Here is a 46478-nt window from a genome sequence, read left to right as displayed (position 1 = left end):
TAATAAAGGTTTTGAAGCGAGCCTTATACTATCGTTAATGGATACGGTGGTATCTTTGATAGTGAAAGTCTTAGAGAGATAAATCAGTTATATTAACTTTCGAGTTAGTATAGAAGTTTATTTATCTAAGAACCCCTTGTCTTTAGGCTTGGGAGTTTCAGCGATGTAACTCCACGTAAAGAAATGACTGTAGAAGAGATAGAAAAAGAACTTGGTTATAAAATTAAAATAAAAGATAGGAAGATGATATAATGTTAAAAATAAAAAATATTAAATTTTCATTAAAAAATAGACCAACAATGATAGTTAATGGAATGATATTTCTATTTGGATTGCTTATGATGATATATGCAGTTACCACACATAATTTTATTTTAGGAGTAATATCTTATTTAATCGGTAATTTTAGTGTCGATTTAAAATAAATAAAAGATAAAACCATCATTTTAAAGAGAAGAGATGTTGTTTATGACAGATGTAGAATATGAAGAAATATGTACTAAAGTTGAAGATATTATAAATAAAATTGGAATTTTTAAATTAATTAATAATATCATCTTAAGATGTTTATTATACATAAAATAATGATTGGAGAGATACAATGGCAAAATTAAATGACAATGCTTTAAAGTTATTAGAAAAAAGATATTATCTAAGAGACTCAAAAACTGGAAAAATAATTGAACATTCTCCTGAAGATTTATTTAGCAGAGTTGCAAAATACATAGCAAGTGCAGAAAAAGAGAAAGAATTACAAGATAAATGGACTAAAGAATTTTTTGATGTAATGAATAATCAATTATTTATGCCTAATACTCCTACTCTTGTTAATGCTGGTAAGGATAAATGCTTATCTGCTTGTTCAGTAATTGGTAGATATCCAGATTCCTTAGAAGGTATTTATAAATATCTTTGGTATAATGCAAAATTAACAAAATATGGATGTGGAGTAGGACAAGATTTATCAAATATAAGACCAAAAGGAGAAATTATCAAAACAAGTGGAGGAAAATCAGCAGGTGTTATAAATTGGATGCATAATATTCAAACTACAGCAGCAACTACTATACAAGGTGACACAGCAAGAAGAGCAGCAAATATGGTTAGTTTAAGATTTAATCATCCAGATATTGAGGAATTTATTGATGCCAAAAAAGAAAATAGTCAATTATTTAGTGCTATGAATATATCTGTAATTATTAAAGATGAAGAATTTAAAAAAGCACTAAATGGAGAAGAAATTTGGTTACAATGGAATAAAAAAAAATATAAAAAAGTCAATGCCAAGACTCTATTAGATAAAATCTTTACAAATGCATGGAGTAATGGTGAACCTGGATTAATTTTTTTAGATAGAATGAATGAAGGTAATCCATTTAATTTATTGGACGATACATTTAATGAAACTAATAAACATTATATTATTACAACAAATCCATGTGTAACAGGTGATACTTTAATTTTAACTGATAAAGGATATTTTAAAGCAGAAGATTTATATAACAAAGAAGTTAATGTTTGGAATGGATTTGAATTTTCAAAAATCAATGTAAAAATAACAGGTAAAGATCAACAAATATTGAAAATTAATTTTTCAGATGGTAGCTTATTAAAATGTACGCCATATCATAAATTTTGTTTAAAAGGTGGTACAAGAAAAGAAGCTAAGGATTTAAAAATAGGAGACAAACTTATAAAGTGGAGCTATCCTATTATTGAAGGTACTAATAATCAATATCCAAATTCTTTTATGTATACTCAAGGATTTTTTAGTGGTGACGGTTCTCAAGAAACTAATAGGGATAGAAAATCTATATGGTTATATGATAAAAAAATCGAATTATTAAAATATCTAGAATATGAACGCTATAATAAATGTACAGGTAATCGAATATTTGTAAAAATTTCTAATAATTACTTTAGCAAAAATTATGTTCCGTCTGCAAATTTAAGTGTTAAAAGTAGATTAAATTGGTTAGCAGGCTTACTAGATAGTGATGGTTCTTTAAATAGTGAAGATGGTTCTTTAAGTATTACTTCTATTAATCATCAATTTTTAATGAAAACAAAACTAATGATTAACACTTTAGGATGCCATGCATCAGTTTCTCTAAATAAGCTTGCAGGAACAAAAGATATGCCTAATGGAAAAGGAAGTACAAAAAAATATGAGACACAAAAAGTATATAGACTAATTATTAATGCAACAAATGTAAAAAGATTAATGAATTTAGGGTTAAATACACATAGAGTTTCATTAATCGCTAATCCTAATAGAGATGCTAGCAGATTTATTAGGATTACTAGTGTAATAAAAGATGATAATATTGCTCCATATGTTTATTGTTTCACAGAACCTAAAAGGCATACAGGGTGCTTTAATGGTATTGTTACAGCTCAGTGTGGCGAACAGCCTCTTGAACAATGGGAACTGTGTGTATTAGGTAGTATTAATCTTGAAAATATATATAATGAGACAAAAAATGATGTTGATTATTCATTATTAAAAAGGACTATAGAAACAAGTATAAGATTTTTAGATAACTCAATTACTGTTAATGAATTTGTATTACCTGAATTCAAAGACAAAGTATTATCTAATAGGAAAATTGGATTAGGAGTCACAGGATTTGCCCATTTATTAATAAAATTAGGAATACAATATGATAGTGATGAAGCATTAAAATTCATAGATAAATTATTTAAGTTTATACAACAAACTGCTGAAGATGTTGATGAAAAATTAGCAAAAGAAAAAGGAGTTTTCCCTTCATGGAAAGATAGTATATTTGGCAAAAAAAATATAAAAAGAAGAAATGCAACCATAACAACTCAAGCACCTACAGGAAGTATTTCAACTATATTAGGTACAGAGAGCTACGGAATCGAACCACTTTTTTCCATTGGTTATATTAGAAGAATAGTTGATGGTGAAATATTAGAAATAAATAAATTATTTAAACAAAAATTACATCAAGTTATAAATGATTCAGACAAAGAAAAGAATATTGTAAAACAATGTATTGATGCAGGGACTACAAATTTAGATTGTGTACCAAAAGAATTAAAGAAATTATTTAGATGTGCTAATGATATATCTCCTGAATGGCATATAAAAATAATGGCACAATTACAAAAATATTATGAGAATGCAGTAAGTAAGACTGTTAATTTACCCGAAACTGCTACTCCTGAAGATGTAAAAAATGCTTACACTTTAGCATTTGCTCTCAATTGTAAAGGAATTACTGTTTATAGAAACAATTCTATTGAAGATCAAACTATTCAAATAGGCAATAAAAATAATGATAAAAAAGTACCATATGAAGTTGTATCGGCTGATGATTTACCTAGAGGATTTATAGAAAATGTACCTCCAGATCTTACATATCGTAAATATAAATTATATACAGGATGTGGTACATTATACTTTTTCGTTGGGATTGATGAATATGAGGGAAAAATATATGATTGTTTTACTAATACAAATGGCGTAGGTGGTTGTGTTGTTAATACTCAAGCTAATAGCAGATTATTATCTACAGCAATTAGATATGGTGCTCCTATAGAATATTTAATTGAACAATTACAAAAAGCAGGTACTTGTCCAAGTTATCAATATAAAAGAGGTCTGCAAAATGGAGTAAACCATATTTTACATATGTCTTTAAATAAATTTAATACTAATGATATTAAGGATAAAGAACTTAGGGAAGAAATTGAAGAATACACTGGGCAACCATTAAGCAAAGGTAAATCATGTTCTTCTGCAATTGCTAATATATTAAAAAATATATTAGATGAATTTAAAAATACTGAATATATAAAAAATGAAAAAGAAGATTTTAAAATATCAATAAAAACAAATCCAATTAAATCAGATATGGGGAAATGTCCTGTATGTGGAGAACCAATAATATTAGCAGAAGGTTGTAAGTCATGTCCTTCATGCGGATGGAGTAGATGTAATTAATAAAAAAATATAGAAAGAGGTATTAATATTGTATATAAAAAATGATTTAAATATAATTTTAAAAGCTAGAGATAATTTTGAAATAGATAGTAAAATATGGAATGATCTAGATGGTTTAAAATCAGAAATATTATCACAAATAAAACCTTCTACTAAAGAAAAGATAATATATTATAGACAAAGTGATTTAAATAATATACATGAGGGATTTTTTAAAACAGATGAACTTCCAGCTATTAAAACTTTTATTGGAGAAAGAAGTAAATTAGAGTATGATGGTGCTTTGTTTAGACATCCAATTCCATATATAATATTAAGGTATAAAGAAAAATACTTCTTTATCTTACGAGAGAAAGGTTCTGGAGAAATTAGACTAGAAGGTAAAAAAGGTATGGTAGGAGGTCATGTTGGCTCCGAAGGTATAATAGAAGGTATGTATAGAGAGCTGGAAGAGGAAGTAGCTGTAAATAAATCAATGATAAAATCTTTAACATTAAAAGGACTAATTAAAAGTAACGATGGTGTAGATGCAGACCATTTAGGGTGTCTATATGAAATAGAACTTAATACAGATAAAATAAAAGCAGAAGAAAATGGAGTATTGTCAGGTTTATGGATAAATAAAAAAGATCTATATAAACATTATGCATCTTTTGAAAATTGGAGTAAAATAGCCTATCATAATGTATTAAAATTTGAATAAATATAACACAATTATGGGGCAGAAATATATACTGCCCCGATTGTATAAAGCAAGATGATAAAATGCAAAAAAAATATAAAGCACCACATAATTGCGAACAAGTTCCAGGAGAAAATCTATCAATAAAATTAGCAAGCAAAGATAGATTGTTAAAATATCAAAATGAGTTTGAATTGTATTCCAATCAATTTATTCCTTTAATTACAAATGCTGATCTATTGGATAGAATTAGATTACAAGGTATTTTTGATAAACATTTTAGTGGTGGTAGCATATGTCACCTAAATGTAGAAAATAGAATAGAAGATGCAGAACATATGAAAGAATTAATAACTAATTGTGCTAAAAAAGGTGTCGTGTATTTCGCAATTAATTATGAATTAAATAGATGCAAAAATGGACATATGACAGTAGGTAAAAATGATGTGTGTACAATTTGTGGAGAAGAAATCACTGATAAATATATGCGAGTTGTTGGATTTCTTACAAATGTGAAAAATTGGCATAAAGTAAGAAGAGAAAAAGACTTTCCCAACAGACAATTTTATAAGGGAATATAAATTAGGAGATGATGATATCCAAATTTTAGCTACACAATATACATTACAATATAAGTCATTAGATATATACATAGCAGGGTGTAGTGCAGATCCTCACTGCACCGACTGTCATAATCCAGAAACATGGCAATTTAATCAAGGAATACAATATTCTCAAGATTACTTTGATAAACATATTAGACGAAAATGTGAGGATTTCGATTCTTTAATAAAGAATATCATGTTATTTGGTGGGGAACCAAACGATCAGGATAAAGACGTATTATTACATTTATTGTTTGATTTAAGAGGTTTAAATAAAACAATATGGTTGTTTACTAGATATGAATTAAATGATATACCAAAATTTGAATTACAATTATGTGATTATATAAAATGTGGTAGATATATCCCAGAGTTGACTACAGAGGATAATATTAAATATGGAATTAAATTAGCAACATCAAATCAGATTATATATAAGAGAGGAATTGATTATTAATGAGTAAAACAAGAGGTTTTGAAAAAATTTCAAAAGAGCAGTTTTTAAAGGATTTTGATGATCTTGGAGTAAAATATGAAGAAATAAAATTACCCAAACGTAGTACATCTAAATCTGCTGGATATGATTGTTTTTCACCTATAAATATAGCATTATGTCCTGGAGAAGAAATTAAATTACCAACAGGAATTAGATCTTATATGCAGGATAATGAAGTATTATTTGCTTTACCACGTAGTGGACATGGCTTTAAATATTATTTAAGATTAGCCAATACAGAGGGCGTAATTGATGCAGATTATTATGACTCTGATAATGAAGGACATATATTTGTCAAATTAAGAAATGAAGGTAAAAAAGATCTATCAATTAATAAAGGACAAGGAATGTGTCAATTAATATTTCAGAAGTATTTATTAGCAGATGGTGATGATTTTTCTGGAGAACAAAGAAACGGTGGATTTGGTAGTACAGATAAATAAGTAAAATTAAATAGGGATAGATATAATTCTATCCCTTACATTAAAATATAGGTTTTATGCAAAATTAATAAACGAGGTTAAAATATGAAAATATTTAAACATTACAAGTTAAAAAAGAAACAAAAAATCGAACAAAAAATTAATAATATAATATTATTCAATAAATGGAAAATACAATGTTATAAAGAATATCCTGAAAAGATTAAACCACCAATAAAAGAATTTTCAGATAGTACAGGCATGGCTAGATTTTATCCCAAAGATACTTGGGAATATTTTAAAAAATATAATGTAAATAAAAACTTATTTGATAAACAATTACAATACTATGATATTGCTATGGATGAATATGACAAATTAGAAAAAAGACTAAAGCAAAAGAAGTTGAACGAAGAAGAAAGAGAACGAATTAATCTTTATAAAAAAGCTATATTAGAATTAAAAAAGGAAGGAAAAATATGACTAATTCATTTGGAAAGAGAATTAAATTGAAAGATGGATGGACTGAAGATAAAATTATAGAAAGATTGAATAAAGCATTGGAATCATATGTGGAATCTGATTTTGATAGTGAGGGGATATTGTATTTAGATATCGATTTTAGAGCTGCTAAACAACTATTTGAAGATTTATTTGAAGGAGTATCTTTCGAAGAATATATAAAATATTATGATGCTGTAAGTGTAGATTCTTGTCGTTCTTGTCAATGTGATGTATCTGGTATATTACCTTTTATTAACATATTAGGTGATAATGTAAGATATTCCTCCAAGCAGAATAAGTTCTATAAAGACAAAGACATGAAAGTATCAATACAAATACCATGCAATGACTCAATGACAATGGTATGCAATAAATGTCATAGCACAAATACAGATGTATTTTCTGTACATGAGGAAGCTCCACATGAAGTAAAAATAACCTATATATGTAATGATTGTGGTCATACAGTAACAAGGATAGATTATTTATATAAGTAGGAGGGATACAATGTTACGTCTAGCTTATCCATATCAAGACGAACTAAATAAGATTTATCAAAGCACAGTGTTTCAAGATAAATATAAATATTATAATCTTAGTAATTGGTGGAACTATACTATTAAATTAGAAGATAATAGTTGGAATAATATAGAGATGGTGAGTATTAAAAACAAAGAGATTCTTGGCTATTTTAATGCTAATATTTCAAGATGTGATAATTTGGTTTCATCATTAGGAGTCATTAATTTTTCAACTAAAGACAATGTTATTTTTGCAAAAGATTTTTATAAATTTATTATAGATTTATTTTATAAGTTTAATTTTAGAAAAATTCGATTCCATGTTGTTATAGGTAATCCTATTGAAAAAATGTATGATAAATATATTGCTAAATATGGAGGCAGGATCATTGGAATTAGCAATAACGATGCCTTATTGCAAGATGGAAAATACTATAATGTTAAATACTATGAAATATTCCAGAATGATTTTAAATACTATTTTAAAAAGAAAACAAAAAAAGAAATGCCAAAATAAAATTAATAAAACAACATAGAATTCAAATTTTATAATAAAAGAGGAGTGAGAGAATGACTTTAAAAGAATATATAAAAATAATAGTTATAACTATACCAATATTTTTAGGAATGATAATAGGTGCTATAATAATATCACATTTTGTGCATTCAGAATTACAAGGGTGGATAATTTCAACAATATTTGCAATAATATATTGCTTTCCAATGATAAAGTATATTGAAAAAATGGCCAATAAGTTTAATATATAATATCAAAATAAATCTAACATTTTATATAAAATTAATAAAGGGGGAATTAATATCGCCAAACAATACAAATTAATATTTGATGATGATATTTTAAATAAGTATTTAGACTATTACTTTAAAAAATATCCTAGAAGACATAAAGCACCCATAGATAGCCCCTTACATCCTAGTATCAATAAATGGTTTGTAATGAAAAGACCGCAGATGAATGACTTAAAACAAAAATGGAAAGAGTTTGGGGTATGGGTTGTAAAACAATATGGATATGAAAATTTAAATATTCAACATGCAAAAGTTACATACAAATTTTTCTTTAAAACAAAACGAAGGCAAGACAATGATAATAGAAGTCCTAAATTTATGAATGATGCTTTAACTGAATCAAAAATGATTTTGGATGATGACTATATACATCTGAATCCACTATTAATCTACGGAGGTTATGATAAAGAACATCCAAGAATGGAAATTATAATTGAACAAAATTAATAATAATTATAAAGGAGCTTAATTAATGGAGAATAAAAAAGAAATAGAAGCTATACAGATTACCTTTGAAAATTGCGTTGAAATAACTATTCCTTATAAGTGTGTTACTCAATTAGATTATAAGACGAAAAAATATGCAGGAGAATGTGGAAAAGATAGCAATATAAATGGTATTATAACCAATCTTGATTGTATTATAGAAAATAACGGTAGTATAATATATGATGCAGATTATATGGAGGATGGTTCCTCTCCTATACAAAGATTATCACAATATAATGATATATGTTATTTTGATATTATATATAAAGATGGGACAAGAGAATCTAATTATGTTAAATGGTATTACAAAAACAATTATGATGATCCTCAAGAAAATAAAAATCAGACATCAGAATTATTAAGGTATAATAAGATACATATACATATAGAGCCTTATATTCCTCAATATACGATATTTGAGATATTTGCATTTCCACCACGAACTATTTTTAAAGATGAAGAAAATAATAAATATGAGATTCAATTAAATTCTTCAGGTAAGTATATAGATATGCCTATGACTGAGAAATATATTAATATGAAATATACTGTAAATAAAAAGGAAGGATAATATGGCAGGTATAGCAATATGCGAAAACAAAGATTGTATACATAAAGATAAATGTTTTAGATTTATGTATAAAGTAGGTGAAGTGTGCAATTTTGCGAAGATATGTAATAAAGAAAATAAATATAAATGGTTATGGAAAGTTGAAATGTCTATAGCTAAGAAATAAAATTAATAAATAATAATGTTAAAAGCTACATTTTATTTACTTTTGATATTGATATTTTGTTTGTTAATAAGGTTTTTAGTGCATTTGTTAAATTGACTAACTTTTAATTTCCCCATATATCACTCCTAATTTATTTATATAAGACTAAATATATTTTAATAAAATGTAGCTTATATAATGATTAGGAGTGACAATATATGTCAAATTTAATAGACTTAATACCAAAAATGACATCAAATACTTCTTCAATCGGTACGGTTTCAGCAAGTAGTGTATATAGAGATAGTATGCCATTTAAATTATTTGATAAAGACAATAATAATGCTGATGGACATAGATTTGCTACAAATGCTAATTGTCCTCAATGGGTTGAATTTAAGTTTAATAATCCAACATGTGTTAATGCATATGGTCTAAGAGCTGAGAGTACATTATGGCAATTTAATATGGGTTCTTGTTTACCGAAAACATGGCTATTTATGGCTAGTAATACTGGTTTATTTACTGGTGAAGAAATAATACTTGATACAATAACTAATTTTATGGCACAAAAAAATGATAATACAGAACCTATCTTTTATTTTAACAATAATACTAAATATATTTATTATAGGTTATTATGGACAGATTTAGATCGAACTGATAATCGCAAAGAATGGACTATTATTAATGAGTGGGGACTTTATTATCATCAATATAATAAATATCTAATAAAACAAAATGATCAATATTATAATATTAATTCAGAGAATTATCAAAACGGAGCATTTATACCATTAACCTTAACAGGAGGAAATACACCGAATGAAGATGATTATAATAACTTAGGTTTTGATAATATCAATGATTTATGTGTTCCTATTACCGTTGGAGATGAAACTTTTAAACCTATTGACAAATTGAATACTCAATTTGAAATCAGAATGTTGAGACAAAATTAATAAATAATAACAAGTTAAAAATTACGTTTTATTTACTTTACCTAAAATGTAGTAAAGTAATAGTTTTTGATTTGCTTATTATTACAAAAATTAAAAAAGTGCAGATAGCTGTATCTAAAAATAGATAAATCACTTCTAAATTATAGACCAAAATAAAACGTAATTTATATTTAAACTTATAATTTAGGAGTGATAAAAAATGTCAAACGGAAATTTTGCAGGTGGAGATGGAACAGCATCTAATCCGTATTTAATAGAAGATGCTGATGATCTAAATGCTGTTAGAAATAATCTATCTGCTAGTTATAAATTGATTAAAGATGTAGATCTGAATATATCTCCGTATAACGAAGGAGAAGGCTGGACTCCTATTGGGGATACTACTAATAATAGATTTACTGGTGTATTTGATGGGAACGGTCATATAATAAAAAATTTATTCATTAATAGAACTGGAATAGCTTATCAAGGATTATTTGGTTGTATAAATAATGCCAATATTCAAAGTATAAAAGTAGAAAATGTAAATATTAATACTAATAATAATTATATAGGAGGATTAATTGGAATTACTCAAGGTACTTCTGTAGTATCAAATTGTTGTTCTATGGGAATTGTTAAAGGTTCTACCTATGTTGGCGGACTAGTAGGATATAGTGCTGGGACTGTATCTAATAGTTATACTACTTGTACAGTAAATGGTTCTAGTTCTTTAGGAGGATTAATTGGAACTCTTAATCAAGTAACTTTAAAAAATTGTTATAGTAGTGGAGTTATATCTGCCAATGCTGGATTTGGTGGATTAATTGGAGGCACTGGTAGTGTTACTTCTACAATAATACATTCATATTGGGATACAAATACATCAGGAACAGGTACTTCAAGAGGAGGAACAGGATTAACGACAGCACAGATGGAAACCCCTTCAAGTTTTGTAGGTTGGGATACTGAAGTGCTAGAAGATGGAGTCACCAAAGTATGGATATTAAAAGATGGAGAGTATCCTAAACTGTGGTTTGAAAAACCTCATAGTAAATTTTTGATAAAGCAGAGTAATGAATACTATAGTGTACAGAACAATACATTAACAAAATTAGGAACACCAACAGATGATACACAGTTAGAACAATGGTTCAATGACTACGGAGTAGATGATTTGAATACAGCTTTATTAACTCCAGATGCAAATGGTAATAAATTAATTAATAGTTTGGATGACCAATTCCAAATTAGGATGATGAAGTTCAAACAATGATATTAATAAAAAAATATATATAATAAAATAAAAAGAGATGATTGAATGCAAACAAAATTAAATAGTATAATTCACGAATGTGAAAAAGATACCCCTGGGCAAAATTGTATAGATTGTTCATGTAATGAAAGAGAATGTCTAGAAAGTTTATTAAATATTTATAATTCTAAATTCAGTGAACGAAAAAATGATTTTCGATTCTTAAAAGATATTGTAGAAGAATTTGGAGGTAATTAAAACATGAAAATATTAAAACCTCAAAAAGAATTAGTACTTACAGGTATATTGACTATTATATCTGCTATCTTATTAATGGTTATATATTATAACACCGGCGATTATATAATCCATCCTCTTTTATATCCAGTTATATTATTAGGGGGAATAGGCTGGTTAGCAACTGGAATAACTTCTATCATTGAATTTAATAAAAAATATAAATAAAAATGAGGTGTAAATTCATGAAAAGAAAATTTATTATAGGATTATGTAGTATATTTTTAATATTTGCTTTGGCCGGATGTTCTACACTAGATCGCTTTGGTAAAAATATTAATTCTGATGTCAGTAATGGATTAAATAGAACAGTGTCAGTATATAGTCAAGATGGGAAACTTATTAGGACTTATACAGGGAAATTAGATATAAGGCAAAATAAATACGGTAATGAAGTACTATTTGATTTAAATGGCAAAAGAATAGTAATTAATAATGCTGTTGTTGTAACTGAAGAAAAGTAAAAAGGGGATGGTTTTTTGAAAATATTTCTATTGATATTTTCTGCAATATTTCTAACTACACAACTACAAAATTTATTTAATTTTAAAACTATAAAAAAAGATTTAGATAATAACCAAATCATAAGAAAAGGTGACAAATATTCAACAGTCAGTACACTAATCTCTGGATGTACAGTTTTAATATACTATTTTTTATGTGCCATATATATTAAAACATTTATATTTTCAATAATAGGTTTCATTTATTGTTTATGGACAATTTTTGATCTATATAATTTACATAGATATTTAAAATCAAATATTATATCAAGAACATTAAATAGTAAGTTATATAGAATATTATCCAAACCATTTGATATAGGATTTACATCATATATAATATATTTTATTGCCACACACTGGTTGTAATAATTTAGGAAAGCGAGGATTCTATATGAAAATAAAATTGTCGGGGAAAATATAAAAGACAAAGATTTTTCTTTTAATCATTTATATGAAGTACAGGAAATAATAATATCTGGTGATATTTATGGCTATGATATTTTTTATAAAATCATAAATAACAAAGGCCAATCAAAATATTTATTGGATATTTTTATTGAGACAATTATAGATAAAAATACTATGTTAGATGAATTTATATCAACATTTGATTCTCAGATATTTAATAATAAATGTTTTAAAAAATTACCATACAAATTTACCTTCACTTTCCCATTGAGAAAATGATAAGTTTTATATATCCAAAAGAGATAGTTCAACAGACGTATTAACCTTTGTACTAAAAGAGGATGATTATATAAAAAGTATGATCTTCCTCAATGTATAGGAGAAAGGAGCAAAGTATTTTATGGAAAAATCAGATGTATTAAAAGATTTATTGGATGATGTTAATAACGCCCTTGCTTTAATACAAAGTAATATGATTAAAAGGACGGTAAGTCAATTATACGAATTACATGGTAAATTAACTATATTAATAAAATTAAGAGAACATAATAAAAATTCATTTTCAATAACACCAGAAGATCCTTATTATATTACATATAGAGGTCATAAAGTAAGTGATACTATTATACCAAATAAATAAAATGCGTCTTTTATTGCTAACATATAATTGAAAAATTGAGCATATGAAAGTATAATAAAAATAAAAAATTAATTGAGAATAATATATTAATTAGATAAATTAATAAGGAGAGTAAATTATATGAGCTTGAAACAATATGACCAAATATTAAAAGAATCAATAATCCAAAAATTAACACAAAAAAACATTTATTTTGAAAAAGATGATACTTTAGAAAATTTACTAATTAATTATCTCAATGTAATAAATAGAACAATTATTTCTATACCAAGGAGAGTTTATATATCTGATAATATAAACAAAATTATAAAAAAACATAAACTTAATGAAGAATATATAAAAATTATTTTTAAATTTAAATACAATTTTGAAAAGGGAATAGATATGAATGGACATTTAAGTACAAATATATATTATTCTAATTTACTTATAAAGAATAAAAATAAGCGTGGTTATAGAAGATCAAGAGATTATTTATTGGATGATTGGGGCATTTATCACCTTCATTTAAATAATAAAGATGCAAAAAACGAAAAAGAAATGCATAATAATAGATCAAAATATTTATTATTTGTTAAAATAGCTCATAATGCAGTGTATTTTATAGATATATATAATCATAATGAAAAAAATATATTTTCAAAGCAAGAATTATTAGAGATATTAGATAGAAATTGGCATTTTCTTTTAAAATCATATATTATTTCAAATTTATCATCCGTATCTCGAATGACAGATGAAGAAATAGAAAATAGTAGAAAAAAACATGCATATACACTTGTAAATATAAATGGTAAAGTATATCTTCCTATAGGTGGTGGTTTAACAAGTGCTGGGACAAACATTAAGCATACACAACAAGCAGATTTTATTTTAAATAAGAAAAATATATAAATAAATTTATGTTTTTATATAAAATTAATAAATATAAAAAAGGAGTAACTATAAAAATGAATAGAGAATCTCTATTAAGACAATTACAGGAATTACAAGCAGATTTTGAAGATTTAACTAATGAAGAAATAATTGAATGTCGAAAATCAATTCTTAAAAGAATAAATATATGTTTAGCAGAACTAGGTGAATGTGATGAAGATAATATATAAAGATGTTTTTGAAGGTATAAAAAAATTAAATGATAACACAATAAAATGTTGTATTACTTCTCCTCCATATTATAAATGTAGAAATTATGGTAATGAAAAACAATTAGGACTAGAAAAGACACCAGAAAAATATATTGATAATTTATGTAAGGTATTTGATTGTATAAAAAATAAACTAACAAATGATGGCAATTTATTTATAAATATTGGCGATAAATATGATAAAAATAAATCTCTTATGCTTATACCAACAAATTTTGCTACACAAATGAAAAAAAGAAATTGGATATTAAGAAATGATATTATATGGTATAAACCTAATTTTCAACCTTCTCCTGTTACTGATAGACTTACTAATACATATGAACATATATTTCATTTTACAAAAAATAAAAGTTACTATTATAATCTAGATAGCATTAGAATACCAAACAAGTGTAATGATACGAATAATGAAAAGATATTACATAGATTTAAAGATAAAATTAATAATTCAGAGTTAACTAAAGATGAAAAGTCTGATGCTTTAAATGAATTATACAAGTTATATAAAGAAAATAAAATAAATAAAGATGCTCGATTAAAGATAAAAGGACAAAATAAAACATTATTTGGTTCAGACACTAAATTAAGTGGCAGAGCAAAAGAATTACAAAATAAAGGTTATTATTTTCATTGTAATAATCCTAAAGGTAAAAATCCGGGAGATTTATTATCAATAAATATAAAAGCATATCATGGGATTCATGAAGCTGTATTTCCTGAAGAATTGATTGAACCATTAATAAAATGCGGTAGTAATAAAGGCGATATTGTGTTGGATTGTTTTGCAGGAACAGGAACAACTTGTAAAGTTGCAGATAGATTAAGGAGAATTGGAATAGGAATTGAACTTAATAAAATTTAATTAATAAATATGAAAGAAGGAATTAATATTAATAAACCAACCAGTAAGAGGAGATTAATATGAGTATTAAAGCTGAATACCCTGATCGAAATATCCAAAATGTTTATAATTATTTAGATACAATCAGTCTAGATAAATACTTAAAAAAATATAACAATAAGTCTATATATGAATTAATGGAAATTTTAGAACATGATTATGTTTATCAAGATAAATATTCCACAAGTTTATTTGATTATGTTGCTGAAGATGAATTTATATATTATCTAAGAAAAAGATATCTTGATATAAAAATACATGAGGATATACAAATAACTCATTATTTTCATTATAAATAAAATAATATTAATAAAAACTAAACTTTAAGTAGAGGAGGGAATTAATGCGAAATAATAATATTAAAAATTGGAATATAACTAGAAAAGGGATTAATAGGTTTTTCAAGTTAAAAAATGAGCAATGGTTAAAAATTCAATTCATCTATTGTTCAAGTCAGAATGTATGGCTTATGATAATTTGTGTTGCCAATTCCAAAAGACAATGTAATGACTGCATGAAGAAAACGGAAAATAGTCCTAAGATATTATTTGGGAAATGTACTGGAAATAAAGCAGGATTAGAACCTTTTATAATATCCCTAAAATCTTTACTTGAATTTGAGAAAACAATAAGTAATTGTGAAATTAGAATTTTAGGGGCTAATAGCAGATTACGTAATATTTATAAGAGATTGACAAGATATGGCTATCAGATTAGAAAATATAAAGACTTTGGAGAAGATAAAGAATGTGTTTATAAAAATGTTTAATTTAATGATATATATAATAATTTAAAGATGGTGATTAAATGAAATTAATAATAACAGAAAAAGATTTAAATAATTCACACGATCAAAAAGATATAGAAATCAGTATAAATGATATTATAGAAATAACTATTAGTAATACATTTGTTTATACAGGTAGAATCATATATTTTGATAATAAAACTATAAAATTAGATATGTCAACAAAATTTTATAGTAAAACAAAATCATTTGAATTTACAGGAATAAGCCATATTAAATTATGCTTGAAGGCGTAGTCTTGTAAGATATTTTTAGAAAGTAACTTTAAACAATATATTATCAATTAAATTTTGATATTCTCACTTATACTCTTGTTTGCTCTAATTTTCAAGAGTATAAACTTTTTAAAATCTGAATTTTATCCTTTTTTAATCTAGGTATTCTACTTTTCTTCTTTTTAAAATCATATCCTATATTACGATTTATTAAATATTGCCTCATTTGTTCAATAGAGTAATATGGATATGATTTGTTTATTGTATTATGTATAGCATTATAGGACAAAATAGCATCTATGTCTATCTCACTAATACCTGTTAATTCTACTGGTATGCCAATATTTTTTAATGCTTTATATAAAGCTCCAATACCAGCAAAGCTATCAAATAATTTTATCTTAGTAATATTAATCAACTTCTTTCTATTTATTTTTATTAATTTTATATTTACATTAAAATTCAGAAGTTATTTCAAGCTTGTATTAATACTAATAATTATGGTGATATAAGTTTAATAAAACCAAATGAATTGCCAAATTTTGATTTATTTAATTTCAGTTTTCCTTGTTTTATAGCAGGAACATTAGTATTAACTAACAAAGGATATAAAAATATAGAGGATATAAAAGAAGGTGATATGGTTTTAACACATACAAATACATATCAAAAAGTAGTAAAACCAATGATAAATAAAGCTAATAGTATATATAGATTAAAAACAATGTGCAGTGAAGACTTATTAGTTACAGAAGAACATCCTTTTTACGTTAGAAAAAAGAAACGAATAAATACACGTATAAAAGGCAAAGCTGTTAACTATAGAGAATTTTCAAATCCACAATGGGTAAAAATTAAAGACTTATCAAAAGATTATTATGTTGGAATTGCTATAAATCAAGAATCTAAATTACCTAATTGGAATGGAGTAGAAGTGAATAGCACATGGGTAAAATATGGAAATAAAAAATTACTTAATACTATAAAAAAATATTTTAACAATAATGATTTTTGGTGGATTGTTGGAAGATATATGGGTGATGGATGGGTTAAAAATATAATAGATCACAAAGGAACAGATATATATGACTTATACATATGTTGTGCAAAAGATGAACTACATGAAATAACAGATGTTTTAGATAATTTAAATTTAATAAATAATGATTTTAAATATAAATATTATGAAGATAGAACTGTATATAAGATTAGAATTTCAAATGTAGAATTTGCTAAGTTTTTACAACAATTTGGGAAAGGTGCAAAAAATAAGAAACTAAATAATACAATAATAGATTTACCTAAAAATTTATTAAAAAGTTTTCTTGATGGATATATAAGTGCTGATGGTTATTTTACTAAAAATATATATAAATGTTCATCAATTAGTAATAAATTAATATATGGTATAGGACAATGTGTAGCAAAAGTTCATAACGCACCATTCTCAATTTATAAAACTATAAGATCTAAAACTTGTGTAATAGAAGGAAGAATAGTAAATCAAAATGATGTATATGATATAGCTTGGAAAATTGAAAAGAAGAAACAGGATAAAGCATTTTATGAAGATGGTTATATATGGTGTCCGATTAATGGATTGGAGAAAGAACAATATAATGGTTTAGTGTATAATATGGAAGTTGAAAATGATAATTCATATACTGCTAATAATATAATTGTACATAATTGTACCGATATCAGTGTGGCCGGCAAACAGAAAGGTATGAAAGATAAAAAAGGAAACATGACTAGAAGTGGCTTGTATACATATGGAATAAATATTATTCAAGCCAAAAAACCAAAATACATAATGATTGAAAATGTTAAAAACTTAATATCTAAAAAATTTATTAATGATTTTTATAGTATAACAAATGAAATTAATAATATAGGATATAATTGCTATTATCCTAAAAATGATAAAGATAAACCTATATGTTTAAATGCCAAGAATTACGGAGTACCACAGAACAGAGAAAGAATCTATGTCATTTGTATTAGGAAAGATACAGATGATTGTAAATTTCAGTTCCCTGATGGATTTGATAATGGTATAAGATTAAAAGATTTATTAGAAGAACAAGTTGATGAGAAATATTATATCTCTGAAGATAAAACAAGAAAATTATTAACTGAATTAAAAGCTAAAAATATAGGGATTAATCCTTGTTTAACTTCTGATAGAGTAGTTAAAAGCCAAAATGGTAGAAGATTTAAAGAGAATGATGAACCTGCTTTTACGATTAATACACAAGATAAAAATGGAGTATTAATTAATCAAGGGAAAGTGCAATTTAAAGATGATGATATATCTAGTTGTATAAATTCCAATTATTATAAGGGATTAGACAACCATGCTGCTAGAACTGGAATATTAGAGACAGGAGTATATAATCAAAAAGATGGCTTTAAACAAAAAGATATTGGTTGTACACTTGATGCAAGTTACTATAAAGGTCTTGGTAATAATCAAAATAGAAATGCTATTTTAGAATTATCAATATTAAAACCTATTAGAACTAAATCAGGAGAAATTAAAGAACAACGAAAAAATATGACTAGTTTAGAACCCAGGACAGATGAAATAAGTAATACTTTAACTACAGTACAAAAAGACAACTTACTTATAGAACCTAATAACATAGATGTTGTAGGTAAATTAGAAATGAAAGGGCAAGATAATATTCGTAGCGTTTATAATCCAAAAGGTATTAGTCCTGCTTTAACAACTATGGAAGGTGAACATCGTGAACCAAAGATATTAGAATCTAACAATTTAAAGTTTGTAGGCGGTATTGGAGAAAAAGATTGGGCAGGAGATGGGAAACAGAATAGTAGAAATTATCCTCAAGGAAATAGAGTATATGATAGCAAAAATATTGCAGTTAGTCAAACTGCTCAAGGCGGTGGTATAGGAAGTTATACTGGATTATATAAAATAAATAATAATTGCAGAATACGTAAATTAACTCCACTAGAATGTTGGAGATTAATGAGTTTTGATGATGAAGATTTTTATAAAGTTAAAAACATGGGTATATCTGATACTCAACTTTATAAGATGGCAGGAAATTCTATTGTAGTTAAAGTTTTAGAGTACATATTTAAGAATTTATTTGATATATAATTAATAAAATTAATAAATTATATTGACAAGCCATCTTTGTTATGTTACTATAATATTAGTAAAAAAGCTTAAATAAAATTAATAAAGGAGTAATTTAAAATGAAATTTTATGAATTATTGCAGAAGTACTCCAATAAAGATATCCTTGAAGCATTACATAAAAATTATGATGAAGTATCTGATGATGCCTATATTTCGGCTTTAGATGAACTAAGAAGATTAACGCCAACTACAGAAAAACAAAATCTGAAAATTAGAGTCGAATTTCAAAAAGATAACTTTCTTGATGAAGATAATAATAAAGAATATCTTGATTGTGATGGTATTGGCCCGAATGAAAAAGGTGAAATTATAAGATGGGGATTAGAATTTGACCGATGGGAAGATTGGCTTGCTAAAAAAATTGACGAAGAATCCTTTAAAAAATTAGATGATTTAACAATCTTGGCTGGTATTATGTGGGAGTTGACCTATAATGGATATTCTCAGGAAGAAGTTAAAGAAAGAACAGATGATTTGAATAGTAGAATAACAGAAATCAAAGAACATCCTGAGCATCTTAAAAGTTGGAATAAATTAAAAGAAGAATTAGAGGAATAGGAGAATATCATGCAAAAAGGATTAGAAAGAATAGAACAAATTCATTATGTAACTTATGTATATAATAATAAAGAAGAAAAACATAAACATTATATTGAAATGAGTAAAGAAGGTTTTATCAGAGGAAATTGGTTTTGTAATTCACCAGATAATGAAGTTGCTTATTGTAAAACAACAACAATAAAAGATGAATACTATATTCCAAGAAAGCTTAAGGAAAGCGAAAAATTTTATTATGGCTTTAAAAATGGATACTTAGAAAAAGAAGATATAGCAATATATATTAAGAAATATTATACATGTAAATATAATATACCGTTGTACGAGTATTTAGGTATGACAAAAGAACAATGTCAACAATGGATGACTGAAGGTACTATAAAATAATTCTTTTAAAGAAATAAATAAAAGGAGAGATATTAAATGGAAAAATGTTTTATTGCAAATGAGGAGAGTAAGTATAATCGAGACTGGAAAAAATATTTACATATGGTTGACAAACAAAGGAAATTCGTAAATAATTTTTTAAAACAGAAAGGAATCAATTCTCAAAGCTATATGGTTAGAGGAGGTGGTTTTGTGAACATTCCATTTGAAGAAAGTAATAAAAAGGATATTAGTTTGTATATTGAACCAACAAAAGAAAATTTAGAGCAGTTCTCTAAACAATTATGTAAACCAGATAAATATAATATGTGTAAATTCAAACAATCATCAAGAATTAATAAAGAATTTGCACAATTATGTATAGATAATAAAGTAATAATTAATTTATATCAACCACGTGTAGGAGATTATATTGAGTCATTATATAGATATGGTATAGATCAATTCCCTTATGATGATAAATTATATTTTAAAATAAATAGTGAATCTTTAACTGAAGAAACTAATGTACCAGAAGATTGGCAGGAAATCAAATGTAGTGAATTTTATATCACAAAAGAAAAATATGAGCAACAAAAGAAGGAGAATAAATAATATGGGAACGTGTGCTTTTACGGCACACCGTCCAAATAAACTGTATGGATATAATATTTATATACCTAAATATTATAAATTGGGTAGATTAATAAGAGGAGAATGTATAAATTTAATAGAAAAACAGGGAATTAGTAATTTTATTTCAGGAGGAGCTTTAGGTGGTGACACAATATCATTTTTAGTAGTAGATAAATTAAAAAATATATATCCTAATATAAAGAATATATTAGCAATACCATTTAAAAACCAGCCTATAAAATGGTCTAATCAAATAGATATTAATAGATATAACAAAATAAAATCTTTGGCCGATGAAATTATATATGTAGATACTTTGGAGCAATACAAAATAAAAGGATATCAAAAGGATATATATTATCCCGCAAAAATGCAAAAACGCAATGAGTTTATGTGTGATAAAGCCGATATATTAATAGCTGTATGGGACGGTAGTAAAGGGGGTACTGCTAATTGTGTCAGATATATGAAAAAATTAGGTAAAGAAATTATCAGAATTGATCCATGTAATTTATCAGAGGTGAGCATATGTTAAAAATTCAAAAAGCGAGCATTGATTCATGTAAGAGGTGGACTAAAGCAAAATATACTTTATGGGAAAATAATAAAATTTGTATAGTAAAACACTATAGTAGTTGTAGCCCTAGATATTGGAGAGATATTGAAGAATGTTTTGATATGATTATTTATGGTTGTCTTAGTATAATTGGATTTCCACTCGTTTTAATATATACATTATACTCTTTCATACCTGCAATATATATTAAAGATTCCTCCATAGATGAAAAGAAACAAGAACAAAGAAATAAAGCTAATGCAGAAATGGAAATGATACTAAAGAAAGAAGATGATATTAATAATGAATAATAATTTATTTATACTTAAAACAATATCAATAAGACCTAAAACAGAAGAAATTAGACATAAGTATTGGCAAATACACCAAATTAAATATGAAAGAAAAATGCCATATGAGGCATACATTAATTTTTTAAAGAATTGGCATGAATATGATTTCCTATATTCAGAAGAAAATAATTGCTATTTTACTGATTATAATACCGCTAAAGAATTTGCAGAGAATAATGCTTCTGATATAAATGATGGTGGAGTATATAATTATATTGCTATCATAGAAGTACCTTTTGAATGTACGTATGCTAATACAGAAGTAAAAAACATATATGCGTTTAAATATAATCGTAAAAGTGATAAATATACTGAAGTATCCGAAGACTATAATGAAGAGACAAAATATATTTTCAAAGAGTTAGAATGTACAATAAAACAGTGATTTTATAAAATTAATAAATGGAGGAATATAACCATGAACAAAGATAGTTTAGGAGATAGGATGAAAACATATGAAGGAGTCACTAGACATTATTTAACTAGAAGAATGCCTACAATAATAAGGATTGATGGTAAAGCATTCCATTCGTTTACAAAAGGATTAAAAAAACCTTTTGATAATATACTTATAAATTCAATGCAAGAAACAGCTAAATATTTATGTGAAAATATTCAAGGATGTAAAATAGCATATACACAATCGGATGAAATTAGTTTATTATTAACCGATTATGATGATATAAACACTTCTGCATGGTTTGATAATAATATTTCAAAGGTTATTAGTATATCAGCTAGTATGGCGACCTTAGTTTTTAATAAAAATTTTAAAGAAAATACTAATAGCCTGAATGATAAAAATTTTAAAACTTTAGAGGAATATTTAATTACTAAAAAGATATATGAAAAAAAGTTTGATAAAGCTTTATTTGATAGTAGAGTTTTCAATATTCCTAAAGAAGATATTTGTAACTATTTTATTTGGAGACAACAAGATTGTATTAGAAATTCTATTGAGATGGTTGGAAGAACCAATTTTAGCTATAAACAACTATATAAAGTAAATTGTAACCAAATACAAGATAAACTACTCAAAGAAAAAAATATTAACTGGACTACTTTTCCTACTTATCAAAAAAGAGGTAGTTGTATTATAAAAGAAAAATATTATCTAAATGATGATAATAATACTCAAAGGACACGTTGGATTGTTGATAAAAATATACCTGTCTTCACAGAAAATAGAGACTATATAGAGAAATATTTATAAGGAGAAATAATATTTATGATAAAAATAAATAATAATATATATAACCAAGTTAAAAATTGGGTAGAAAATAGATCCACAAAAGTAATTAGTTTTTCTCCTATAGCTATATTTAAAGATATAAGAGAAGATAGATTTATAATAACCCAATATTTAGAACAATTATGTGATAAAGATATCTTACAAAAACAATTTTATTATAATTGTAAATGTGGGAATGAATATATAGTAAAAAGTTTAATAGATTTTCCTGAATACTGTGAAGTATGTGGAGAAGAAATCAATGACCCAATGCATAATAGTTTCTTAGAATATAAAATAATAAGGAGGGAAAATTAATAATATGGAAAAATCTACACAAAAATTAATAGATGAATTAACTAATAAATTAATAATATCTTTAAATGACAATGAAGCACTCTGTCCTACATGTAAGGGATTAAGATTTATATTAGAACAAAGAGGAAAACAGGCATACATAGAGAGTTGTCCAGATTGTTATAATGGCAAAGTATATGTATGCAAACATTGTGGTAAACATAATAAGAGCAATTATTGTAATTGCGATGGAGCCAGAAAAGAAAGAAATGCAGAATTCAATAAAAAGCAACAAGAAAAAGAACAAAAATTATTTGGAAAGGCAAAGAAAATCAAATTTAATGATTATAACGGATATTTTTTTATACCTGATTATGAAGGTCGAGTTTATGATGGTGATGCGGTATATGATTGGTTATGTGATAAAATTAAATATGATAAATTATCTAATGAGGAATTACCTTCATATTTATGGAGTACTTCACCCGAACCTGTATTTGATATGGATTTAAAAGACATTCTCTATGATAAATGTGAAGAAGGATATGAAGACATGGATTCTTTCCTAAACACCGATGATGAAGATTTTAAATTGGCACAACAACATTTAGATAAATGGTATAAAAAACAGGGAGATGCAGTCAACACATATTATGAAAATTATGATATTGCTATATTATTAGATGATGTTATTACCGAAATAAAATATAGAATAAGGATGGGAGAATTATAGTTATGAATTTACAAGATAAAATAAAAGATATTAAATCTTTTAGGCAATTAAAATATAATTGGAATGGATATAATGGAGAACCAATATCTGATATAGTAATAGATAAAGCATTAAATTTAATTAAAGAATTAAAACCTATACCAGAAGTATTTCCAACAGGTCGAGGTAGTATACAATTTGAATGGGGAAAAGATAGTTTATATCTTGAGATGGAAATATTCGAAGATAAAATACAAATATTTAATATAGCCAACAAAAATACAAAAGAAATTAGTATTGGAGATGAATAATTTATGATAAATTGTGAAGTCACACAATGTAGATATAATGAAAACAACATTTGCATAAATAAATCTGTATCTATATCATTTAATTGTGATAGTGATGAAGCTATTTGTACTAATTATGAAGAAAAAGAAGAAATTATAAGAAATAAATATCATATAATAGAACTACCATCAAGTTATGCGAAAGCTGATTATATGGTATTAATGAGATGTATAAGTACTTGCTTTGGTTATTGGGACTATATAAAAAAGGATATTAATAAACTCACAGATAAAAATCCAATTCATATTATTTTAGATCATACTTTACATAATGGAATAAGCAATAATAGATTCATCTTAATGAATTATGATAAAAATAAGACACAATACACTTGTAAAGTTTTTAATACTACTAATGACAGTCCTATTAGAAAAATTAGTTGTGATTATTTTAGAAATCAACCACAACTAATAGAATATAGCATATTAACATTTCCACAAAAGAAAATGATTTTAAAAGGTATAATATTATAGGGGGGAAGAAATAATTATGGGACAAGTAATATGTGTAAGTGATGGTGAAGGCGATTTCTGGGATATAACGCCAGGAAAAATATATACAGTATTAAAAGTAAATCCTGAATATGTGATATATATAAGAAAAGAAGAAGATGGGACTATTATAAAAAATACAACCCCAAGAATACTTATAGAAGATGATGCAAGTCAAGGTTGGTATCCATTATTTTGTTTTAAAACTTTAAAACCTATAAAAAATATAGAGGATTTACTATAAGAAGGAAGTAGATAAAATGGCTATTTTAAAACGTATAATATTATGATAATATGGAGATAATTACTATATCATATAAAATCGAGGTGCTAATAATGGAAAAGGGAAATAATAATCCATATTGTGATATAGATAGAAAAATAATGGAAGGTTATAGTGAACTTGAAGCTGAAATTGCAGTAGCTAAAAAAAGAAAAGAATATATAAGCAAATATGGTTATCTTATTGATTGTGTTATGTCTGATTCAGATGAGATATTTATGCTAGATTGCCATACTCATGGCTTAGTAGATAGTAGAGAACATTTAGAATTACAAGTATTAATGCCTGATTGTGGAGGAGTCAGAGAAACACAGAAAGTAGGTATGGAAATCATTCATAGATGTGTAGATAAAATAGATACAGGTGAGAAATTTAAGGAAAATACTATTTATACCGATATACTTGATGATGATTACTATTTAAAATTTCTTAAATTTAATATACGAAAAGAAAGTATTCTAAGGCTTTTATTACCTGATGAAAATAATATGTTGCCTGATGAAGAAAAATGTAATCCTCTATACAAATATCAGTTGAATAAATATGGCAAATTAAAATAAATTATAAATATTATTTGTAATTTTAGTCATAAAACATAGAATATATGATATTAATAAAGAAGGATGATATATGAAGATAAAAGATACACCATTATATAAGAAATTTCCTCCAAGGACATATACAATAGATTGGAGTAATCCTGATCAACAAGGCAAAAAAACTGGTAAGATGATTACAGGTGGTATGAGTGATGCTCCAAAGGGAAAGAAAACATATATAGATTTGTTAGGAAATATACCAGAAAAACAGACCAATCCAGATGATTTCAGGGGATTAACAACAATAGATAAAATAGATTATCTCCATGCTAGAGAATATGGGTTGGAGCATGAGAAAGCTATGAACTATATGTATAAAAGGATGATTGAAAGAAGAAAGTCCAAACAAGCGTTTGACTTTTAATTGTTGTGATAGTATAATAATTATATATTAATAAAAAGGAGATACGTGATTAATATGACATGGCATTTAATAATTACAAAAGAAGGGCATAGGATTAGTGTACAACAAAATAAAGATAAAGAAGAATTAATAAACAAATTAAATAAGAATTATTCTGATAAGAAATATCATGCTAAAGTAATAGGAATTCCAGAAATCAAATTAGGTCTGAAGTTATATAGAAATGGGCAATATTATAAGACTATAATAGGAATTAGTGATACCTTGTATTATATGACTAATGTTAATACTTTTACTCCTGGAGTTATTCCAGATCCAATGAGGATAGAAAGATTGACACAATTATTTATTAAAGGGCTGCTTGATACTGATATTGAAGAATATGACAATATTGAAAATGCAACTTTTTTCAATCATAGTAGTAAAAAAAATAAATATAATTAGTTGACAGTATAAATATTATGTAGATTAAACAAAAAAGTAAACCAAAGAGAATATAAGGTATAAGCCTTTATATTCTCCTATTTATTATATATATTATCTAAAAAATATCATAATAGCGCCACTTATAATTCCTGCTACTATTAACATTACCAATGTTTTTACCCAATCAGAATTTACTTTATTCTCAGTGGTATGAGAATCATTTTTTAAATTATTTTCCATCATTGTATCAAATTTTTGATCCATCTTATCAAATTTCGTTGAAATAGAAGAAAATTGCTGATTATGATTCTTATTATTTTCTTCTATTATTGTTTCTAAACGAGTAAATTTAATATTTAGGTTCTTATCTACATTATCTACGTGTTTTTCTGTTTCTTTTATGTTTATAGATAGTTGATCGGTAGTATTCTTTAATTCTTCGATATCTTTTGAATTCTTTGATGTATCTAGTTCTACTTTTGTTAATCGATTATTACATCCTATATAATTTCCAGGACATTGTTGAGAATTATTATTTTCCATTTTTATACATCATTCCTTTCCACATAGAAGCTTTTATTATTTCTATTAAATTACTAATGTAAATTTTTATTAATATTAAAACGGGGATTTTATATTGTAAATTTATCCATTTCAGCTCTCAATTTATTTTCATCTTTTTGTAAATAAAAATCCTTAGTTACTTGGGTTGATAAATGATGTAAGGCTGATGAAACCGATTCTAGAGACATTCCAGCCTTATATCTTAGGTCTGAACCTGAATGCCTTAAATCATGCATAGATAAGGCAGGTTCATTAATAATTGCACCTATCTTTTTAATCCAACTACTTTTCATTGTACTCACATTAACTTTATCATATTTGCTATCATAATAAGAAATAAATAAATAATCACACTCAATGCCTTTTTCTTTTCTTTCGTTTATCCATTTTTCTATTAAATTTAAGCATCTATCATCAATAAATAAATTTACTTTATATCCTTCTTTTTCGACAACATTTTCTATAACCTTATTTTCAAGATTAATCTGTTCCAATTTTATATTATTCAAAGCATTAACTCTTGCCATAGTATACAATCCTAATTCAAACATTAAAGTTAATTGTGTATTATTAATTTCTTTTAATCCCTTTCGAATTTTTTGAACTTGATCTAAAGTTAAAAAAACACGTTTAATTTCATAAATTCCTTTTTGTATTTTTGGTCTTTCTAATAGATCTACTGGATTTTCCTTAATTTTTCTTTTCTTTTTATAATATAGATACATAGAAGATAATGTGGATAATCTCCTAGCCATTCTTCTATCTTTATTTTCAAAAACACTTTGACACATTGCCAAAAAATCCTCTAATATATCAGCCATATCGTCAATATCTATATCAAAAATATATTGATTATCATAATTTTTTAAAATAAATACAAAAAATTGATTCATATCCGAAGTATAGTTCATTTTTGTACTTTCTGCCAAACTTCTCTTTCCATTTAAATATTTTTTCCATAACAATATATTTTTAGGATTTATTTGCTCTATTAATTCTGGAGTTGTATATTGTACTTTTTTTCTAGTCATTAGCATCAATCCTTTCATTAGTTTTAGATTCTTTATTTATTAATTTTATTCTTTGCCAAACCTTTAATAAAGCTTTTAATTTATCATTTTTAATAAAGACAAAAAATTTTTTATAATTATTGGGATTCAATCCAACAACACAATATTTCATTTCGTGTCTTATTAAAAATCTTAATAATTTTTTACTATAACAAATAAATAATTTTATTTCTTTCTTATCAGCATCTAACATATAATATCCCCTTTCCATAACCTTTATTAATTATTTATGCAAAACTATAAAAAAACGACCTTCACAGAACCATTTTAAACTACATTAAATGAAATATAGATAAATTATATGTCTAAGCTATAAAATGTCTTATATAAGCTATAACTACAATTCTACCCCATTACTGAAAATAACATAAAAAAATAGAAGGTTTTTGCCCTTCTATAAATTAAATATCATTGATTATATCCAATAGCTCTTCTTTTGTTTTTCTAAGATATTGTTTTGTAATGTTAATATCAACATGACCAACAAGTGCCGAAATATCCTCGATTGGTATATGTTTTTTAGCAAGCATTAGACAATAACTGTGCCTTAAATTATGAGGAAATAATTTTTCTTTATCTATTCCAACCATAGCACCATATTTTTGTACTGTTCTGTAAGCTGTGCTTCTAGTTATAGCTCCTCTTTGTCCTGTGAACAATTGTGTAGAATTATTGAATCTATGCTTCATATATTCATTCCAATTCTCATTTAATTTTCCCGGAATAAAAACATTCCTTCTTTTATTACCTTTACCAATAATATTTATTGTATTTTTATCAATATCATATATAGTTAATTGTAAACATTCACTTATTCTCATGCCAGTTAATTTCAAGGTATTAATTAATGTATACGCTCTATAATCATATTTTTTTTTCGTAATATATAATAATTCAGATATATCAGAGGGAGATAAAACATTCTCAAGAAAATTTTGATTTTGAGTCTTAATTTGTTTAATCAAAATAGTTTTACCATAATACTCGAAGTATTCATGTATAGCTATTAGTTTTCTATTAATAGAAGATATAGCTAATTTACAAGTATATAATAGGTAATCTTTATAATTTTCGATGTCAATCTTAGTAAATAAGTCTATATTTTTGTCTTTGAAATATTGTAAAAACTGTTCTATATCTTTTTTATAAGCTTGTACAGTCTTTTGACTTTTATCATCAGAAATATAATCTATATACTTTTGTAAAATTTTATCCAATTTAACCACCCTAGAACATTATACCATATTTTATATAGTAGAACCATAAGTTATATTATGTTGTGTGTTAATCATTTATATACAACAATTTATTTTATATTATATGATTTCTGTCGTTCTTCTCTTAACTTAGCGAACTCAATTATCTCTGTGACTGTCATAGTGTCTTTTAAAGAATTAAATGGTTTATAAGATAAAAATAAATAGCTCTCACAACAGAGCTATTTAAAAATACTAAAATATATAATTTTACTGTGTAGAACTAACTACATTCCACTCACCATTGTTACTGATAATATAACACAAACCAAAATAAAAGTCAACAAATATTACACTGGTCAAAAACGTTCCCGTCAAATTTCAATTTTAAGGCTTATTAATGTCCAAAAAGGTATAATCCCATTTCTAACTTATAATATACCCTTAAATCAAGTATATATGCAAATTTATAATAAATATAGGAAAATAGGGGATAAAAATGGTAATAAAATAGATATTTTAACGTCTTTATTAATTTTATTTAACATCACATTAATTTGGTATATACTTTTTAATTTGGAATTGATCTTGTAATTTATCAATAGGCTTAAAAGTATCTATACCAACAGTCATATCAGTACATAAAGTATTTATATCATCAAATCCTTGATTATTATAATCATCATCATTAGGTTTATCTCCATCAGATAATGTTAAAGGAGTAAATTGACCATCTTGATAAAATTCGGGTTTTATTGAATAATATTTATCTTGTTGTTTTATTAAATATTTAAAAAGATTATAAGGTTTTAATTCACCATTTTCGTCTATATCAATCGCATCTAAATATAATATCCCTGATGAATTATAGATATGGATAGAATGTTCTTTATATAATAAATCTTTTATCTCATAATTTAAACATTGATACACAGTACTAGATGAAAATTGACTAAAATTGTATATTGTATTATCTATTTCTATAACTATATCAGAGCTTCCATTTTTATATAAAACACCTATTATTCTTAATTTATCTCCAGTAATATTAAATTTAATATCTCCAGTTTCTGTATATGAACAATTATGATATGAGCCACCAAAAGCTTGATTCATTGATACTGATGTAGTAGCACTATTGTAAGTAATATTACTATTGATATCATCTATCCTCTTCCAACCTACTTCTGGTGAAGTTAATCTATCTCCTATATTTGCCATTATATCACCTCACTATTTAAGCTATATAAAATCTATCTTCTATTAATTTCCATTATCACAATAGATAATTGTATAAGTATTTTCTTTGTTAAAAGTATATGTTATAGTTTTATTATCTTCTTCTAAAGAAATATCTACATTTTTACTAAATATACTTGTACCTAGCATATCTACTGTTAATTTAATTTCATCATTACTTACTGCATCATCAGTATCTTCTACATTAAAATAATATCCAAATCTTATTTTGGGAGAATTATTTCTTATTTTAGATAAATCATCAGCACTAGCGTTATTTATATTCTCTATTGATATTCCTTTGGCTTCAATATCAGCATTATTACTTATATCAATATCAGTTACTATACCTGTATCTTTATCATATCCATGCCAAGTAACACCAGAATCTATTGAAAATATTAATAATAATTTTGATGTGTTTTCACAAGTAGCAGTCCATACAATACTGTCTATTTTATCTACTCCATTTAAATTAATATCGCCATTAGCAATAACTAACACAGGATTATACGTACTAGTAATAGTAATAATTTGTTCAGTATCGTTTGAAGTATCTTCTATCTTACCTATTTCTCTGAATTGTGTCTGATCAATATCACAACTATATTCAATACCACTCGTTAATGTAGCTTCTTGAGTCATATTTTCATTCACAATATCTAAATCTTGATGCATTGTTCCATCATATATTATGTGATCTGCTTCGTTAAATTGATCAGAATCTGCATTATTAAAACTGCAATCATATTGCACAACTCCGGCATCTCCTGAAACATATTCTAATACTGAAGTCGCTATATCTGTGATATCGGCAGGATTGGTCAATACAACTTGATATATATCTCCTGTATTCTTATTTAATTTAGTATTTTTAATTTGACTATTTTGTATAATGGCATTAATTTTGTCGGCATAACTACCTATATCATCTGCTTGTGTTGCAGAACCTATCCCTTTATTTTGTAATGCATTTACAATAGATTGCTTTTTATCTAATATAGTATTAGAAATCTCCTCAAATGTATTATCGGTGGTTAAGGAAACATCTCCAATAGCAATCTCCACCATAGATTTTGCACTATTGGAATTTTGAAAAACCAGTGTATCTACTTGTGATTTGTTATAATAATTAGACAAATCTACATTTCCACCTTCGCCACCAGAACCAGTGGATAATTTATCTACTTTTTCTAACACCTTTTGTACTGTATTGTCTTCTTCTGTTAGATTAGTATCAAAATTAATAGTATTAACTTGTATATTATTTGCATCGATATAATAATCAGCAGATTGGCCATTCAATTTATCACTATCGTCTGATTTATCTACTTGACCATTATTATCTTTGTCATAAGTATTTTTATTCAAATAATTACCTAAATCAGATTGTTTAACTAATCCAGTTAAATCTATATTCCCTTGTGGTAAAGTTCCAGTGACTTCATTAGATAAATCTATTGGATTAGTAGTGAAATTACGTACATTTATTTCTACTATACCCATCAAGATCCATCCTGCCGAAGTATAAGTATACCAGTCTCGTACATTTCCTTGAGTTTCATCAGCATTAATTATCCAGCTATCTCCAACATTAGGAGATTCTATTGCGTTTAACTGAGCATAAGTGTCTTTAGCACCTAATAAATGAAAGGCTTGAGTGAATCCATTAATTTGCTCTTGAATATTACTAGAAACTCCTTGTAATAGATTTATAGTCTCTACAGGTACAGTTAAGCCATTTAAATTTTTCACAATTAATTTATTATTTTCTATTTGAATAGTAGAATTATCTATTTTATTATTTAAATAATCTGATTCATCATTTATACTTAATTTTACTTTCCCTTGATTGTTTTGTAAATTAGTAATATTATTAATACTATTTTCAATATTATCTTTATTTATTTCAGATTTATTATCTAATTCATCAAGGGCATCACCTATTTTAGATGAATTTAAGGTAGACTTAGATTTTATATATATAATAGAATTAGCATTGTCAAGAGTCTTATCAAATATATCCTTACCGATATTTAAAATAAGCTTATTACTTATGTCAATGTCTTGTTTAGTTACAGTAATTTTATTTTCTGTACCTATAATCTTATTTTCTAAAAAATCAGGTGCGTCATCAATATCAATATTTATTTTTCCAATATTATCAAGTTCTTCTAATATAGGCTCATCTAAACCTAAAATTAAAGTATTGTCTACATTATTTATTTTTATTTGTGTATCTGTACCATTAATTTTTGCAGAAAGGTACGAAGCAGAATCATCTTCGCTTGATACTTTCACCATAAAAGTATCTACACCTGTTTGCCCTTCATCAATTTGTTTCTGTATAGCCTTGGCCATACCTCTAGCAATGATATCCATGCTCAATTAGCTCACCCCTTCCTATTCTTCTATTTTTTTAATCTTCCTATAATTGTTAAATAACCATCTGTTATATTAGTTATTCTTACTCTTAAATAGAATAATCCATTTATATTATTATTCCATTTACTATTTAATTCAGTAGCTTTTGTATTTAAAGATAAATCTGTTAAATTAGCAAACATAATTGAAGACCACTCAGAATTACTATCAACTTTCCCTTCAAATATAACTTCAAAAGAACTAGCAGTTCCTTGGATATCTATAGTGATTTCTTCATATTCTGAATTTGAAAATATATTTCCTTCAATTGCTTCAATAGATTTATCATGAAATGTAAAATATGTTGTTGTTTCATTTACTTCTATATTACTCATTCACATCACATCCTATCTTATTTGAGGTTACTTTTAACTTATTTACATAATATTTATGATGTATACCATAAGATAAATAAGTAATACTTTTATCTATCTTATGGTATACAATTTTTATTAATTATTTTTTGCTGTAGTAGTATCCACAGATACATTATCATCAGTAATAGTAGTGCTTGTTGTTATAGGGGGTGCTATTGTTGAAGTCGTAGTTGGTATTACTGTAGTTGTCATTGTACTATTAGAATTAATGACATCTCTACCTTTGTTAATTTCACCAGCTATAGCCTGTCTAATAAATTCTATTTCTTCATCAGTTAAACCAGGAATCTTCTTTAATATTTCTTCCTTGAATTTAGTTTGCGCAGCTTCTATAGTCTTAGAAATACCACTTACCCTAAAATATTCATCTACTATTCCATATACTTTCCTACCTATTTCCAATTCAGCATTATATTGAGCAATACCTTTTTGTTGAATTTCCGCTTCTGTTTTTTCATCTATAAATTTTATAATAGCATCACCTACTGATTGAATGATCTTTACTAAAATACCACCTATAGCAGTAACAACAATAGGAATTATGTCATTTATTATTTGCTGTAACATTTTTACATCGCTTCTCCTTTTTATTTATTAATTTTGTTATTTAATTATTAATCTACAATTACCCAAGCATCAATCAGTATTTTCATAAAGTTTTGATAGCTGATTTTAAAATATCCAGGATATTCAGGTAAACCTAAAGTTTGATCGGTGTTATTTCCATTCTCATCAGGAATTTTTGTCCCCCACGAATTTCTCAATATTATATATCCTTCCTGCTTTTTTTCTTTATGAAATAAATCATCAAATAATCCTGTAAAACTATTTTCTTCTTTATCTTTGAAGGCAACAATACTCATGGCATGACCTCCAAGTATCTCATCAGATGGAGCAGGAATGATTCCAGTTTCCATACATTTTTCAGATTCGAAACTCGATGAAACCGTTATTCCAATGTAAATTGGTCTATCATTTGCCAAAGCAACTTTCATTTCTTCTATTGATTCAACCCTATAAAATTTATGTATACCATCTTTTTCTTTTCTTGCAGTGGCATCATCATATGCTTCTTTAGATGGTTCATCAGCAAATTTTAATATATCATATTGCCAATATTTACTATCACATATTCCATGATTTTTAACTGAATTCAATGTATCAATTAATGTTCCTCCACAATCTTGATTTATATATTCTTCTCCCATATCTTTTCTTAAATTGTAATAAGTAAATAATGGAGAAGGATTAAAATCATTATTGTGCCTATATGATACAATTGAATCCAATGCACAGCTTTGGCAACTTCCAATATTTCCCTGCGAAATAATAGGGGGAAATTTGTCAATTAAATTTACCTCTGAAGGTAATTTAATATTTTGGGCTTTTAGTAAATTCTTGTACAGTTTCTCATCTTTACTTCTCTTATCAGGTTTTAAGTTATACTTAAATGGCAATTTTTGATTTTTACTCAAAACTAATCATCTCTTCCTTTTTTATTTATTTTTTAATTTTATTAGTTATTTCATTCGAAACAAAATTTAAAAGTATTCCTAACTGGTCATCATTTAGTTTATTGATTTGTTTCTTACTTATTTTTAGATATTTATTAAGATTTTCATAAGCTAATTCCCTATTTATTTTATTATTCATTTTAACAAACCTCTTTTTTATATCTTTACAAACTTTTACTTCCATAATGTCCATTATTATCATTCCAATATATTACAGGCAATTTTCCTTTAAACAAAGTAATATAATTTCCTCTATCTAAATGAATGCCCATTCCTCCATCTATTCTTTTCTCTATATAAAAAGAATTCAATATTGGATATATATTATCACCTGTAGGAATAGTTTCGTCATATTTCCCTTGTATTATTGGATTAGGTTGAGGATTACTTATTAACTTATTTAATTTAGCGAATGTATTTTCTCCTGCCATACCATCTACAGTAAGTCCATTTTTCTTCTGGAAATCAATTAAGGCATTATATGTATTTACACCAAAATCACCATCTTCAACAAGTTTATATCCGATTTTGTTTAATTTTTGTTGCAATTCTAAACATCTATTACCAATGAAAGATTTACACTTTGCAATTACATCAGTACTAGGAGTATCAGAGATAGGTTTTACTTTTCCTGTAAAAATATTATCTATAAAATAATCCATATCAATTGTAGAATCAGCCCCATTAACTGTGCCTCTATCAGTATATTGCCATGAAGCATAATTAGGATAAAGATTAGGTTGATTACCATAGCTAGCTAACCAAAGCACTACATTAGGTATATTACCTTTTAAAAAACCATTATAAAAGGATACTCCAGTGTATATGCCCACTTTATATCCTTTAGATTGTAAATATGGTATTGCTTGATTTAAATAATCAATAGCAGTTTGCTTTGTCCATTGCCATCCATAACTTTGTGGAGGTTGTTCTATATCAATAAACAGTACAGTATCAAACGTCATACCTTTTATATAATTTAAGAAATAATTCATTTCATTTATTGCTCCATGCTTGCCAGCAAAATGATATACACCCATTTTAATTCCTAAAGGGCGTACTGTATCATAACGATATTTTAAATACTTATCCTGATAAAAGTTCCCTTCAGTTGCCTTATTAATTAAAACTTGAATTCCATTATTTTTTACTTTATTCCAGTCAGATATATTATTATTACTATTTATATCTATACCTTTATATATACTCAAGATTATTACCTCCAATCTTTATTCATTTTTATTAATATTTTCTCAAAATACATAAAACATTTTTCAAAATACGAATTTAGAATTATATTTACACTTAATACTCCTATGGTTAAACTTACACTAATTATATTTGGCCCTAAAAAAATATTGCCAACATAAATTATGGCAACAATAATCAATAATAAAGTCCTATAATATTTTCTTTTTTCTTCTATCGTTAATTCTTGTTCTTTATTTTGGAATCTTATATTTTTATTCTTATTAATATTATCTTTTGGTATATTTTTGTAATTAAATATACTCCATAATACTATAATAGAGCTAAATATAATCTGAATGATAAAATCAACATTATATACAACATATTTAGCTAATACCGCAAGTATAGTAAAATATATTGTACTAAATATGAAACAATATTTCAATGATTGTGCATGGATACCATCTGTAATGACTCTCAATATATTAAACACTAGAATTATAAATATTAATTCTTTCCAACTATGTAATATAATATTAATCAATAACAACATAATGAACACGCTATTATTGAACATCCAAAAACGTAAATTAAAATCAAAATCACTCCATTCAGGAGTGCCTCTTGGTGCTAATAATTTTTTCTTTATTAATATATTTGTAATTAAATCTGATATTTTATTTAATATCTAAATTCACTTCCTCATTTTTTTATTAATATTAAAAAAGGAGAAGAAAAATATTCTTCTCCTTTTTGATATAATAATAGAATTACCTTCTAGTTACTATACCTATCCAAACCTTCTTATTGCTTATTAATTTTTTCAGAAATTTCATATTATACCACCACCTTTAATTTATTTTTGAATCTATAATAAATATAAACAAATATAAATTCCACTATTCTAAAAGGTATCATATATTTAAATTTTATAAAATTATTATTAAGTGACATTAATCTAATATTAAATATATATTGATAAATTATAGAAAGAAACACCTCTATAACAAAAAATATGAAAAATACTTCTATTGTTTTTATTAACAATTTAATAAAATTTATTTTGAATATTGTCATAAAATATATAGCATATATAATAATACATACAATCTGCATCAATATAGGAATTATTATTAAATTCCCAATAATATAATCTAATATTCCTAACATAAAACTATGAAAAACATATTGACTTTTACTAATCCTCTTATTTACCATTATTGTCATCAAAAGTACCATCAAGAAAGCTTCCCAAATATCAAAATAAAAGAATTCCTGTATTCCACTAATTATTATATCATTTACATTCATATCATATAATCCTCTTTCCGACATTATTCTTATGTTTATTAATATTATCTAAATATCTTATAATATCAAATATTAAATCTTCACCTTTAAATATTTTTATAAATTTAAATCTATTTTTATGTTTTGGGTTGTTAATTAAGTCTCTTTCTATTAATAATTTATAAGACATTTGTTCAATATCTATTTCTATCTTATATCGCTGTAAATTATAAGAAATAAATATATCATAATCTCCATAACAATTACATGTTATTTCATAAGTTATTCGATATGAATCTAATATTTTTGATATAAATCCTTCATTTCTTTTTATAGAATTTCTTTCTATCCATTTTTTGTGCTTAATTTTTAGTATTTTCTCATTAGGCAATATCATCACCTCTATTGCCTTGTTTATTCCTATCATTTATATCAATAATAAGAGCTTTCGTATTTCTTTCTGATTTTATTAGTTGATCAAAATTTTCTTCATTTTGTTCTATAATACCCTCTGTATTTTCATCATTTTTTACTATCATTTCATTTAACAAATTTTGTATCACATCATTTTGTTGTTGAATATGATTATTCTGTTTAATTATAATTTTGTCCTTTTTATTTAATTCAATCATTAAATAAATAGCAAAAACCATGATCCAAACAAGCATTATTGTTAAGCCTAGTACAATTTTAATATCATCTATATCAAATATTAATTGTTTATTTTTATAAAAACTTTTACCATAATAAAATAAACTACCAGTTACTGCTAATATAAATATAATTGTTTGAATACTCAAAGTTTTTTTTAAAGCAATTTTCATTTTATTCTTTATAGTTTCATTCAACATATGACATCCCCTTTATATTATAAAAAATATGTAGTATTATGTCAATATTTTCTTCAACTGGTACATATATATAATACAATATATAAGGTTGTTTTGTCAATCATATTTATTAATTTTATTAGCTTAATATCATCATCCTTACCTCAAATTTATCATTCATGCTATCAATTAATTTATTTCCATTTGAATCGGGCACTAACAATACACTTTTCAAATCATCTACACCATAATCATTAAACCACTGCTGTTTTTGCAAATCATCTGTTGGTATTCCTAATTCTAACAATTGATTATCTTTTATACTATAATATTGATCATTTTGTTTTATCAAGTATTTGCCCCATACCTCTCCTTCAATATCAATTCCTGTAAATGTCCTACTAATACTATACCCATTACTCTTAAGAATACCAGATAAAGAAAGCACAAATTTATTATATTTTTTCTGTTGATTTTGACTAACATTTATAATTGAATTAATTCCAAGAGATTGAGGAATTAAGATGTCTGCCGTAGTATCGTCGTTAATTCCGGATAATGCTATTCGAGAAACTTGGTAATTATTAGAATCTGGGACATCATAACTACCTGTTACCTTTATTTGCTTAATTTTTACAACTCCGCCATTAATAAAATTAAAATAAATTTTTACAGATGCCGAACTATTGGTAGGTCCCGCTAGCCATATTGAACCACTTTTTTCAAAAAATGATTCCAAGTTGCCACTAATATTACTACCTGTTCCCAATGTTTTATTCAAATTGTCTTTATCTACAAAATTATTCAAATTTTCCATATTTGCCCCCATATTTTTTAATAATTTATTTTTACATCTCCACTAAACTTCAAAAAAACTTGAGCTACAGTATTTGAAGCATATTCCACATCATATTCACTTTCTTTAACTTCCAACCATTTGCCTTTGCCATCATACTCCAAATCTAAATTATCTACATTTTCAATATCCGCAATATCATCTAAAGAAAATAAATAAGCAAATCGTATTTTTTTATTTGTATTAAGCAAATTCCAATAAGTAGAATTTATAACATTGAAAGTAGATATATCAATACCTTTAGCTTTTACATCATCTACAGTTAAATTTATATCTTCCCAATGATCTGCATTAAAAGTTTTCCATGTAACCCCACTATCTACACTTGCAATTATTTTTAAGTTACCTCCCGATCCTGTAATTTTGAAATAATCTATATTATCTACATAACTAAGATCTTTGTCTCCACTGGCAATCAAGAGTCTATCAAGAGGTATGGCTGTCAAAATTAAATATTTATCTACCCCATTTTCTTCCTCTTGAATATCATCTATATTTTTAAAAATACTCTTATCTATTTCACAGCCATATTCCTTATTATCAGTTCCTATATCTCCGATATACTGCATCTGATATTCAAATTCTGTTTTAAGGTGTGCAGTATCATCAAAAACAATCATATCGTCAGGTTCAAAATCATTTAATTCGGAATTGCTGAATGAATTTAAAGTTTTTATTACATCCTGTTCAGCACTGGGCTGCCACTTCAATACATTCACTCTTGGAACTTTAAAATCTATCGTATTAATGGGGATATCTACTTCATATGGTGTATCTACACTACCTGTTATTCCCATTTTACTTATTTGATTTAAATTTAATCCTCTATTTTCACCAATATCCCCAATATCCATAGTAGTGAATTTATCTTCATCTTCTGAATATATTACAACTTGTTTATCCTGTTTATTTACTACATTTACATCACTTAATTCTTCGAATTTAGTTACTCTATGTTGGATTATTTCATCTAATATCTTTTGGCTACTCCAACCTGTAGCTTGAGATATTTGGCTATCATCTAATATAACTTCAATATACCCAACAAAAAATTTACTAATAATAATCACCTCGAATCAATAAAGAAATTACAATGAATCATCCTCCATATTATAATTTAATATTAACGAATCAATACTTTCACTATTACTAATCGATTCAACACCAAATAAATAAGCAAATCTTATTTTATTATTTAATATAATATCATTCCATTTTTCTTTTATTTTATTAAATTCCATTACTGTATTACCATATATCTTTACATTCTCAGCAGTTAAACTTTCTATATTAATAAAAGTCGTGCCATTGTAATATAGCCATAAATTACCTCCATCTATACTGAATACAATTTTTATTTTGTCATCTAAATTTATACCATCTATTTCAAAATAATTTATACTATATATAGCAGAAAAATCATAATCTTCTTTCTGTATTAATAATGATTCTTTAGAAGCAGTAGTTATTTGTATCTGCTGAATTGTATCATCACTTATATCTTCTATAGAAATAATACTAGGTATTTTAGTCTTATCAATAATGTCTGTAGTCTCTGCTGTACCTCCATCTAAATTATATTCATTTGATAAAATATAATTATATATTTTATTATTACCAGTTAGATGAACAGCGCCATCAAAAATAATATCATTATTCTCAACATAATTGTTTTTATCTTCTGCATTAAAATCACATAATGTTGTACTCAATCCTTCTATGATACTTTTACCTATTAATAATTTAAAATTCCTTGCATTAAAATTACCATTAGTAAAACCTTTTTCAATACTTATATATATATCAACTGTATTATTTGGATCTAATTCTGCAATTGTTATAGAATCAGTATAAGTTTCTCCATCCAAAGATAATTGTATTATATCATCAAAATAAGTAACTGTAGATATTTTTAAATTATTATAGGTATCTATACTAGAATTGTTTTTTATTGTTACTTTATCATATAAATAATTACTTCCATATTGTTGTAAAAAAGTAGAAATTTCATTTGTAACATCTATATTATTATAAAATATGGACAAATCATAATTTGTAAAATCATAAATATCTCCACATTGAAAATTCAATATACCTGACGTATAAGTCAAATTATTTTCATCATCATATAATTTTATATATCCTTGTGTATTATAATTTAAAAATATAGAGCAAGTTTTGTTATCTTCAAATAAGTTAGTGCTTAATAAATTGTTATTAATATCATACAATTCTATTTTATAATTTTGTGGTTGATTTTCAATTATTAAATAAGGTGAAGAATATACATTATAACTATTTATTTGTATAGATTTATCGGAATTCTTATTAAAACCTTGTTTTATTATAGATTCTCCTGCTTTTAATTCTATTCCGCCTATATTTTCCCATATTACGCTATCCTCACTACTATAACATTGTATATATCCGCTATAATAAATAATTCTTAGATATTTGGATTGACCATTTGTTTTATTATCAACAATACCATATTTATTTAAATTGGTTCCTATATAGAACTGAAACAAATCATTGTCATTTATATCTTCCCATTCTTGTTTATTAATATCGACTACAAATTGAGTATAATAAAATTCTCTTTCAATGATAGCATTTGCATCTATAAAAAATTTATTGTCTTCTCTATGCGTTATATTTTGTGCTAAAAAATCATCAAAAGATGAAGTTAAATAGAAATTATCTCTTTCTAATAACCCATCTTTTACTTTTATTAATTTCAATTTAACACCCATCCTTTAATGTGTATAATTTATAATGCCATTTATTAATTATATTTTCTTTACATATATATCTGTAGGAATTAATTCAACTAAAATTACATCTTCCTTATTAGATACCCAACCTTGATTATCTGTATTAGGAAGTTCAATACTTGTTTTTAGTGTTTTTAATAATTCACTTTGATCTTGTGTAATTGTTTTGAAAATCCATCCTGGTTGATCTGTTTGATTTGCTTTTTCATATCTCATTACTGCAAATAATTTTTGTCTAGGCTCGTTATGCTTTTTACTTTCATAATATCCATCATGACTTACTAATTCAGTACTATTTGCCATTACTACATTACTTCCTTTCATAATTTTTTATTTCTTATATTTTTTTATCTTCATTTTCAAATAATAATTTCTACGTCCTTTAACTTTTTCTGGACTTTTATAATAATCCACAAATTTAATAGTAAAAGCTCTAAGTATATCAGATAATTCAAATAAATAGCTTCTATTAGTAATAGGGACTATATTATAATGATGGTTCTTCATATATCTAATAATATTTGCTACTAACATACCTACAGCTTTTAGACCTGTATCCTCTGTATTATATTCTTCTATCCATACTTTTTCTGCTTCCCATCTAAACCATCTATATACCCTTAAATAGTCTTCTCTTACATTTTTACTATCCATTTCTTCTTGAACTTTAGAAATATTTAACCAATTATAGAACGCAGCCATTGTTTGTCCTATTGCTTCAGTAGCTGAAATATCACTAAAATCAGTAGCTTTTCCATTCCATATTACAAATAAGAAATTTAACATTTGTTGCATAATTTTTATACTAACTGCAATTTTATTTATTCCATAATCTACATCATTATAATTTATATCTGTAATACTAGAAATAGGATGTTTATTAATATCTCCTACTGCTTCAGATTCATAAGGATAATCTATATTAGGTATAATTAGTATATCTATCAATCCATCAGATTCTATGATATACCATGTAGGCTTCAGATCTAAAAATTTTGTTTTTCCTTCTGATTTTAATATTTGTTTCCAAATAGGTTTACCTAACCATTTTTGTTGCTTATTAGTATTTTTCAATAGTAATTTAGTATTTTTTTTTAGATATTTTCTTTTCTCCTGTAATATTTCAATATTACAATGACAATTACGGCCTAAATATTTATTAGAATTTTTCTTTGTCACATTAGCACCAAATTTTTCAACATATTTGTTGCTAAATATACTTTTATTAATTTCATATTCATTTGATTTCAATTCTAAATAATATTTCTTATAAATTTTTAAGATACTACTTTTATATATTTTGTGTAAAAATTTTTGTGTATCTATAATGTCTATATTCATTCTATGGAAATTGAGTAAATATTTATTAAGTTTATATTTATTAATTGGATGTATTGGAAACATAAATTCATTATAATATTTATTTTTATCTTTCTTATAATAAATTAATTTAGACCTACTATTAATTAAATATTTCATTGAATTATTATATTTTATAAGATTATTATAATAGGATTTTATTATTAATTTATTCTTATCATTCAAATATATATCAGAATTAAAATAATCATATAGACTCTTTATAAAATTAATGTGAATTCTCCTTTTATCATAAATATAGTTATATAAAAATTTAGTATTCATATTAATATATAATTTAGTATTATAATATCTATATAGTCCAAGACATCTGTTATTTTTAATAATTGAACGACAATATATATTTTTAAGTAATAATTTTTGTGAATTTAAAATATATATTTTCTTTTGCCTATTTAATATCATAAAAATAGCAGAATTGTTTTTGTCTATTTTATTTATATAAGATTTATTTAAATAAATCTTACTATTATTAATATATATCCTTTTGTTTTGTATATTGTATATAAATTTAACTTTCTTATTTATATATAACTTCGCTTTATAATTTTTAATTAAATAAAATAAATTTACATTCTTATCTAATTTCTTTATATTATCAGTATTAAAATAAAATCCTTTATTACTCTTATAAATATAATTAGGATAAAAACTATTCAAATATACAATCGTATTGTTTACGTATATTTTTTTAATATCACTATCATATAAAAATTTAATGGCTATTTTTCTTGAATCTAATTTATGGATATATTGATTAAAATATTTGTTTTCCCTTTTATAATAATAAATAAATTTGATTTTATTATTAATTAAATATTTCATTAACTTATCATACTTCATAAGATTACTTGAATTAAACTTGCTTATTAATTTACAATCGTTTTTTTTTATATAAATATTATTTATATTTCTATATATATTATAATATATTATTTTTTTATTTTTAATTATATTCCTGCCTATAATATTTCTTATCAAAATTGAACAAGATTTTTTACATATGTTAAACTTTCGTTTGTATATAATAAATTTTCCATTATCATTTAATAACATTTTCTTTCTACAAGAATAAAGATTATATGATATATTATCTATTATCATTTTATTAATAATATGCTTATATTTTAACATCTTTTCAGCATTAATATCTTTACTTAATTGTTTATTATTCAATTTAAAATATTTAATATACTTATATCTATATATTAATATATTTAATAGCAATAATTCCTTTAAATCCTTACTCTTATAATTTATCTTATTATATCCACTAGTTTCAATATGCAAATAATTACTAAATGTTTCCCTTATTAATTTAATATTTTCAATTTTATATAAATATATAGACTTATTAATAATACTAATATTACTCATTTTAAAATTTTGTAGCATTTTTTTACTATTAGGATTTTTATAAAGAAAATCTTCAAATATATATTGAAAATCATGAATTAAAGATGGTACATTCTGATTTTTTATGTACCTAAACTCATGTTGAAAAACAGGAAATTTATATGAAAAATTCAAAATATATCACCTTTCTTTTATTTTTTAGTATTATTAATAATTACATAATTACAATTTAAGCTCCTGGATTTTCAGTACCCGTATCTATTTCTTCATATTTCACTCTTAAAGCTAAGACATAATCTACATTAGGCGAATTATTTATAAAATTATAAGGTGCAGTAATTTTAAATTTTATATACATTTCTGGATCTTCACCAGTTTTTACATAAACTAATCTATCTCCATCATAAATAGTACTTCCATCACCTATAAGTACATTCTGTAAGTTACCTCTTTGCATATCAAAAGTATGTGTAACTGTAATTACATCAAATTCTCTTTTCTTTTTATTCCATCTACTACCTTCAATATTTTGTTTGTCCATAGTTGGATTTATAGTTTTAAATTCTATATCATGAGCTTGATAAGGAATACCTGCGCTCGTTGCCATCATTACAACATCAGTTACACCTGTACCAGTTCTATATCCATAAGTTTCATTTTCAGCAGTAACATTCATGATAGTTGTGTCTGTAGTAAAACTTGGAGATACATCTGAACTTACTGTCATTCCCCAATTTGTTTGATAATCCTTATCTGAATCTTCATTTATCGGATCTAATTTCCCAACATAAGCATATGAAACTAAATAATTTTCATATGGACTTACATCCACTGAAGGATCTCCTCTTACTACTAAATTAAGACTTGTTTTATTAATTGTTAACCAATAATCGCATCCTGTATAATCAGTCAAATTTGTATGTACAGTTCTGTACCATCCCATTCTTGCAGGAATAGAACAATGCTTTTCAACAAAATCTATTTTAGTATCCTCAATTTCATCGCCAATTTGCCACATTAAAGCATTATTGACATTTATTTTTAATAAAATTGCTGTTATCTCATTCATTTCTTCTTGTGATATAACTCTTGAAGCTCGATAATTAGCTAACAATGTTACATCAGTTACTGCATTGCCACTCGAATCTTTTGCTCCAATAGAACTTGTTAAAGAAGATGCTGCATTTTTAAAATCCAATATAACTAATTTTGCTAAATCATCTGTTAATCCTCTTACTTTTTTTTCATTATTAAATTTTGTTGTATCTTCTGGTGTTACAGTTCGTACAGTTTTATATCCTGTTAATGTATTTTGTTCTTCAGTCGTTAATTCTTCACCACTTAATTCTTTAGCATACAAAAATAGTTCATTTACATTTACAAAATTCTTTACATATTTTATACTATTCATTATTGCTTGATCTTGAGCATTTGTAAATGTTATATCAGCTTCCGTTAATGTTCCCGCATGATCTTTTACATTATTATACCAATTTTTTAAAAAGGTCACTTCATCTACTGGAGTAGTTGAAAAATTTTGCCCCCCAAAGTATTTTTGCAAATAACTAATTTCTGTATCTGTAAAAGCTCCTTGATGATTATATTTATCTATTAATTCTTCTTCATTCGTATCCAATGATTGAGGTGTTGGTCTATTTATTTTTAAATATCTATTATAACTT

General features: G+C 25.2%; 61 protein-coding genes (1 of these 61 cut by a window edge). 40 read left to right on the top strand and 21 right to left on the bottom strand.

Translation table 11 applies throughout. The features are described from left to right. Positions 1-251 precede the first annotated feature (251 nt). The 24 genes from ACFHWD_RS04460 to ACFHWD_RS04345 all read left to right on the top strand — a co-directional run bounded on the left by ACFHWD_RS04460 (position 252) and on the right by ACFHWD_RS04345 (position 16361). Complete coding sequence (locus ACFHWD_RS04460) at positions 252-425, top strand: hypothetical protein (protein WP_378060787.1); 174 nt, start codon at positions 252-254, stop codon at positions 423-425. A 176-nt stretch (positions 426-601) separates the two neighbouring features. After that, positions 602-3973 (top strand): ribonucleotide reductase N-terminal alpha domain-containing protein, encoded by a 3372-nt coding sequence (locus ACFHWD_RS04455; protein ID WP_378060785.1) that lies wholly within the window; start codon positions 602-604, stop codon positions 3971-3973. Positions 3974-4001: 28 nt separating this feature from the next. Then, entirely contained in the window at positions 4002-4676 is a 675-nt protein-coding gene (locus ACFHWD_RS04450; RefSeq protein WP_378060783.1) for an NUDIX domain-containing protein, read from the top strand. A 62-nt stretch (positions 4677-4738) separates the two neighbouring features. Further along, positions 4739-5236, top strand: coding sequence for an anaerobic ribonucleoside-triphosphate reductase (gene nrdD / locus ACFHWD_RS04445; protein WP_378060781.1), 498 nt, complete (start codon positions 4739-4741; stop codon positions 5234-5236). Next, the gene (locus ACFHWD_RS04440) at positions 5223-5717 is read left to right on the top strand and encodes a 4Fe-4S cluster-binding domain-containing protein (protein WP_378060795.1); all 495 of its coding nucleotides are present in this window, start codon (positions 5223-5225) and stop codon (positions 5715-5717) included. Before nrdD ends, ACFHWD_RS04440 begins: the two co-directional genes overlap by 14 nt. Next, on the top strand, positions 5717-6199 hold the full coding sequence (locus tag ACFHWD_RS04435; RefSeq protein ID WP_378060779.1) for a deoxyuridine 5'-triphosphate nucleotidohydrolase: 483 nt from the start codon (positions 5717-5719) through the stop codon (positions 6197-6199). The genes ACFHWD_RS04440 and ACFHWD_RS04435 overlap by 1 nt, the downstream gene beginning before the upstream one ends. Before the next feature lie 84 nt (positions 6200-6283). Continuing rightward, a complete protein-coding gene (locus tag ACFHWD_RS04430) occupies positions 6284-6661 on the top strand; it encodes a hypothetical protein (RefSeq protein WP_378060777.1) in 378 nt (125 codons plus the stop codon). Then, entirely contained in the window at positions 6658-7179 is a 522-nt protein-coding gene (locus ACFHWD_RS04425; protein ID WP_378060775.1) for a hypothetical protein, read from the top strand. Before ACFHWD_RS04430 ends, ACFHWD_RS04425 begins: the two co-directional genes overlap by 4 nt. 10 nt (positions 7180-7189) lie before the next feature. Then, positions 7190-7720 carry a hypothetical protein gene (locus ACFHWD_RS04420; protein WP_378060773.1) on the top strand — a complete coding sequence of 177 codons (531 nt, stop codon included), beginning with the start codon at positions 7190-7192 and terminating at the stop codon, positions 7718-7720. Positions 7721-7773: 53 nt separating this feature from the next. After that, complete coding sequence (locus ACFHWD_RS04415) at positions 7774-7971, top strand: hypothetical protein (RefSeq protein ID WP_378060771.1); 198 nt, start codon at positions 7774-7776, stop codon at positions 7969-7971. Positions 7972-8160: 189 nt separating this feature from the next. Continuing rightward, positions 8161-8460 carry a hypothetical protein gene (locus ACFHWD_RS04410; protein WP_378060769.1) on the top strand — a complete coding sequence of 100 codons (300 nt, stop codon included), beginning with the start codon at positions 8161-8163 and terminating at the stop codon, positions 8458-8460. 25 nt (positions 8461-8485) lie between these two features. Further along, a complete protein-coding gene (locus ACFHWD_RS04405) occupies positions 8486-9073 on the top strand; it encodes a hypothetical protein (RefSeq protein ID WP_378060767.1) in 588 nt (195 codons plus the stop codon). 1 nt (position 9074) lies between these two features. Beyond that, positions 9075-9239 carry a hypothetical protein gene (locus ACFHWD_RS04400; protein WP_378060765.1) on the top strand — a complete coding sequence of 55 codons (165 nt, stop codon included), beginning with the start codon at positions 9075-9077 and terminating at the stop codon, positions 9237-9239. Positions 9240-9436: 197 nt separating this feature from the next. Then, positions 9437-10180 (top strand): hypothetical protein, encoded by a 744-nt coding sequence (locus tag ACFHWD_RS04395; protein ID WP_378060763.1) that lies wholly within the window; start codon positions 9437-9439, stop codon positions 10178-10180. Positions 10181-10379: 199 nt separating this feature from the next. Next, positions 10380-11435, top strand: coding sequence for a hypothetical protein (locus tag ACFHWD_RS04390; protein ID WP_378060761.1), 1056 nt, complete (start codon positions 10380-10382; stop codon positions 11433-11435). 240 nt (positions 11436-11675) lie between these two features. Then, entirely contained in the window at positions 11676-11879 is a 204-nt protein-coding gene (locus ACFHWD_RS04385) for a hypothetical protein (RefSeq protein ID WP_378060759.1), read from the top strand. A 17-nt stretch (positions 11880-11896) separates the two neighbouring features. After that, positions 11897-12175 (top strand): hypothetical protein, encoded by a 279-nt coding sequence (locus ACFHWD_RS04380; protein ID WP_378060757.1) that lies wholly within the window; start codon positions 11897-11899, stop codon positions 12173-12175. Positions 12176-13025: 850 nt separating this feature from the next. Further along, positions 13026-13265: a hypothetical protein gene (locus ACFHWD_RS04375; protein ID WP_378060755.1), complete on the top strand. Its 240-nt coding sequence runs from the start codon at positions 13026-13028 to the stop codon at positions 13263-13265. 120 nt (positions 13266-13385) lie between these two features. Next, positions 13386-14159 (top strand): hypothetical protein, encoded by a 774-nt coding sequence (locus ACFHWD_RS04370; protein ID WP_378060753.1) that lies wholly within the window; start codon positions 13386-13388, stop codon positions 14157-14159. Between the two features lie 56 nt (positions 14160-14215). Continuing rightward, positions 14216-14371 carry a hypothetical protein gene (locus ACFHWD_RS04365; RefSeq protein WP_378060751.1) on the top strand — a complete coding sequence of 52 codons (156 nt, stop codon included), beginning with the start codon at positions 14216-14218 and terminating at the stop codon, positions 14369-14371. Continuing rightward, complete coding sequence (locus tag ACFHWD_RS04360; RefSeq protein ID WP_378060749.1) at positions 14355-15278, top strand: DNA-methyltransferase; 924 nt, start codon at positions 14355-14357, stop codon at positions 15276-15278. The genes ACFHWD_RS04365 and ACFHWD_RS04360 overlap by 17 nt, the downstream gene beginning before the upstream one ends. 59 nt (positions 15279-15337) lie before the next feature. Next, positions 15338-15616, top strand: coding sequence for a hypothetical protein (locus ACFHWD_RS04355; protein ID WP_378060747.1), 279 nt, complete (start codon positions 15338-15340; stop codon positions 15614-15616). A gap of 44 nt (positions 15617-15660) precedes the next feature. Beyond that, positions 15661-16086, top strand: coding sequence for a hypothetical protein (locus ACFHWD_RS04350; protein ID WP_378060745.1), 426 nt, complete (start codon positions 15661-15663; stop codon positions 16084-16086). 38 nt (positions 16087-16124) lie between these two features. Beyond that, positions 16125-16361: a hypothetical protein gene (locus ACFHWD_RS04345; protein WP_378060743.1), complete on the top strand. Its 237-nt coding sequence runs from the start codon at positions 16125-16127 to the stop codon at positions 16359-16361. 91 nt (positions 16362-16452) lie between these two features. On the opposite strand, the gene ACFHWD_RS04340 is transcribed toward ACFHWD_RS04345, so the two are convergent. Beyond that, entirely contained in the window at positions 16453-16758 is a 306-nt protein-coding gene (locus ACFHWD_RS04340; protein WP_378060741.1) for a hypothetical protein, read from the bottom strand. Between the two features lie 114 nt (positions 16759-16872). Here ACFHWD_RS04340 and dcm point away from each other — a divergent pair, with 114 nt between their 5' ends. The 16 genes from dcm to ACFHWD_RS04260 all read left to right on the top strand — a co-directional run bounded on the left by dcm (position 16873) and on the right by ACFHWD_RS04260 (position 26753). Beyond that, on the top strand, positions 16873-19470 hold the full coding sequence (gene dcm, locus ACFHWD_RS04335) for a DNA (cytosine-5-)-methyltransferase (protein WP_378060739.1): 2598 nt from the start codon (positions 16873-16875) through the stop codon (positions 19468-19470). A gap of 99 nt (positions 19471-19569) precedes the next feature. After that, the gene (locus ACFHWD_RS04330) at positions 19570-20070 is read left to right on the top strand and encodes a DUF6557 family protein (RefSeq protein ID WP_378060737.1); all 501 of its coding nucleotides are present in this window, start codon (positions 19570-19572) and stop codon (positions 20068-20070) included. A gap of 9 nt (positions 20071-20079) precedes the next feature. Further along, positions 20080-20457: a hypothetical protein gene (locus ACFHWD_RS04325; protein WP_378060735.1), complete on the top strand. Its 378-nt coding sequence runs from the start codon at positions 20080-20082 to the stop codon at positions 20455-20457. Between the two features lie 36 nt (positions 20458-20493). Then, complete coding sequence (locus ACFHWD_RS04320; RefSeq protein WP_378060733.1) at positions 20494-21051, top strand: hypothetical protein; 558 nt, start codon at positions 20494-20496, stop codon at positions 21049-21051. Between the two features lies 1 nt (position 21052). Continuing rightward, positions 21053-21607 (top strand): SLOG family protein, encoded by a 555-nt coding sequence (locus ACFHWD_RS04315; RefSeq protein WP_378060731.1) that lies wholly within the window; start codon positions 21053-21055, stop codon positions 21605-21607. After that, positions 21601-21939, top strand: coding sequence for a hypothetical protein (locus ACFHWD_RS04310; RefSeq protein WP_378060729.1), 339 nt, complete (start codon positions 21601-21603; stop codon positions 21937-21939). The genes ACFHWD_RS04315 and ACFHWD_RS04310 overlap by 7 nt, the downstream gene beginning before the upstream one ends. Continuing rightward, positions 21932-22366: a hypothetical protein gene (locus ACFHWD_RS04305; RefSeq protein ID WP_378060727.1), complete on the top strand. Its 435-nt coding sequence runs from the start codon at positions 21932-21934 to the stop codon at positions 22364-22366. The genes ACFHWD_RS04310 and ACFHWD_RS04305 overlap by 8 nt, the downstream gene beginning before the upstream one ends. 33 nt (positions 22367-22399) lie before the next feature. Then, entirely contained in the window at positions 22400-23194 is a 795-nt protein-coding gene (locus tag ACFHWD_RS04300) for a tRNA(His) guanylyltransferase Thg1 family protein (protein ID WP_378060725.1), read from the top strand. Positions 23195-23209: 15 nt separating this feature from the next. Continuing rightward, a complete protein-coding gene (locus tag ACFHWD_RS04295; RefSeq protein WP_378060723.1) occupies positions 23210-23530 on the top strand; it encodes a hypothetical protein in 321 nt (106 codons plus the stop codon). A 4-nt stretch (positions 23531-23534) separates the two neighbouring features. Further along, entirely contained in the window at positions 23535-24242 is a 708-nt protein-coding gene (locus ACFHWD_RS04290) for a hypothetical protein (RefSeq protein WP_378060721.1), read from the top strand. Between the two features lie 2 nt (positions 24243-24244). Continuing rightward, positions 24245-24532 carry a hypothetical protein gene (locus ACFHWD_RS04285; RefSeq protein ID WP_378060719.1) on the top strand — a complete coding sequence of 96 codons (288 nt, stop codon included), beginning with the start codon at positions 24245-24247 and terminating at the stop codon, positions 24530-24532. Between the two features lie 3 nt (positions 24533-24535). Continuing rightward, a complete protein-coding gene (locus tag ACFHWD_RS04280) occupies positions 24536-25045 on the top strand; it encodes a type II toxin-antitoxin system RnlB family antitoxin (protein WP_378060717.1) in 510 nt (169 codons plus the stop codon). A gap of 16 nt (positions 25046-25061) precedes the next feature. After that, positions 25062-25307 carry a hypothetical protein gene (locus ACFHWD_RS04275; protein ID WP_378060715.1) on the top strand — a complete coding sequence of 82 codons (246 nt, stop codon included), beginning with the start codon at positions 25062-25064 and terminating at the stop codon, positions 25305-25307. A 92-nt stretch (positions 25308-25399) separates the two neighbouring features. After that, positions 25400-25906 (top strand): hypothetical protein, encoded by a 507-nt coding sequence (locus ACFHWD_RS04270; protein ID WP_378060713.1) that lies wholly within the window; start codon positions 25400-25402, stop codon positions 25904-25906. A gap of 70 nt (positions 25907-25976) precedes the next feature. Next, positions 25977-26309, top strand: coding sequence for a hypothetical protein (locus ACFHWD_RS04265; RefSeq protein ID WP_378060711.1), 333 nt, complete (start codon positions 25977-25979; stop codon positions 26307-26309). A gap of 54 nt (positions 26310-26363) precedes the next feature. Next, the gene (locus tag ACFHWD_RS04260) at positions 26364-26753 is read left to right on the top strand and encodes a hypothetical protein (RefSeq protein WP_378060709.1); all 390 of its coding nucleotides are present in this window, start codon (positions 26364-26366) and stop codon (positions 26751-26753) included. A 93-nt stretch (positions 26754-26846) separates the two neighbouring features. Here ACFHWD_RS04260 and ACFHWD_RS04255 read toward each other — a convergent pair whose 3' ends face one another. From ACFHWD_RS04255 to ACFHWD_RS04160, 20 genes are all read right to left on the bottom strand, one after another. Next, positions 26847-27278, bottom strand: coding sequence for a hypothetical protein (locus ACFHWD_RS04255; RefSeq protein WP_378060707.1), 432 nt, complete (start codon positions 27276-27278; stop codon positions 26847-26849). An 89-nt stretch (positions 27279-27367) separates the two neighbouring features. Next, entirely contained in the window at positions 27368-28330 is a 963-nt protein-coding gene (locus tag ACFHWD_RS04250) for a tyrosine-type recombinase/integrase (RefSeq protein ID WP_378060705.1), read from the bottom strand. Then, positions 28323-28562: a hypothetical protein gene (locus ACFHWD_RS04245; protein ID WP_378060703.1), complete on the bottom strand. Its 240-nt coding sequence runs from the start codon at positions 28560-28562 to the stop codon at positions 28323-28325. Before ACFHWD_RS04245 ends, ACFHWD_RS04250 begins: the two co-directional genes overlap by 8 nt. A gap of 208 nt (positions 28563-28770) precedes the next feature. Then, on the bottom strand, positions 28771-29586 hold the full coding sequence (locus ACFHWD_RS04240; RefSeq protein ID WP_378060701.1) for a tyrosine-type recombinase/integrase: 816 nt from the start codon (positions 29584-29586) through the stop codon (positions 28771-28773). A 531-nt stretch (positions 29587-30117) separates the two neighbouring features. Continuing rightward, entirely contained in the window at positions 30118-30786 is a 669-nt protein-coding gene (locus tag ACFHWD_RS04235; RefSeq protein WP_378060699.1) for a cell adhesion protein, read from the bottom strand. Between the two features lie 42 nt (positions 30787-30828). After that, positions 30829-33192, bottom strand: a complete 2364-nt coding sequence (locus ACFHWD_RS04230) for a hypothetical protein (RefSeq protein ID WP_378060697.1) — start codon at positions 33190-33192, stop codon at positions 30829-30831. A gap of 23 nt (positions 33193-33215) precedes the next feature. Next, positions 33216-33563, bottom strand: a complete 348-nt coding sequence (locus ACFHWD_RS04225) for a hypothetical protein (protein ID WP_378060695.1) — start codon at positions 33561-33563, stop codon at positions 33216-33218. Positions 33564-33680: 117 nt separating this feature from the next. Then, positions 33681-34172, bottom strand: a complete 492-nt coding sequence (locus tag ACFHWD_RS04220) for a cobalt ABC transporter permease (RefSeq protein ID WP_378060693.1) — start codon at positions 34170-34172, stop codon at positions 33681-33683. 47 nt (positions 34173-34219) lie between these two features. After that, the gene (locus ACFHWD_RS04215; protein WP_378060691.1) at positions 34220-35080 is read right to left on the bottom strand and encodes a C1 family peptidase; all 861 of its coding nucleotides are present in this window, start codon (positions 35078-35080) and stop codon (positions 34220-34222) included. 25 nt (positions 35081-35105) lie between these two features. Continuing rightward, positions 35106-35258 (bottom strand): hypothetical protein, encoded by a 153-nt coding sequence (locus tag ACFHWD_RS04210; RefSeq protein WP_378060689.1) that lies wholly within the window; start codon positions 35256-35258, stop codon positions 35106-35108. A gap of 25 nt (positions 35259-35283) precedes the next feature. Continuing rightward, a complete protein-coding gene (locus ACFHWD_RS04205; RefSeq protein ID WP_378060687.1) occupies positions 35284-36330 on the bottom strand; it encodes a GH25 family lysozyme in 1047 nt (348 codons plus the stop codon). 5 nt (positions 36331-36335) lie between these two features. Beyond that, positions 36336-36959, bottom strand: coding sequence for an accessory gene regulator B family protein (locus ACFHWD_RS04200; RefSeq protein WP_378060793.1), 624 nt, complete (start codon positions 36957-36959; stop codon positions 36336-36338). Between the two features lie 663 nt (positions 36960-37622). Continuing rightward, entirely contained in the window at positions 37623-37991 is a 369-nt protein-coding gene (locus ACFHWD_RS04195; RefSeq protein ID WP_378060685.1) for a hypothetical protein, read from the bottom strand. Further along, entirely contained in the window at positions 37984-38451 is a 468-nt protein-coding gene (locus tag ACFHWD_RS04190) for a hypothetical protein (protein WP_378060683.1), read from the bottom strand. The genes ACFHWD_RS04195 and ACFHWD_RS04190 overlap by 8 nt, the downstream gene beginning before the upstream one ends. A gap of 118 nt (positions 38452-38569) precedes the next feature. After that, positions 38570-39247, bottom strand: a complete 678-nt coding sequence (locus ACFHWD_RS04185; protein WP_378060681.1) for a hypothetical protein — start codon at positions 39245-39247, stop codon at positions 38570-38572. A 17-nt stretch (positions 39248-39264) separates the two neighbouring features. Then, positions 39265-40356 (bottom strand): signal peptidase II, encoded by a 1092-nt coding sequence (locus tag ACFHWD_RS04180; RefSeq protein ID WP_378060680.1) that lies wholly within the window; start codon positions 40354-40356, stop codon positions 39265-39267. 18 nt (positions 40357-40374) lie between these two features. Beyond that, a complete protein-coding gene (locus ACFHWD_RS04175) occupies positions 40375-42027 on the bottom strand; it encodes a hypothetical protein (RefSeq protein ID WP_378060678.1) in 1653 nt (550 codons plus the stop codon). Between the two features lie 48 nt (positions 42028-42075). Further along, positions 42076-42363 (bottom strand): hypothetical protein, encoded by a 288-nt coding sequence (locus ACFHWD_RS04170; protein ID WP_378060676.1) that lies wholly within the window; start codon positions 42361-42363, stop codon positions 42076-42078. A 27-nt stretch (positions 42364-42390) separates the two neighbouring features. Beyond that, positions 42391-43605, bottom strand: coding sequence for a hypothetical protein (locus ACFHWD_RS04165; protein ID WP_378060674.1), 1215 nt, complete (start codon positions 43603-43605; stop codon positions 42391-42393). Between the two features lie 1420 nt (positions 43606-45025). Continuing rightward, positions 45026-46478: the 3' portion of a hypothetical protein gene (locus tag ACFHWD_RS04160; protein ID WP_378060672.1), read on the bottom strand. It continues 194 nt past the right edge of the window; the window shows 1453 of its 1647 coding nt (coding positions 195-1647); its start codon lies off the right edge, out of view; its stop codon occupies positions 45026-45028.

This window comes from Clostridium sp. MT-14, from assembly GCF_042436595.1.
GTDB lineage: Bacteria > Bacillota > Clostridia > Clostridiales > Clostridiaceae > Clostridium_B > Clostridium_B aromativorans.
This window is presented reverse-complemented; position numbering and strand designations above follow the sequence as displayed.

Excerpts from the sequence above, each read along its gene's own strand:
- ACFHWD_RS04170 (WP_378060676.1), bottom strand. The coding sequence starts at position 42,363 with ATGGCAAATAGTACTGAATTAGTAAGTCATGATGGATATTATGAAAGT.
- ACFHWD_RS04285 (WP_378060719.1), top strand. The coding sequence starts at position 24,245 with ATGAATTTACAAGATAAAATAAAAGATATTAAATCTTTTAGGCAATTA.
- ACFHWD_RS04355 (WP_378060747.1), top strand. The coding sequence starts at position 15,338 with ATGAGTATTAAAGCTGAATACCCTGATCGAAATATCCAAAATGTTTAT.
- ACFHWD_RS04430 (WP_378060777.1), top strand. The coding sequence starts at position 6,284 with ATGAAAATATTTAAACATTACAAGTTAAAAAAGAAACAAAAAATCGAA.
- ACFHWD_RS04435 (WP_378060779.1), top strand. The coding sequence starts at position 5,717 with ATGAGTAAAACAAGAGGTTTTGAAAAAATTTCAAAAGAGCAGTTTTTA.
- ACFHWD_RS04255 (WP_378060707.1), bottom strand. The coding sequence starts at position 27,278 with ATGGAAAATAATAATTCTCAACAATGTCCTGGAAATTATATAGGATGT.
- ACFHWD_RS04370 (WP_378060753.1), top strand. The coding sequence starts at position 13,386 with ATGAGCTTGAAACAATATGACCAAATATTAAAAGAATCAATAATCCAA.
- ACFHWD_RS04235 (WP_378060699.1), bottom strand. The coding sequence starts at position 30,786 with ATGGCAAATATAGGAGATAGATTAACTTCACCAGAAGTAGGTTGGAAG.
- ACFHWD_RS04385 (WP_378060759.1), top strand. The coding sequence starts at position 11,676 with ATGAAAATATTAAAACCTCAAAAAGAATTAGTACTTACAGGTATATTG.
- ACFHWD_RS04380 (WP_378060757.1), top strand. The coding sequence starts at position 11,897 with ATGAAAAGAAAATTTATTATAGGATTATGTAGTATATTTTTAATATTT.
- ACFHWD_RS04425 (WP_378060775.1), top strand. The coding sequence starts at position 6,658 with ATGACTAATTCATTTGGAAAGAGAATTAAATTGAAAGATGGATGGACT.
- ACFHWD_RS04280 (WP_378060717.1), top strand. The coding sequence starts at position 24,536 with ATGATAAATTGTGAAGTCACACAATGTAGATATAATGAAAACAACATT.
- ACFHWD_RS04345 (WP_378060743.1), top strand. The coding sequence starts at position 16,125 with ATGAAATTAATAATAACAGAAAAAGATTTAAATAATTCACACGATCAA.
- ACFHWD_RS04390 (WP_378060761.1), top strand. The coding sequence starts at position 10,380 with ATGTCAAACGGAAATTTTGCAGGTGGAGATGGAACAGCATCTAATCCG.
- ACFHWD_RS04190 (WP_378060683.1), bottom strand. The coding sequence starts at position 38,451 with ATGTTGAATGAAACTATAAAGAATAAAATGAAAATTGCTTTAAAAAAA.
- ACFHWD_RS04375 (WP_378060755.1), top strand. The coding sequence starts at position 13,026 with ATGGAAAAATCAGATGTATTAAAAGATTTATTGGATGATGTTAATAAC.
- ACFHWD_RS04310 (WP_378060729.1), top strand. The coding sequence starts at position 21,601 with ATGTTAAAAATTCAAAAAGCGAGCATTGATTCATGTAAGAGGTGGACT.
- ACFHWD_RS04365 (WP_378060751.1), top strand. The coding sequence starts at position 14,216 with ATGAATAGAGAATCTCTATTAAGACAATTACAGGAATTACAAGCAGAT.
- ACFHWD_RS04315 (WP_378060731.1), top strand. The coding sequence starts at position 21,053 with ATGGGAACGTGTGCTTTTACGGCACACCGTCCAAATAAACTGTATGGA.
- ACFHWD_RS04290 (WP_378060721.1), top strand. The coding sequence starts at position 23,535 with ATGGAAAAATCTACACAAAAATTAATAGATGAATTAACTAATAAATTA.
- ACFHWD_RS04415 (WP_378060771.1), top strand. The coding sequence starts at position 7,774 with ATGACTTTAAAAGAATATATAAAAATAATAGTTATAACTATACCAATA.
- ACFHWD_RS04250 (WP_378060705.1), bottom strand. The coding sequence starts at position 28,330 with ATGACTAGAAAAAAAGTACAATATACAACTCCAGAATTAATAGAGCAA.
- ACFHWD_RS04330 (WP_378060737.1), top strand. The coding sequence starts at position 19,570 with ATGAAATTTTATGAATTATTGCAGAAGTACTCCAATAAAGATATCCTT.
- nrdD (WP_378060781.1), top strand. The coding sequence starts at position 4,739 with ATGCAAAAAAAATATAAAGCACCACATAATTGCGAACAAGTTCCAGGA.
- ACFHWD_RS04405 (WP_378060767.1), top strand. The coding sequence starts at position 8,486 with ATGGAGAATAAAAAAGAAATAGAAGCTATACAGATTACCTTTGAAAAT.
- ACFHWD_RS04305 (WP_378060727.1), top strand. The coding sequence starts at position 21,932 with ATGAATAATAATTTATTTATACTTAAAACAATATCAATAAGACCTAAA.
- ACFHWD_RS04410 (WP_378060769.1), top strand. The coding sequence starts at position 8,161 with ATGAAAAGACCGCAGATGAATGACTTAAAACAAAAATGGAAAGAGTTT.
- ACFHWD_RS04320 (WP_378060733.1), top strand. The coding sequence starts at position 20,494 with ATGGAAAAATGTTTTATTGCAAATGAGGAGAGTAAGTATAATCGAGAC.
- ACFHWD_RS04460 (WP_378060787.1), top strand. The coding sequence starts at position 252 with ATGTTAAAAATAAAAAATATTAAATTTTCATTAAAAAATAGACCAACA.
- ACFHWD_RS04420 (WP_378060773.1), top strand. The coding sequence starts at position 7,190 with ATGTTACGTCTAGCTTATCCATATCAAGACGAACTAAATAAGATTTAT.
- ACFHWD_RS04360 (WP_378060749.1), top strand. The coding sequence starts at position 14,355 with ATGAAGATAATATATAAAGATGTTTTTGAAGGTATAAAAAAATTAAAT.
- ACFHWD_RS04270 (WP_378060713.1), top strand. The coding sequence starts at position 25,400 with ATGGAAAAGGGAAATAATAATCCATATTGTGATATAGATAGAAAAATA.
- ACFHWD_RS04185 (WP_378060681.1), bottom strand. The coding sequence starts at position 39,247 with ATGGAAAATTTGAATAATTTTGTAGATAAAGACAATTTGAATAAAACA.
- ACFHWD_RS04325 (WP_378060735.1), top strand. The coding sequence starts at position 20,080 with ATGCAAAAAGGATTAGAAAGAATAGAACAAATTCATTATGTAACTTAT.
- ACFHWD_RS04350 (WP_378060745.1), top strand. The coding sequence starts at position 15,661 with ATGCGAAATAATAATATTAAAAATTGGAATATAACTAGAAAAGGGATT.
- ACFHWD_RS04220 (WP_378060693.1), bottom strand. The coding sequence starts at position 34,172 with ATGTTACAGCAAATAATAAATGACATAATTCCTATTGTTGTTACTGCT.
- ACFHWD_RS04275 (WP_378060715.1), top strand. The coding sequence starts at position 25,062 with ATGGGACAAGTAATATGTGTAAGTGATGGTGAAGGCGATTTCTGGGAT.
- ACFHWD_RS04295 (WP_378060723.1), top strand. The coding sequence starts at position 23,210 with ATGATAAAAATAAATAATAATATATATAACCAAGTTAAAAATTGGGTA.
- ACFHWD_RS04245 (WP_378060703.1), bottom strand. The coding sequence starts at position 28,562 with ATGTTAGATGCTGATAAGAAAGAAATAAAATTATTTATTTGTTATAGT.
- ACFHWD_RS04455 (WP_378060785.1), top strand. The coding sequence starts at position 602 with ATGGCAAAATTAAATGACAATGCTTTAAAGTTATTAGAAAAAAGATAT.
- ACFHWD_RS04225 (WP_378060695.1), bottom strand. The coding sequence starts at position 33,563 with ATGAGTAATATAGAAGTAAATGAAACAACAACATATTTTACATTTCAT.
- ACFHWD_RS04260 (WP_378060709.1), top strand. The coding sequence starts at position 26,364 with ATGACATGGCATTTAATAATTACAAAAGAAGGGCATAGGATTAGTGTA.
- ACFHWD_RS04265 (WP_378060711.1), top strand. The coding sequence starts at position 25,977 with ATGAAGATAAAAGATACACCATTATATAAGAAATTTCCTCCAAGGACA.
- ACFHWD_RS04210 (WP_378060689.1), bottom strand. The coding sequence starts at position 35,258 with ATGAATAATAAAATAAATAGGGAATTAGCTTATGAAAATCTTAATAAA.
- ACFHWD_RS04395 (WP_378060763.1), top strand. The coding sequence starts at position 9,437 with ATGTCAAATTTAATAGACTTAATACCAAAAATGACATCAAATACTTCT.
- ACFHWD_RS04300 (WP_378060725.1), top strand. The coding sequence starts at position 22,400 with ATGAACAAAGATAGTTTAGGAGATAGGATGAAAACATATGAAGGAGTC.
- ACFHWD_RS04400 (WP_378060765.1), top strand. The coding sequence starts at position 9,075 with ATGGCAGGTATAGCAATATGCGAAAACAAAGATTGTATACATAAAGAT.